The sequence below is a fragment of the Kiloniella laminariae genome (genome assembly GCF_027214005.1).
Classification (GTDB): Bacteria; Pseudomonadota; Alphaproteobacteria; order Kiloniellales; family Kiloniellaceae; genus Kiloniella; species Kiloniella laminariae_A.
Window position 1 is genome coordinate 970,189 of sequence record NZ_JAPWGY010000001.1, and the last position, 40,881, is coordinate 1,011,069.

Genomic DNA, 40,881 nt, shown 5'->3' on the forward strand with positions numbered 1-40,881 from the left:
TTTGATGCAATACAAGCTGCCCGGTGGGATCAACTAGAATGGCGGAATCGAAGGCATAATGTACCTCATCTTTTGTATTTTTCGGTACAGGCCCCTGTTCTGCGAGACCACTTGCGATCCATATATTTGCGGTTTTTGCCATTTCCTGAAAAGCCTGTGAGGCATTTCCCGGTATGGGAGGCGCTTCGGTAAAAGCACTCGGGTTTAACCAACCCAGGAGAGAAGATTCCGGGAAGATAATAATATTTGCCCCGTTCTGTTTTGCCTTTATGGCAAGCTCCGTCATTTTGGTGAAATTCCCGGCATCAGCTGAATCAATCTGAGCCAGAGCCGCCCGAAAACTTGTTGGGCTGTTTTTGGCTGTTACGTCTTGAAGGGGCTTGGCCTCATCCGCGTGGGAAGGGTGGGTAAATAAGAGCGCGAAAAGGAGGATTGTGCTTTGCAGGCGTAACATTTCTGTTCTCCCTGGTAATGTACTCTTCACCTGAGAAGCCAAGCGAGAGAAAGATTACAAAAAAGCATATCACTTAATGATGGTGAAATAAAATTATTCTATTCCCATGGTTGATTTTGTGAATAGGTCAAGGATGGAATTCAGTATCAAATTTCAACGTAATTTGTTTCCAGATTTCATATTTTTCGGCAGGTAAATCAAAGGGGGTACTGTTTTTTAGTACGCTCTCAATGCATTGAAAATATTGATAGTATCCGGATTTGTCCCTGTCCTCTGCTTCGTCTGTTGATGTAACGGAAAGGACGGTGCCATCCGGAGCCAGGTGAACTGATATATTGAGGGCGGCTATCTGATCGGGTCTCTGGTTTTGACAAAGATCAAGTTGGTTCTTGAGATTAGAAAATTTGCTTTTGAAGCTAGAAATAATATTTTCTTCAACCGCATTGGCTGTAGGAGTAACAGACAGTACAAGGAACGTTAACGGGAATATAACTTTGTTTATTTGTTTAAACTGTCTCACAACTCCACCGCCTTTCCATGGGGCGTGCTGAGATAGGCCTGTCGCCATTGTTCCTTGCGTGAGAGTAGGTCAGGGGTCTGTAAAATTCCCTTGTCGGTAATGATTTTCTCCAGTACCGCGAGCCAGTGATCGTAGTAGGTGTTGCCGAGATCCGGGTCGCCTGCGGCCTGGGCGCGTTTGATTTCGGCGGAGAAGTTTTCGACCCATTCGGCCCAGGTGAAGTGGCCTTGATCACAGAGGCGCACGGCGAGGGCAAAGGCCTGGGCCTGCCAGGGTTCGGCAAAGACGGGGCCGTCTTCATCCCTTGGCAGATCGGGCAGGCCTTTACAGAGTGTAAGGGGGACTTCTTCGCTTTTGGTGGGTTGTCCCAAAACGCTGCCGGGATCTTTATCCATGTTATCTTTCCCCACCTTTTCTTCTATATGCTTGTCCCAAACCTGCCGGGATGCTGATGTTCACTTGAAAAATGCCCTCCACCGAGGGTCAATCGAGGGGCAGGAGGTAATCCTGCCAGAGGTCGACCTGGATGGTGCTGTCGTTGCCTGCGCCCCAGAGATCTGCCCCGGCAAAGGCGACGTTGTAGAGGTGCTGGCCGATGCGGTTGCCTTTGGCGCTTTCATCCGGAAAGACATGGCTGCCGTGATAGTCGGTAATAATGCCCTTTTGACCACGGACATAGCGTGGGACGCGGGTGTGCCCGGCGGGATTGAACAGGATTACGCGGACCCGGTCGCCGATGTTGAACTGGCGCGGGCTGTCGGAGGCAAGATCGGCGGGACCGCCTTTCGCCAATATGCCAGGAACCTGTCCGGGGGTGACGCGACGCTCGCAAAGTTCTTCTGGGGCGTGACCGTTTGATTGGCCGCTGTGCAATTCCTCAGCTGTGACAATGCCGCGTTCCAGCAACAGGGTTTCCAGCCCGGCAAGCCAGGTTTCGTAATAGCTGTTGCTGAGATAGGCGACGGGGTGCTGGCGTTCGCGGGCATGACGCGAGATATCAATGTTCCATTGGCCGAGGAACCCGGCGCAGAGGGTCAGGCCCAGCGCACGCTTTTCCCATTCCGCATGAAAGATCGGTTCGTGTTTTTCCGCTTCGGGATTGATCGGGCCAAGGCCGTGACAGCCGCCGAGATCATGGGCGCCGTTCATGCCTTGCCTCCGGATTTTACCGGAATCTGATCCGGTCGCAAAGCCAGCTCGACCCCGATCATGGAATTGCGGGTGACCAGCTGTTCCAGCCGTTCGGCGTTCCAGCCTGCCGTGCCTTTCGGGCGCAGGGGCAGGACCAGAAAACGCATTTCCGAAGTGGAATCCCAGACCTTTATTTTTGTGCCTTTGGGCAACTCGGTTCCAAACTCTGCCAGCACGCCTTTCGGGTCCGATACTGCCCGTGCCCTGTAGGGCGCTGATTTGTACCAGACCGGGGGCAGACCCAACACGGTCCAGGGGTAACAGGAACAGAGCGTGCAAACCACCATGTTGTGGCGTTCATGTGTGTTTTCGACCACCTTCATATGTTCGCCCTGTCGTCCGATATATCCCATGGATGAAATCGCGGCTGTCGCGTCTTCGAGCAGGTGTTTTTTGAAAGCGGGGTCGCTCCAGGCACGGGCAACCACCTTGGCACCGTTGCGTGGGCCGACTTTGGTTTCATAGGTCTCGACGATGGCATCAATGGCAGCAGGATCAACCAGACCTTTTTCCACCAGCAGGGATTCCAGTGCCTTGACCCGCAAGACGGGATCAGCAGGCGGTTCGGTGTGATCATGATGATGGGCGTGAGAATGGCCTGGTTCGTGCGCATTATCGTTCGAATGATCCTGTCCCATCTGTATCCCTGTTCCTTTTTGTTTTACGGCTTCTGTTCACCGATAGATTGTTTTTATGATGTTGGCCTTTATCGCCGGAATTACAATGCTTCTTTATCGTTGAAGGCTGGTTAGGAGAGATGCTTTATCAGGTTATTTTCTCGTCGGGGCTGACCAGATGAATCATGCCGCCGGGCGCGGCAATCCAGAAAGCACCGAGTTCTTCGGGCAACTGTTCGATTTCATCACAGCGTACAACGCCCTGTTCCTCGAAATATTTTGCGGCGGCAGGGGTGTCCGGGGTGGTCACCTGCAGCCAGAGTTCCGGCTGGGTCATGCCCGGTACCTTGTCGAGCCAGAGCTTGATTGCGCCAAAGTCAATGGTCACACTGGATTTTCCATGGTTGGCAGGCAGACCAAGGGTATCTTCGTAAAAGGCGACCATCTGATCAAAAAGATGTGTCGGTACCTTCATGGCGATGTTGGTACCGGGGGTGAAAAGCGGCTTCGGGGCTGGTTTGGGAAAGGGCATGGCCGGAGTTCCTGATGATAAAGTCGGGGACCTTGGCCAAAATACTAGAGGTTTTTTCACCAGATGGGAACTCGGGATCACTGGTGAAACAGCTGTGGGGCAAATCTTCCGTTAAAGCTGTTGTGCTTCTTCTTTCCGGCGGAAGAGTTCTGTGGAATGATCGCGGTTTATTATTGTGCCAGCCTCAGCAACAGAGATTGAAAACAAGGACAGAATGACGCCAGGATCAGCTTTGGTATCCGGATTTGTTTCCGGTTTTGTGCGTGAACTGCTGCGCGGTCTTGCACAGATCATGTTACAGCCTGCGCCTCTGGTCGGGGCGCTTTTTTTTGCTGGATTTCTGCTTAACTCATCCTTGTTGTCCCTTCTGGCGCTGCTTGGTTGCGGCGTGGCGACGGTTATGGCCAGGATCTGTGGTTGTGATGTAGCGGAACGTCAGGCAGGGCTGTACGGGTTTAACGGGGCGCTGGTTGGATTGACGTTGGGATATTTTTACCAAGCCTCAATTTTGATCTGGGTGCTGGTTATCCTGGGGGGCATGGCTTCAACGCTGGTGATGCGGGAAATGTTGCGCCGTCACCTACGCCCCCTGACCTTTCCCTTTATTCTGGTGAGTTGGCTGATCATGTCCCTGCTTTGGCTGGGTGGCTGGAGTGAAAGCACTGTCGGGATTGAAGTTAACCCGGATCAGATCAGAGTGCTGGATGGTCTGTTGCGGGCTTTTGGTCAGGTGATGTTTCAGGAAAACCTTGTCACCGGAGCGGTGTTTCTCGGCGCCATCATTTTGACAAACCGGGTTGCCGGGTTCTTTGCCCTGCTGGGGGCAGGGCTGTCGGTGGCTGTTGTATCCATAGCCAGCCTGACCGATTTGGGCGAAATCTTTCCGGTGGAGGCAGTTAACCTTGGTCTGTTCGGCTATAACGCGGTTCTCTGCGGGATTGTCTTTGCCGGATGGTCCTTAAAAAATCTTGGCGCGGCCCTGCTGGCGATTGTTTTATCCATCCTGTTTGTCCGGCTGTTTCAACTGGTGGCTTTGCCTGCGCTCACCTTCCCCTTTGTCCTTGCCAGTTGGCTGGTTTTCTGGCTTCAGGCAAAATCAGGGACGTATAAACCGCGCAGAGGAAAAAACTAACAACAGCTTCCGCAGGCCTTGCTGGCCAGCTGATGTTCCAGTGCCTTGGCCGTGGGGGTGGTGGCGAGGCCGCCTTTGCCGGTGCAGCGCAGGTCGGAATGGATCGACTGTCCGACCTTGTGCATGGCGACAATCACTTCATCCAGCGGGATCAGCGGGTCAAATCCGGCCAGTGCCATATTGGCGGCGGAAAGTGCGTTGCCAGCCATCATCACGTTTTTGCCCAGACAGGGCGCTTCGACCCGGTTGGCCACGGGATCACAGATCAGGCCAAAGGTGTTTTGCAAGGCCATTGAGGCAGCGGCGAGACTTTGCTCAAAGCTGCCATCCAGCAAAGTGACCAACGCGGCGGCGGCCATGCCCGATCCTGATCCTGTTTCTGCCTGACAGCCGCCAAGCTCGGCGGAGAAAGTCGCTTTTCCGGCAATAAACACCCCGATCAACCCGGCGGCGAGCATGGCCCGGACCTTTTGGTCTTCGCCCATGTTCAACGCAGTGGCAATGCCCAAACAGGTGCCGGGCAGGGTGCCGCAGGACCCGGCAGTTGGCGCGGCAACGATGACACCCATAGAGCTTTTGACATCCATCAGCGCGGTTACGGCAAGTACTGCATCGTTGTAAAGCCCGAGATCAAGAAAGGCATTGCTGCCGACTTTTTCCTTAAAGGCAGGGGCCTGGGCCGGATACATCCGGTCTTCGTAACGGGTGCCCGCGATCCCCTGGGCGATGGATTTTTCGAGGATCTGGACAATGGTCCGCATTTTTTCAAACACGGTGTCTTCGGAAACATTTCCCCGGGCGCTTTCAAATATCAGCGCCAGTTTCCACAGTGGCAGATCCTTGTCCTTGTTGTAGGCGATCATTTCTTCACTGTCGCGAAAGGGCAGGCTGAGTTGACGCTGGCTGCAAAGGGGCAACACGGGTGCGAGCACCTTGCGGTTGAGGACCTTGATATCTTTTCCGGCGGCAGCGCGCAGGTCGTCGGTGCTGATAAAAGCCTGGCCTTTAACCTGAACCAGATAGTTTTCTCCGGCGGGGTGAACCAGAACAAAATCCACGACGGGGTTCTGTTCCAGCCGGGTTTTGAAATCCGGGGCGCTTTCCAGTTCTTCTGCCGGGCAGAGAAACAGCGTTTCATGGTAATCGCCAAACAGCGAGAGATGAACGCCGTTGAGTGCGATAACCTCAATAATCCCGCCGCCAATCGAAATGGCGAGCAGACAACAGCTTTCGCCGGTTTTTTTGTTACTCAGGGTCAGGCGATAGGTGTTGGCGTGACTGGCCTGATAATCGGTAATGCGGATTTCAACGGCGATACCCTGTTGTTCCAGATGCGCCCCGGCCTCGACCATTCGGTCATCGGTGATGTCCCAGCCCATCAGCCCGGTGAAAAGCCCCATGTCGGATCCCTGGCTTTCATGGGTTGGCTCCAGTGATCCGTTGGGATCGTATTCGATCAGGACCGAGCTGAATTCTCCGTCCATATAGTCGCGTGCGAGCTGGCCAATGCGATAGGCGGCGGCAACGTGAGAGCTTGATGCTCCGCGCATGACCGGACCAATGGCATCGTTGAGGATTGAAGGGAAGTAGCTGTTCATTGGTCCGGGCCTTTCGGGGTAAAGGTCGCTGGTATGTTCTGTTCGCTCAGACTAGCACAGGTTCATTTGATCAGGGGCCAGGTATCGCTCAGGCGATAACCTTCGGGCCAGGGGTCGGTCGGGTCGAGCATGTGCTGATGGGTTCCGGTGATCCAGGCCTGCCCGGACAGGCTGGGGATAATCGCCGCCTTGTCGCCCAGCGAAGTGGTCGAAAGGATTTGCCCGTCAAAGCGCGAGCCAATGATCGAGCGGGCGATATAACGTTCCCCGACGGCCATTTCTCCTTTGGCATGAAGCACGGCCATGCGGGCGGAAACGCAGGTTCCGGTGGGAGAGCGATCAAGTTTTCCGGGCTGGATCACCACGGTGTTTTTCACGGACTTGATGCCGTCTTCGAGGGTCAGGGGCGCATGGATCTGGCAAAAGGAAATATGTTTCCAGTCGGGATTGGTCGGATGGCTGAAGCCGAGCTGCTGATTGGCGGCATTGGTGATGCGAATTCCGGCCTCGGCCAGATCGCGGGCTTCATCCGGGACAATTTCAAAGCCGAGTGCTCTGGCATCGACCATGACAAAACTGTCCCCCCCAAAAGCGGTATCAACTGTCAAGGTACCAAAGCCCTCAACCTCCAGCGGGACCGCCAGTTTCCCGGCAAAAGAAGGCACGTTCTGGACCGTGACCTTTTCGACTTTGCCATTGCGACAACTGGCTATGACCTCGACCAGTCCTCCCGGTGCTTCCAGGGTCAGACGGGTTTCGGGTTCGCTCATCGGCAGGATGCCGGACTCAAGCAAAACGGTGGTGACACAGATGGAATTGGATCCGGACATCGGCGGAGTGTCTTCGGGTTCCATGATGATCCAGCCCATCTGGGCCTTTGGGTTTTTCGGTGGCACCAGCAGATTGACATGGCGAAACACACCGCCACGCGGTTCGTTGAGCATGAAATTGCGCAAGGTCTGGTCGCGGGCAATAAAGCGCGATTGTTCCCAGAGGGTTTCACCGGGGGGCGGGGCGACACCGCCGACGATCACATCCCCGACTTCACCTTCGGCATGGCAGCTGACGACATGAACGGTTTTGGATGATCGCATGGGCAGAACTCCCGCCAAAAATCAGAGAAGAATAACAGGGTAAAGAAGGCGGAACAGCAGGGGAAAACAAATCTGCTGTTCCGCCAGTTTACCGCTACGGCCTAGAGCACAGGCAGCGCAGGGCGACAAGCAATCGCATCCCGAATGATCTTCTCGACCTGTTCACGACGGGCACCAACCAAAGGCAGGCGTGGCGCACGGCAACGGTCGTTGGAGTTCAATTCGATCTGTTCAGCCAGTTTGATGTTCTGAACCAGATAGGTGGATACATCGAGATCGAGCAGCGGACGGAACCAGCGATAGATTTCCAGAGCTTCAGCATTGCGACCAGCCTGCATCAGGCGGTAAATCGCAACGGTTTCTTTCGGGAAAGCCACAACCAGCCCGGCAACCCAGCCAATGGCACCGACGCTGAGAGCTTCGTAACCAAGGTTGTCAACACCGGTGAAGACGTCGTAACGATCACCCAGAAGGTTGATGATCTCGGTCGTGCGGCGGATGTCGTCAGAGCTTTCCTTGACCGCGACAAAGCGTTTGTCATCAGCCAGTTCCAGCATGACCTGTGGGGTAACGTCCACGCGATAGGCCACACGGTTGGAATAGATCATGATCGGCAGATCGGATGCTTCGGCAACCGAACGCAGGGTGGCAACAGTTTCGCGGTGATCGGTGTGATAGATCGGGCTTGGCACAACCATCAGACCATCGGCACCGGCTTTCGCCGCAGCCTGGGCCATAGAACAGGCATCGCGGGTGGCGGCTTCGTTGATGGTCATCAGGGTTGGCTTGTTGCCGGTCGAAGCTTTTGCGGTCTTGAGGACGGCGATTTTCTCTTCTCTGGACAGCATGGAGCCTTCGCCCAGTGAGCCACAGACGATCAGACCGTCGCAACCTGCTTCCATCTGATAGTCAAAGCAACGCGTCATTTCCGCGTGATCAAGGTTGTCGTTGCCATCGAATTTCGTCGTAACGGCGGGGATAACGCCTTTCCACATAGTCTTGTTCCTGTAGTCATAAAGTTATTGTTCGGGGTGTAGGTATTAAAGGGTATTCGGGTATCTCTTGGTTTTTAAACTCTGGCGAACTTCCTAACGCACACTGGCGAGGAATTTCCGGGTATGGGGACTTTGCGGGTCTCCGAAAATCTGTGCCGGAGGGCCGACTTCCTCCATATGTCCTTGATGAAAATATGCTACACGATCAGATACATCGCGGGCAAAGCTCATTTCATGGGTGACACAAATCATGGTCATGCCTTCTTCGGCCAGCAGGCGCATGGTATCAAGCACCTCGCCAACCAGTTCAGGGTCGAGGGCCGAGGTGGCCTCGTCAAACAGCATATATGCTGGCTCCATCGCCAGGGCGCGGGCAATGGCCAGACGCTGTTGCTGGCCACCAGACAGAGCGGAAGGATAAACGTCCAGCTTGTCGCCCAGACCAACATGGCGCAGCTGTTTTTCAGCGATGGTTTTGGCCTCGTCCCGAGACATCTTGCGCACGATCTTCGGGGCCAGAGCCACGTTTTCCAAAGCAGTCAGATGCGGGAAGGAATTCCACTGCTGGAAGACCATGCCCAGTTTCTGGCGCAGCTTGTTGATATCGGTTTTGGCATCGTGCACAGGGATGCCATCCACCATAATCTGTCCCTGCTGGATCGGCTCAAGCCCATTGATGCAATAGAGCAGGGTGGATTTACCGGACCCGGAGGAGCCGATGATACTCAATACTTCGCCCTTGTTCACATTGAGGTCGATACCTTGCAGCACATGGAGCTTGCCGAAGTATTTGTGGAGCTGCTTGATCTCGATCATGAGGTCCAACTTTCTTCCAGCTTTTGGGAATATTTAGAGAGAGGGTAGGAAAGGGCAAAGTAGAATGCCCCGGCACAAGCCAGAATGATAAAGGGTTCCTGCGTCCGGGTAATCAGGATCTGGGAGGCCCGCAACAGTTCCATGTAGCCGAGAACTGAAACCAGCGCACTGTCCTTGATCACACTGAGCGCGACCCCGACCCAGGACGGGAATACGGCGCGCAGACCGATGGGCCAGACCACATAGCGCAGGTCCTGCCAGTAACTCATGCCCAGGGATCTTGCCGCCCGACGCATGGGGATGCCGACTGCTTCAATACCGCCGCGCACCACGTTGGCGACCAGCGCAGCAGTATAGATGCTCAACACCACAGCACCCGCCGCAAAGGGACCTGTATTCCAGCCAATGATCGGAAAGAAATTGTAAAACAGGATCAACTGGATGATCAGCGGCACCGAGCGGAAAATATCAAGGATTGTTCCGATGGTCGTCTGTGCAAGCCATTTGGATGCCTGAAGCGACCAGCCGAAAAAGATGCCAAAGATCGTACCGATGGTGATAGAGACCGCTGAAATCAGTAATGTCCGTCCGGCGGCTTCCCCGAGAAACACCAGGTCATTGACCTGAAATCCACTGAAAAAGGAAATGGGTTCACTCATGGGGCATCTCCTTTCTAGTATTTGAACAGCCGGCGGGCGGCCAGTTTCGAGCCAATCAGGATGATCTTGACGATGACATAGTAAATCACCGCTGTGACCGCGAAATATTCAAAGATGCGATAGGTCTTCGAGGCAAAGAACTGGGTCTCGCCCGAGAGTTCGCGAAAACCGACCAGCATGCCAAGCGAGCTCATCAGGACTGCCCAGACCATCTGATTGGTCATGGGGTGATAAACGATGCGCAGGACCTGTGGAATGATGATCCGGATATAGGTCTGGCTTGCGGTCATGCCCAGTGAACGGGCCGCCCGGATCTGGGTGTCGGGTACGGCGAGGAACCCGCCGCGAAAGTTCTCGGCCAGATAACCGGCATTGTTAAAAGACAGACCCAGCAAGACAATCAGATAGGGCGTCAGATGCAGACCAAAGGCACCCAGCCCGAAACCGAAGAAAAACAGCTGGAACAGGGCCGGAGTGTTGCGGGCCAGCTCAACCCAGAAGTTGGCGATCCAGCGCAGGGGTCTGGGACCGTTCATCCGCAACAGGGCCAGGATCAGCCCCAGCATGATGCCCAGTATCATTGACAGAATGGCGACTTCCAGTGTCAGCAGGCCTGCCTCGAACAGATCGGGCAATTGCCTGAATACCGGTCGCCAATGAAAATTGTAATCCACGTTGGAAGGCTCCTGTCCGGTGCTTCAACCGGGATGTTGGTGCTTTTGATTTGTTTTGCCTCACAACCGGGGGACTTTGCAGATCCCCCGGCAGAGCTTCCCGCAGCAGGAATAATTACTGCGGGAAGTACAGCAGGTGATCGATCAGTAGAGAACGCCAGGAATGCGCAACTCTGGTGCTTCACCACCAACATAGGTATCCCAGAGTTCCTGATAACGGCCAGAGCGGACCTGATGGGTCACAAAGAGGTTCAGGTAGTTCAACCAGGTTACATCTAGACGTGGGCCGACAACCGAGGTGTAATCTGTGGTCCAGGGCATGCGAGGGCCTGCGTCAATAGTGTCATACTGTTCCACAATCGGTTTGACGGCTGTGTTGGTCGTGATGCCGACATCAGCTTTACCCTGAGCTACAGCGAGGAAAACCTCATTTTCGCTCTGGTAGCCCTGATAAAGGTTCTCGACACCCCACTCTTTGGCGTACTTGAGGTACTCCTGTTCCGGCACCGTACCGACAGCGGCGGCAACACGTTTGCCTTTGAGGTCTTCAAAAGTCTTTACGCCGCTGTCTTTACCAACCACAGCCTGGGCATAATAGATGGCGTAGGGAATGGAGAAGCCGACAGTCTTGGCGCGTTCAAGTGAATCAGAGGTGCCGCCAAAAACAACATCGGCGCGGTTGGTTGCAATCACAGGCAGACGTTCGGCCCAGGTGACGGGCAGGATTGTCGCGTCAACATCCAGTGCTTTGGCCAGATCCTTACAATATTCCACATCAAAGCCAGCTGGCTCGTTGTTCGCATCGCGATAACCGATGGGCGGAAAGTCGAGCACAACGCCGCAGCGGAGTTCACCCGCATTGATCACATCATCCAGCTTGTCAGCAAAAGCTGCAGGGGTGGTCATGACGGTTGCTATACAGCCGCCAAGGGTCAGGGCTTTCATTACATTCTTTAGCATTTCTTCCTCCAACTGTTCATCATTGCGCCTGCCAGTAACGCCCGAAGTTCACTCCCGGGGTCGGGACAATGGCTCGCTCTGGCATGGCCGTTTTTGTTTGCTCAGGCTTGGGCCCGATTTGCTCTGTACGTCTCTCTGTCACCGACTGTCGCGTTTTGACTGTCTGTATTTCTCATCGGCGTGAGATTGTGTATAACGTAGATTGTATACAATATTCAATATAATTTCTGCAGATCTTCTGAAAAAAAATTGTATACTCTCCTTCATCTTCGCAGGCACCGCAGGAAATCCAGTGAAGATATCGTTGTAATTAAAGAGAGAATCTGAAGTGTTGGAAGGCTTGACAGGACTGGGCGTGGATCTCGCTAAAACGGCGTCATCATCTGATATTATCTATGATGCGCTGCGTGACGGGATCATCAGTGGACAGATAAAAGCGGGGGAGTCGCTGCGGCAAGAACACGTTGCCAAGCTGTTTAATGTGTCCCGTATTCCTGTACGTGAAGCCTTGAACCGCCTTGAGGCTCAAGGGCTGGTACAAAGCCTGCGCTACAAGGGCTATGTCGTATCCTTGCTTTCACCTGCGGATGTCGAGGAAATCTACGAAGTCCGGGCAACGCTTGAGCCGATGGTGATTGAAAAATCTGTGGCGATGATGACCCCGGAAACACTTGAGGAAGCCAGAAGATATTGTGAGCTTTTCAGCTCTGAGACTGATTCGTCAAAGTGGGGCGAATGGAACCGCCTGTTCCACGGTGCGCTCTACAAGGATGCCAAGCGTCCGTTCCATCTCAAATTGATCGGTGAAGCGATTGACCGGGTTGATTCCTATATCCGGGCCCAGCTGGTTCTGACCAACGGGATGGAGAAAGCCCGCAAGGAACACCTTGAAATTCTTGCTGCCTGTGTTGAAGGGGACGGCGAATTGGCTGGCAAGAGAACACGTAAACACATCCTTGGTTCCTACAAGGTCCTGCGCAAGTATCTTGACAACCAGTAAATCATATCCGGTTTCGTCTAATCGATCAGGCTTTTGAAAAGCTCAAGTTTGCCGTTGGCACTGCGTTCAAGCCTGCGCTGGGCGATGATAGTAATTGTTGCCGGAAAATGCAGGGCTGAACGTGCCCATTCCTGCAGTTGCCGTATCTGATCGGGGGCAGGATCTTCTGGCACCGCAATTCTGAACTCGAGCTCCGTCAGGGAATTCTGGATAATCTGGTATTCCTGGATCGGGGCAATGGCCAGCAGTTTCCCGTTATCGGTTGCTGAAATACTAATCCAGCGATAGCTGCCATCCGGATGACGCAGACGATTTCTTTCGCGCCCGAGGATACGTTCGAGAACGGGAAGGCCGCGTCCACAGGCGCAGGGGGGACCCAACACAGCATAATCGCCGACTGCGTACCGGATCAGCGGCATGGCAAAATTGTGCAGGGGGGTGACCAGCACCTTGCCGGGTTGTCCCGGCAGGCAAGGACTGCCGTCGTCGTTCACCACCTCCAAAAACACACCTTCACTCTGGACATGATAATGCGGATGTTCCGGGCATTGCAGGGCAAGGTATCCCAGCTCCCGAGTGGAATAGAGGTCAACAAGTTCGATGCCAAAAGCTTTCCGGCAAATGGCACGTGTCTCTTCTGTCATGATTTCCGAAATGGTTTCAATCTGTCTGAGGCGGTTTGCCTTTAGTCCCTTGTCGAGAAAATGCTGAGCCAGGCGATGGATAATACTGGGAAAGGTAATCAGGAAATCCGGATCATTGTCCAGCAACCATTTGCCCTGCTGTTCAACAGGGGTGTTGATGTTCAATCCTGCCGTCGGACCGGTCCGGATCAGGGCATTGGCCCCACGTTCAGAAGACCAGCCGTGCCCGGTAACACCGGGGTAAACCGCTTGTCCGGTCTTGGAGATACGGATATGTCCCAGTTTCCAGTCGGGATTGCGCTGGTGCCAGATGTGATCCCTGAGGGTAAAGGCGCGCCAGAATACACCGCTGAGGGCCGTGTTCTTGACGCCAATCGGTTGTCCGGTAGACCCTGATGTGTATTTGGTTGTGACGCTACCATGGGCCTTGAGCAGTTTGCCAGACGTCAAGGTAGTCTGGTTGGCGTTGATATCCCCACGGGCCAGAACGGGGTATTCCTGCCAGATTTCAGCAAGATGCTCGGGGCTATCAGCTTTGGGGTAATCTTTGTAGAAAGGCACAGTTTTTTGGCTATGCTGGACAAGCTGGTAGAGCTGTTTGAATTGCATTTCCCGGATTTTCTCTGGCGTCCACCACTGGGTATTCTCCAGTTGGGTCAGGCTGGAGATAACTGCAAGGTTTGAGGCTGTGCTGATAACGGGGAAGGCAAGATGGGGAACCGCGCAGTTCAGCTCATAACGGGACAGCCAGTTATTGTGGGCTTTTGAAGATGTCTTAGAAGGTAAGGGCGTTGTTTTTTGAGTTTTCTTCACTGTTTTTGTAACAGGTCGAGCTGCTTTTTTCTTCATTAAGTTTCCCCGCCAGGCAAAGAACAGATGAATGTTACCTGATTTTGCGATCGCGGGGGAATTTATTCCGATTGATGGCCTGTTGGGCTCAGTCCTGTAGAACCAGCAGGGCGGTGGAGCTGAACTCGCGGCGGTAGAGTACAATAACCACAACGAGCGAAGCCAACATCAATGCCAGAGGGTGAAACATCCAGGCAAGGGCCGCAGATCCAAAGAAAAAGGCGCGCAAGCCCCGGTTAAAGTGATGTCCGGCCCGGCAACTCAGTTTTGTGGCACGTTTGGCATGCTGTTCCAGTTTGATCGGATCAGCTTCCTTGACCGGAGCACTGCCGACCATGATGTTGCAATAGTTGGTCAGACGAAAGGCCCAAGCAAACTTGAAAAAGGCATAGACAAAAATCAGGGCCAGCAGCAACACTTTGAATTCCCAGACCACCGGACTACTGTCCACCGCATAGGGCAGGTGTTTGATCGACTGGGTAACCAGGGTCGGGTTGCCGAGCAGGGCGATAATACCCCCGAGGATCAGCATGGCCGTCGAGGCGAAAAAAGCAATGCCGGTCATCAGGTTGCCAAGGATGGTGGTGTCAATCATCCGAAGATCACGGGTGACCATTTCCATCATCCAGCGTTCGCGATAGACATTGATCCGGTTGGTCAGGCTTTTGTCGGACCAGCGACTGTGATCAGCAAAAAGCGTATAGGCCAGCCAGGACGCGACAAAGACTGCAAGGGCCAGCCAGTCGAGGGAAGAAAAAAGTGTCAGGTTCAATGGCGCAGTCCTTGTTTTCAGCTATTCAGCTGGGTGTATTCAGCCAGAGCCTATGCTCGATGCTGTCTGTTCGGCTATAGCGCTCTGGTTCCGGACCGCTTGGCAATAGCCGGATTTTCCTGTTTTAGCTGGAAGGGGGCTGTTTGGCGATCTTTCGGTACAGATCTTCCATGATTTCATTATTGTGATTCTGGACAATCAACTGAGAGCGGAAAAGTTCAAAGAGTTCGAAAGCCGTGATCAGCAGAAAAACCAGAACCCCGAGTTCGATGTTGCCGGTAAAAAGAAAAATAATGGCGATCAGAAAGATGGTAATGTTGGCAATACCCCGCCCCCATTTGCCGAGGTAGAAATGATGCAGTCCGGCAATGAAAACGTAATTCAAAGTGGCATAGGTATCAGGGTCTTTGAGCTGCTTTTCTGTTTCTTTAAAGAATGAAAGTCGCTGGTCGTCGGGTAAATCCCGGACCTGTTTGCGCAGAGCTTCTTCTTTGGCCAGGACCTCTTCTTTGCTTAACATGTCAGCTCCTTGAGTTTGAGATCGCCTGATTTGCGATCACTTGCCATTGGACAGCATTATGAATTGTTATTCCAGATCTGTTCAGGCGAAGGCTGTTCCGGGCTATTTCAGTATCTTTATTACCCGAATAATAGCCCGGCGGTACCTCTGCCAGATCAGATCTCCGATTGGATCTCTGGGTCAAAGCGCTTTTAATGACCCGGTTTTCCGGGCGTCCTCCGGGTTGCCTAGCGACCCAGCGTAACGATTACTGCTTCACGTTTCCAGAACAGCATAAAGCGTTTTTGTTCGACGATCTGAAAGACCACATTCCAGCCCTCGGCAGCTTCGGCATTGAGCATGGTTTCCATTTTCTTGATTGGAATACCGGATGCGCCAAGAAAGATTGTGCCCAGTCCGCCTTCAACCACGTGAATGATTTTGTATTCTTTGTAAGCCACGAATGCCCCCTATGAGATGTTCAGCTGTTGGTAAAAAAATCCATAAAATCAATAGTGAAGACATGCCGGGTTGTAAAGATTGAAACCCGAAGATGTGTGGGATTGAGAAGCCGCGGCAAAGAGGTGTTGCTTCTATCCTGAGATGATGTGCCGTCCAGGCACAAGTCTTTTTTGGGATATACTGCTTGATCTTGGGGGAGAGAATGTGTATCCCTTTGGCACTAGCTAAAGGGATGCGCTTGAAAATACAGTGTATTGAATAATAAGGAATTATTACCTGGAGTTCACAAGAGAATGTTTTCTCGGGTGTTTTCTCAGGGATTTAAAAGTAAGAGGTTTTATTAATGACGTATGTGACAATTGGTGAACGTATTGCTACCGCCCGCAAAAGCAGAGGACTTACTGCTTCTCAGCTGGCCCGTCGGGTCGGGGTCAAGGTATCCACAGTGAACAACTGGGAAAGCGATCGTTCCGAACCCCGTGCAAACAAGCTGGTGAGCATGGCCGGGGTTCTGGGTGTCAGCATGATGTGGTTGATCGAAGGAAATAGCGATGGCACAGATCTGCCACCAAGTGTTGAGGTGGTGGAAACTGCTGATCTGCAGAGCAAAATCGAACGTCTCCAGTCCATGCATGAGCGCATGGTGCAGCTGCTGTTCGAAATTTCCAGCGAAGTTAACCGGGTTCAGCGCGGTATCCGCGAAGAACAGGCTGATGGTATCGGCTAAAGCCAAACGGCTTTTCTACGGCTTTATGGTAACAGACAGGGTCCAATTCGGGCCCTGTTTGCGGTTTTATTGACTTTCAAGAATGTGAAAGGTCGGATCTGTGCAGGCTGGGCAAGATACGACCGTAATCCTTAGGGCTATGATTGACGATGGATGTGGCTGTTGGAATTCAAAACCCAGTAAAGGATACCAATATACGACCCTGATCAGACTGTCGGGAACAGCCGGTCTTTGTGACATCATGCCTGACAGTTCTGACAAAAAAAGAAGACCGGAACAGGGCTGCTCCGGTCTCGAGGGTGTCATCGGCAACTGGCAGGTCCCGATGACAGAGCAGGTGATACGTCGTCAGGGTGGCGGGGAAACAAAATCGGAATTAACTGGCCAGCCAGACCCTTTCGCCTGAACGGTGGCCCGACATCTCGTTTTCCGGTGAGGCCTCGAAACCCATGACATCTGCAGTGGCAATATCGACAAAGTCGGCAAACATCGGGGTGAGGGCCCCGCCTTCTTCACTGATCATCCGCTGCAGTTCATAATAAATTTCTGCACGCTTACTGGTATCAAGCTCGGCTCTGACCGAAAGCAGCAGTTTGTCGAAGTCTTCCCGTTTCCAGAAGGTATCGTTCCAGGACGCGTCGGACTGAAAGACTGTGGACATCATCATCTCGCCAGTCGGGCGTCCATCCCAATAAACCGGACAGAACGGCTTTTTCATCCAGACATCCGACCAGAAACCATCCGCAGGCTCACGGACGATATCAACATTTATTCCGGCAGCTGCAGCACTTTCTCGCAAGAGAACACCAGCATCTACCGCGCCGACAAAAGCGGCATCCGAGGTGTGGAAAGGAATGGAGAGGCTGTCGAGTCCGGCCTGTTTCAGGTGGAACTTTGCCTTGTCCGGGTCATAGCTGTGCTGGGGCAGGTCTTTGGCGTGATAGGGATCGGTTTCCGGGACCGGATGGTCATTCCCGACCCGACCGTAACCCCGCAGAATGGTATTAACCAGCTGCTCCCGGTCGATGGCATATTTGAGTGCGAGACGGACATGGTTGTTGTCAAAGGGGGCCATATCGGTGCGCATGGCAAAGGTAAAGTGACGTCCACCAGCAGAACGCAGAATTTGCAGGTTTTTGTTGCGCTTCATGAGTCCCAGGGTTTTGGGGTCTGGTGCGTTCATCAGATGAATGGCGCCGGTTTGCAGCGCAGAGGAACGGGCGGCCGTATCGTTGATCGCCAGGGTTTCAATCGCCTCGACATGGGCGCGACCTTCTTTCCAGTAGTTCGGGTTTTTACGGGTAATCGCCCGAACGCCCGGCTCCCAGGATTCCAGGATATAACCGCCAGTTCCAACGCCGTTACTGGGGTTCTCGTCTTTCTGGATGACTTTGAAGTGTCGATCAGCGAGCAGATAAGGCAGGTCTGCATTGCCGGAGGTCAACTCGACGATTACCTTGTTCTTGCCGTCAGTGCGAACATCGGCGATTCCAGAAGCCAGACCCTTGCCGCCTGATTCAGAAGCTTCCCCGCGATGCTGGTTGAGCGAGAAGACCACATCCTCTGCGTCCATCGTCTTGCCGTTGTGAAACTCGACTCCCTGACGCAGGTTGAAGACCCATTTTTGGGCACCGGGTTCGACATCCCAGCTTTCGGCAAGCTCAGGTATGGCCTGACCGTCAGATGCAATCTCGACCAGATTGTTACGCAGCTGGTAATTGACGTTGACGATCATGCGATCGACCTGTTTTCCCGGAGCAAGGTCATCAACGGTAGACGCGCCAAGCATGCCCTGTTTCAGCGTCCCGCCTTTGTTCGGGCTTTGGGCAAGAGCACCTGAACTCAGTAAAGTTGAAGCAGCCGTGGCGGTCAGACCAAGGACAGCAGCCTTTTCGAAGAAATCACGGCGGGTGATTTTTCCAGTGGAAACCATGTGTTGATAGTGGGATATTTCAGACAAGTGATCCTCCTTCGCGGAGCCGACGGCTCATCGCAAACCCAAATTCCAGGCTTTGTTTGTTAATATCGCAGGGGAGGTACCAAACCCGCTTTTGCTCATCGATGTTCTTGTGAAAAGTTCATCAACAACGAGGCCTATTAGACATGCTTTAGTGGGTAAAACTTTTCTTATTTCTCTGGTTTCAATACATAAATCTACGCAGTGTATAAAAATATCCGGAAACAAACTCTGCCCCGAGGTGCTCGAGGTAACCCGGGGGAAAGGGCAAGGAAGGCCTTTGCTGGCCAACAGCTTTCCTTGCCTGATTTTTAAAGCGCCTAAAACTTCCGTTCAGATGTCACGGTCATAAATCCAGGTTTCCGGGATTGGCGTGGGGCAGCCCGTGGTCGATACCAGGGGAAACTCGACGTCTTTGGTAAAGGGCCTCGGGGACATCTTTTTGCTCTCCAGCGCGGCTTTAAGTTCGGCTTTGCTGCCCCAGGTGGCATAACGTGTCGGGGTGTAAAAACATTCTTCAACCTTTTCCCAGTCCGCTGACAACATGTCGTGTTTCCAGACCCGACGATTGTTGATGTAGAGCGCCTGTGAAGGGATTGCGGAGTATTTGTAATGCAGCTTCAATTTGCCATCACTGCAACAGAGTTTGAAGCCCAGGTCTCCGCCCTGAAAGGCGATCAGCTTTCCTGTGGCGGCATAGTTCAGCAGATTATGTGCCTTGCCGACCCGTACAGCAAAATCCCAATTGCCACTGAAGCAGTCAGCTGCTGGCGTGTATTTGTAGTGCCGTTCACCTTCACTGAAAGATTCATTGGTTTCATCACAGAGTTCTTTGATCAAGGCGGCGGCGTCTTCGTACTGATCGCCGACAGCAAATCCGGGGACCCCGGTGATCTCCGTCCCGGTGTCGCTGTTTAGGAGACTCTCGGCAATCGAGCCGACTGTTTGCTGATCCTTGTGGTCATCATTGAGGCGTTTGGCCAAGGTGTTCGCCGGGGTGGCCGGAACTTCAGACGGCGCCGGGGTATAGCCTGCCTTGTTGAGGTAATCGAGATCATTCTTCGGCCTTTCGCCCGGACAACAGACAAACAACAGGTGGTGGGTGACCCCCCGGTATTCCTTTGAAGCGACGAGCTTGTCCCAGGATGCCTTGGTCGGGAACGTGCGTGGAGGTGGAGGGTTGCCCGTGGCGAGCATGGCCCGCGCCGCCATGCGCTGTTCCTGGCTCATGGTGGCGAACTTCCATCGGGTAGGCAAGAAGCGGGTTGGGATTGGAAACTTGTTGGGGCGGTAAGGGATCCAGTAGACCAGCTTGATATCAACCCGGTAATAACTTCGCGCCACGGTCTCGATTGTCCCGTGGGGAATGTCTGGATCTTCTGGCGGTGTGGACAGGTCGGGATCTTCTGGTGCTTCAGGAATTTCGGTCATAATTTCTGCCGGAAGATCAGCCCCGGCGAGTTCAAAGTCCTGTTCCAGTCGCGGGGGCTGGCCGGGACGGTCCCGCAGGACCATCACCTTGACCTTGTTCCCTTGACGCAGGGCAAAGCGTTGTTTCAGGTCAGGGGGATCATCATCGAACAACTTCCCGGTAACGATCGCTTCCAGGGTTTTCGGCGTGATCAGTCGCCGGTTCTCCGGATCTGGACGGGTTAGCGATAACAGAATTTTTGCAAGGGTTTCTGGATGGGGAGGTAGTTTTTCTCCGCCAAGTCCAGCGGCGTCCAGGTGTTTTTTCAGAGTGGTTTTGCCCCAGGATGCCATCTTCTTATGGGCTTTGTCGCGGGTGATTTCTTCATTATCCAGGGCGGTGATGACAGTGAACAGGTCCTCCATAGCGCTCTCCCCTTGTTTTGTTTCTCCGATGATTTTTTTTAGGTGGCTCTTGCAAAACAGCAGAGTATATAGAAAAAACGACAACCATCGGGGGATTAGTTCATCAAACTTTCGTGTAGACAGGTCTGGTCTTGACAAAAACAGATAAGTGTTCTCTTTTTGTTCTATGTCATTTGCTCAAGCCAAACCCCAAACAACGGAACCAAGGTTTTATCGCGTTACGGTCTTTGCGCCGGGCAGAGTTGCGGTCCGTACCCAGGAGCTGTTCGGGGTTCGGAACAAAGCCGAAGCCCTACAGGCTGCGCGTCAGATTCTTCTGGAATACCTCGAGCAAGGCCACCAGACCGGAGCCGTAGAGCTCCGCGGGCAGGGAACGATGATCGCGATCTCACGCGATCCCGGATCGATCGAGCTGGAAGAGACTGACCTGATCAATCTTCTGCCCGGAACGTCGGTTTTATAAAAAACCACTAAAAAAACACTGGCCCAACTCACGCATGATATGCGCGAAATATTGGGCCAGTTTTAGTTTTTGGATTGTTTCTCTATCTAGTGCTTAAGCCATGTATTGAATAGACGCTCCATCTCGTCCTCATTATCAACCCACCAGATCGCATCGGGAACTAAAGAACGCGACATACGTTCAGGGGTTGTGGGTATGTAAGGAAGCATGTCTTTGCCAGACGTGTAATGCTTGCCAACGAACGGGATAGAGGAACGCCTTGCTGGACCGTGCGCGATATAACTTGCTTGTCTGGCTAGCGCAGGCGTGTTCGAGGAATAACGAATGAACTCGAGTGCCAGTTCCAGATCAGGTGTGCCCTTTGGGATAACCCAACCCTCCAGTTCAAGCGATTGCCAATCCCAAAGTGTTGAAATGGACTGTCCTTGTTCAATCTCAGCCTGATAACTGCGTCCATTATAAATGGAAGTCATCGCGACCTGCTTTTCTTTGAGAAATATACCCGGTTCTATTCCTTTTTCCCACCAGACAATATGATCTTTGATGGTATCGAGCTTTGCGAATGCCCTTTTTTTGCCTTCTGAAGTCGAGAGTGTTTGGTAAAGTTGGTCAGGCAGAACCCCGTCAGCCAATAAAGCCCATTCGAGATTATTCGTGGCTCCTTTAAATAAGCCGCGTTTTCCAGGAAATTTTTTGAGATCAAAAAAATCTGCCAATTCGGTGGGGTGTTTTTCGCCCCATTGTCCGGTTGGGTAAGCAAAATGAGTGGAATATGCGACCATGGGAACAAAACAGTTTTTGCTCGTTTTGCTTAATTGAAGAGCTGGATAAAAATCTTTGCTCGCGGGGGTCCCATCTGGAGCAGGGTATAGATCCTTGTCTAAATCTATTTCCACTAAAAGGCCTTCATCACAAGCGACCATGGCCGCCCCGGGGAGCATGTCTACAACATCCCATATTATAGCATTCTGTTTGGCCTGGTATCGAAGGTCGTTTATAGCAGTGAAGCTTCCGGTGATAAGCTCGATCTTTTTGTCTGGGTGTTCTTCTTGGAATGGTTTGATATAGGCCTTTTCTTGACTGATGCCATAAGCTCCGCCCCAGGAAGTGACAACAAAAGATGATGGGCTGGTGGAACGTACACAGCCAGATGTGCCCAGTAGCATCAGGCCAATAATTGCCCAAAAGCACCCGTCTAGATTATTTTTCATGAAGAAAAACCGTTTCGAATAAAAATGGATGTGGAGAGACTGTAGGCTGTGTCGTCAGGGATGGGTAGAAAACGGAATATCCTCGACAAACCCGTCTGAAATTTTGTCAATACGCGCGCGAACGTACCCGGCACTTTTGAAATTTGTCGCTGCAATCAAGTAACTGCTCTGATCGTTGTAAATCTGAAAGCAACGATCATGAATAGCGGAATCATCGTATGAGAAGCACAGTTCGTTTTCTTTAACATGCCAAGCGCCTGCAACGTTTTTTCCGCAGTCCCAGTTTTTGTTTTTTTGGGCTTCGCAATAGCGGTAGTTCGTGGTGCCATTCACATCGTAGTACTCCATCCATTTGTTCTTTTTGTTTTCAAAGTTTGCTGATGGAGTTGTCACATATTCGCCGACGAGAGTGTTACCCGTGAGCAGCTTTGTAATCTCTTCACCGGATAAAGGAGTAAGGCCTTTGCTTTGGAGGTCTGCAATAGATTGATAATTTTCGCTTCCGGTTGTAACGCAACCAGCGAGCAACAATAAAGTCGGAGCAAGAGACAGTTTTGATAACATAGAACTTCCCTGTGTGATAAATCATATGAGAGCGAGTTTACTCTCGACGGTGGACGAGTTATTTTTTGCGAATGGTGATACTATCAGCACAAGGGAAATTCAAAGAAATAAATACATCTTATGGTATTGGTTCGTTTGTGCTGATGTGAATACAAAGTAGAAAACACCCTGCTTTTATTTCAAGAATTTTAATTCAGGGCACGACCATCAGCGGTTCCATCCCGGGTTACTTCCTCGAACCAGTCGAGGGCGAGGGTGGCCCAGCCTTTGGGGACGTCGTGGCCTCCGGGAAACAGGACAAAGCGCAGGTCGCTGTCGGGGGTGCAGCGGGTCCACCAGCGTTGCCAGAAGATGGTGCCCATCTTTTCTTCGGGCATCATGTCAGTTTTGCTCATTTCGAATTCATCAGCGCGCAGGCCGTTACAGCCATTGACCTCTCGCAGGACCTGCAGGCCCTGAAATACATCCCCCTGATAAACACCCGAGCGCAAAGGGCGGCCTTCCAGCGGCACGGTCTGATCCATCCAGCCGTGGGTATGCATCAGCTTGACCGGCCCCTTGCAGTCGGATGATTCGGGATGTGGTCGCCAGAAGGCACCGGAAACCGGCGCATAGGCGGCGGCGATGTCCGGTGCCTGACAGGCAAGGTACCAGGTCAGGGACCCGCCGACGGAAAAGCCGCTCATCAGAATACGCTGACGATCAATACCAAAGCGTTGTGTCGCGTCATCCAGAATTTCGCGGGAAAAAGCCAGTTCATCCCTGAGTTTCTTGCGCTGGGGCAAAAATGACCAGCCTGCACCAAAACGGGATTCTGGATACATCAGCCCGGTCGGGGCCAACACGGCATAACCACGTCCGGTCAAGGTATTGATCATCTCTTTGTCTTTCAGGGTAACTTCACCCGAACGCCCGGCGCCGTGAAAGAAAAGCACTGCAGGGATCTTGTTGCCCTTGGCCAGGTTCTTGGTATCGGGCAACGCAACATTATATTCGCCCAAAGGTATCTTGCAGGCATTGCCGATGTCTCCGCAACTTGTTCCTGAAGGTGTCAGCTCGCCTGCTGCCAATGCAGATGAAACAAACGGATCGCGAATGATAAGGCTCAAGAACCAAACAAGTGCCACTGCAAAACCTGCCCGTGTTTTGTACCGGCCAGAGCACCTGTGCCTGTGCCCGATGGTTTCCTTGTTGGTGGTGATCTTTCTGGCACGTTTGACAGAGCTGGACAGCAGGGGGCGAGAGACCATCATGGGACCTTGGTTGCTATGGGGGCTTTGGTTTGAAAAGACACGTATCGTGATCATACTATGCTGCTTGTATAATGGTGCCAGTACTAAAATGCGGACCGCAACAAATGTTATGATCTAGCCAGCACTGCCGGGCAGAAACAGGTGGTTTTCCTGCCGGACCAGCTGGTCAAGGAATTCTGCGACGACGGCGACTTTCTTGGTGTTTTTCATGCTTTCATGCCAGACAGTCCAATAGCTGCGCTGGATGGACTGTTCCGGGAAAAGCCGCACCAGATCTTTGCTGTGCGGATGGGCCATGAATTCGTGCAGGACGCCAATACCCGCCCCGGAGCAAACCGCCTGCAGTTGGCCCAAAGCGCTGGAGATCTCGATACTGGATTTCCAGCCAGGCAGGAAATCGGCGGCATAGTTCAGTTCTGGCGTGAACACCAGATCCTCGACATAGCCCACCAGACGATGTTGTAGAAGATCGGCGAGTTTTTCCGGTGTACCAGCTTTCTTCAGGTAGCTTCTGGCGGCGTAGATCCCGAGGGAATAATCGGTCAGCTTGCGGGTACGCAGGCGTCCCTTGACCGGGCGGCCAATCATGACAGCAATATCGGCTTCGCGTTGCGACAGCGAGAAACTGCGCGGGGCGGGCACCAGCTGGATATTCAGATCGGGAAAACGCTCCTGCAACAGGTGGAGCCGGGGCGAGAGAAAAATCACCCCAAAGCCGTCAGTTGTGCCAATGCGTACTGTGCCGGCAAGGGTGGTCTCGCTTTGCCTGACGAGGGACTGGGCCTGGAGAAACTCGTTTTCAATCCGCTGGGCAACCTCGAGAAAGGCGGCGCCATCCCCCGTCAGTTCACAGCCGCGGGTGGTGCGCTCAAACAGCTTGCTGCCAAGGGATTCCTCCAACGAGGTAATACGACGGCTGAGTTTGGCCTGACTGACGTTCAGTCGGTTTGCCGCCCCCAGCATCTGGCCCGATCTTGCAATGGCCAAAAAGTATTTTGCATCATCCCAGTTCAATTTTTGATCCTCGTTTATGCATAACAGATCATATTTAATGTCTATATATAATCATAAAGGCTGTCGATACCTTATCCCGCAGATCATTTATTTCCTGCACCCGTTATTCAGTTTGAGGACAGCACCATGATCGAGATCGCACATTATGTGAACGGCGCCTTTGTCGCCGGAACTTCCGGCCGCAATCAGAAGGTATTCAATCCGGCAACCGGAACATCTGAAAAAACTGTTGCTCTGGCCTCTGTGGCCGAGGTTGACGCCGCGGTTGCTGCTGCCAAGGCAGCCTGGCCGGCCTGGTCAAAAACACCACCACTGCGCCGCGCCCGTATTCTTGACCGTTTCAAGAACATCCTGTGGGAGCGCAGCGAACAGATGGCCGAAGCCATTTCCGCCGAACACGGCAAGACCCACGATGACGCGCTGGGCGAAGTAACCCGCGGGCTTGAGGTTGTCGAGTTTGCCATTGGCGCGCCAAGTTTCCTCAAGGGCGAGTTCTGTGAAAATGTCGGCTCCGACGTCGACAGCCACATGGTCCGACAGAGCCTGGGGGTCTGTGCCGGGATCACGCCGTTCAACTTCCCGGCCATGGTGCCGATGTGGATGTGGCCTGTGGCGCTGGCAACAGGCAACACCTTTGTTCTCAAACCATCCGAGCGAGATCCTTCTGTATCGCTGATGATGGCGGAATGGCTGGCCGAAGCAGGATTGCCTGCGGGTGTCTTTAACGTGGTACAGGGCGACAAGGTTGCGGTTGATGCGCTGCTCGAGCACCCCGATGTCAAGGCGATCAGCTTTGTCGGTTCCACCCCGATTGCCCAGTATATCTATCAGACCGGAACCGCAAACGGCAAACGGGTCCAGGCGCTGGGCGGGGCCAAAAACCACATGATCATTATGCCTGATGCCGATCTGGATATGGCGGCTTCTGCCCTGATGGGCGCGGGTTATGGTTCTGCTGGTGAACGTTGCATGGCGATTTCTGTTGCCGTCCCCGTCACCGATGCGGTTGCCGACGCGCTGATCGAAAAGCTGATCCCGCAGATCCAGGCGCTGAAGGTCGGCCCTGCGGCAGATCGTACCTCGGAAATGGGACCACTGGTCACAGCACAGCATCTGGACAAGGTCCGGGGCTATATCGACAGCGGCGAAGCCCAGGGTGCCAAGGTTGTGGTCGACGGCCGCGATTTCAAACAGACCCGTCAGGGCTATGAAAACGGCTATTTTATCGGCGGAACCCTGCTCGACAACGTTACCGAAGACATGACCTGCTACAAGGACGAGATCTTTGGCCCGGTTGTTTCTGTGGTGCGCAAGGGCTCCTATCAGGAAGCGGTTGATCTGATCCACGGGCACCCTTATGCCAATGGTACGGCGGTCTTTACCCGCGATGGCGATGTTGCCCGCAACTTCAGCCAGGACATCGAAGTCGGCATGGTCGGCATCAACGTGCCGATCCCGGTTCCCATGGCTTTCAACAGCTTTGGCGGCTGGAAAGCGTCTATCTTTGGTGATCACCACATGCACGGCATGGAAGGGGTGCGCTTCTACACCCGGATCAAAACCACGACAACCCGCTGGCCAACCGGACAGCGCAGCGACCCGGAATTCACCATGCCTACCCTCGGGTAAGTGTCTGGCGGGTAACTGCCTGGAAAACCCTGCGCCTGCTGGCCAGGTGCCAGAATCACTTATCCTGATTCAGCAAAGATGTTGAACGGGAAAAAGTCATCCTTCGCCGCGGACACTATCAGCTTTTGCTGAGTGGTGTCCGCGGCGAAGTTTTTTTGCGGTTATCAGGCTCTGACTTTTATCCTAGATGTGTGCTATTATAGCGGGAAAGATTTTTACCGATACTACTGCGGACGCTGCCCGGTATGCGGGGCTGCTGTAACGAGATTCTTTCGGTCGTCGCAAAGGGGGTATTATGGGTTTCAGGCAAATAAAAGTTGCGCTTGTCTCTGGCCCTTTATCTTTCGCGACCCTGATCAGGGTCTTTTACCTGATAATTCTCTCTGTTCTTGCTGCCACTTTGTTTATATCCCCGCTTCAAGCAAAAGACATTTTACCTGTTGTCGGACAGGCCGGGAAAGCGGGAAGCCCACCAACTCTTATATTCAGTACCTATGAAGTCAGGGATGAGGAAACCGGGCAGCTCATGGCACAGCTGGATGCTCTGGTTCGCGAAGCGACAGCTAGAGTAGGCTGGGTTGCCGAAGTAATGCCCCTGCCTTTCCGCCGTTCTATTCGGGCGGCAAACAGCGGGGCTGCAGATGGTCACTATCCCCGGATCGAAGGGGTTGAGGACGATTACCAAAATCTGGTCCGGGTTGATTCTCCTTTGCTCTGGGGTGAAGTGGTTGCCTTGACCTTTGACCCCGCAATCCGGATTTCTGACTGGGGGTCTTTGCGCCATTATTCGGTCGGCTACCCGGCGGACTGGGTGATCTTTTACAGCCGGGCCGGGGACTATGGTCATCCCGCACCGGTCGAGCTGGAAAGCAATATCCTGAAAATGCTCAAAGCCCGGCGGTTTCAGGTGGCGCTGGTCTGGAAAGAGCTTTTCCGTATATCTTCCGACCAGAACCAAGGTGAGGCTTCCGGCCTGACGGTCACACCTCTGGAACAGCGAAATGCCTATCTCTACCTGCATAAAAAACACGGCGCTCTGGCCCCGCTTCTGGCGGCGGTACTCGATGATATGCACAGGGATGGCAGCTTCGAAGTTCTTTGTCCTTTTTGCAAGGCACCAACCCAGGACAGCTCACAGGCGGGGGGATATTTGATACCGCCATTTATACCTTCTCTTTAGCGCTGGCACTTTAATGCCGGGCTCTATAGCACCGGGTCGCCCTCTCTTTCCTGACGTGAGATCTTCATGCCTTCGGGCGTGTCGTTTCCAGGCCGGTTCGGGCAAATCAACCGGCTAGGCGTGATCTTGGGTCTTGTCTAACCAAAAACTGTTGCGGATTGGGAGGTAATACAGGCAGCTGTAAAGCAGGGCAGAAGCGAGGCCGCACAATACCAGAAGAGCAGGGAGGGCCATAACCAAATAAGGAAGAAAAGTAGCAAGAATATTTCCGTCTGCTATTCGCTTGCTTGTTTGCACAGAATCTATAGTCTGACCGGACGAATGCGATAAGCGCTTGATAGCTTTAAATAGCTGATGTTGATGAATTTTCTGACGCGAATTCCAGAAAACCATCGGCAGGGCCGATCTTGATGATCCAGTGTATTGCCGCTTCTCCTGCAATGTTTGTCTGCAGGCGCTGACAAGTGTGTTTTTACCTAAGCTTGCTGATACAGACTTTGCTGTTGCAGTTCTTGCGTTAGAAATAACAGGTCCCAAGGGACCCGTTCGCTATAGCCCGGAGCCGCAAAACCACCTGCCACTACAAAAACAGACCATTTACGCCGCTATCAGGCGATCAATGGATAACCCGTAGCAGTGTCGTACCCCGATATCTTTGATCTCCGGGCCAGAACCTGCTGCACATTCGAAGGTGTTCTCATGTCAAAAAAAGGCGACAATAAACGCGGCAACAAAGAAGCCAAAAAGCCAAAACAGGTCAAGGTAAAGGTTCTGGCAACGGCTGATTCCGGCGCGAACAAGACAAGCCTGAACGTCGGAGCCAAGAAGGGAAAATAAGAAAGTATAAGGTTAGAAAGACACAGGAACAAGCCCGGGGCTGAGGCAGTAAAACACGCTCACAGCCCCGCTTGCTGTGTCTTAATAGACGTTTTTTATTGCTGATATTGTAATTGAGAGATGGTCCGAGAATAGAGGGCAAAAGTCGAAGCCAGAGGCCTTGCAACGGAAGGTTTGCCTTAGGAGGGATTTCTGGGTTTTTGTGTGATTGTGTCCAGAAATACAGGCTTTATCAAAAGCGACCAAATTTCTAAGTATCTGATTGTATACCGAAAGAATGGTGCCGTGAGGCGGAATTGAACCGCCGACCCCGTCATTACCAATGACGTGCTCTACCCCTGAGCTACCACGGCCTCGTCTGGACGGGCGTTATATGCCTCTGCCAGCGAACCAATGCAAGCCTTATTTTTATCTTTGGGCAAAAATTTTGATTTTCTCCAAAGGTCTTGATTTTATGCAAAGGCATCAGGGCCAGAGGTTTGCTCCTTCCGGCCCGAGACGTGATTTTCGCTCTGTCCGTTACAACAGTACTTGACGAAGGCGGGGGAGATTAGCACTCTGCCGCCATGAACAAAGCACCAGAAACCGATACTACACCGGAAAATACATCCGCAGTCGCCGATACGCCAGAGCAGAAAGAGCTGGCTGAACGCACCCGGCAACGGCTGGACCGTGAGGCCAAGGCGCTGCGCGAGAACCTGCGCAAGCGCAAAAGCCAGATGCGCGAACGTAAATAGCGCCTCGCGCTGAAGGGCCTGTTGCTGCTGTACGATCAGACGCAGAAGACAGGTCCGTGAGGCAGGCTGATCTGTTCTTGATCTTTTGCAAGCGGCAAGTCTCCTTGGTTCCGATCACAAAAAGGGGCCAGTAAACCATCCTGGATAAATTCAGCGACAGCTCAGCCTTGTAAATTAGGGCCTATAAATATGAAGCGGGCGAATCTTCATTCTTGAGCTTTTGGTGCGGAAACAGTAGAAGGCCATATATAGATCTGCCGCCTTGTCTACAGGCTTGTGCGCAGAAAACCTGTAGAGTTGTGAAGAGGGAGAGCAAGCCGTGGGAATTATGCCGGACACATGGATTCGTGAGCAGGCCGAAAAACATGGCATGATCGAGCCCTATGTCGAGGCGCAGCGCCGCGAGGGTGTGATCTCCTACGGGGTCAGTTCTTATGGGTATGATGCGCGGGTATCCAGCGAGTTCAAGATCTTCACCAATGTGCACAACGCCATTGTCGATCCCAAGAATTTTTCCGACCAGAGCTTTGTCGAGAAGAACGATGATGTCTGCATCATTCCGCCGAACTCCTTTGCCCTGGCCCGGACGGTCGAATATTTCCGCATTCCGCGCGACGTGCTGGTGATCTGCCTTGGCAAATCGACCTACGCCCGCTGCGGCATCATTGTCAATGTCACGCCGCTGGAGCCGGAGTGGGAAGGCCATGTGACGCTGGAATTTTCCAACACCACACCGCTGCCTGCCAAGATTTACGCCAACGAAGGTGTCTGTCAGTTCCTGTTCCTCAAGGGCGAGGGCGACTGTGACGTGTCCTATGCGGATCGCGCCGGGAAATACATGAAACAGCGCGGGGTTACGCTCCCCCGTTTGTAAGAGCTACATTTGTTTTGGGGGCGCCTGTAAGGTGCAGCCCCTGGCTCTTTCCCCAGGGACGAGAGCCCTGTTACTGGTCATTTTTTGTCATCAGTTTTATGGCAGAATGATCGGGGTACGTTTTTTGAACAGATCGTCGTCACGATTTGAACAAGAGCCGCCATTACTTTTTTCCCTGTACCGGGCCTTTAAACAGGCTTTTTTTATGGGAGAATATCATGGCAACAACGTCGGAATTCATTCGGCACGGTAAAGGTCCCCTGTCTTGCAGGGCAGAGATCAGAACACCTGGAGGCGGAAATATCCTCCAGTTCAGAAATAAGGGTCTGAATACTCAGGCTGAAACGGTAAAGACGACGATGGACAAGATCAGAATTCGCGGGGGCAACCCGCTCAAAGGTAAAATTCACATCAGTGGCGCCAAGAACGCAGCGCTGCCGCTGATGACGGCAGCCCTTCTGACGGATGAAGTGCTCACGCTCTGTAACCTGCCGCATCTGGCGGATATCACCACGCTGGCCAATCTGCTGTCGCAACATGGTGCCGAACTGCACATGAACGGTGCAGCGGGCAGCGAAGGCTGCGCCGGGCGGGTGCTGGAAATCCACGCCAAAAACATTGCCACGACCCGTGCACCTTATGATCTGGTGCGCAAGATGCGTGCGTCTATTCTGGTGCTCGGGCCCTTGCTGGCCCGTGAAGGTCATGCCGAGGTTTCGCTGCCCGGTGGCTGTGCCATTGGCTCGCGTCCGGTTGATCTGCATCTGCAGGGCATGCAGCAGCTTGGCGCCGAGATCGAACTGAAAGAAGGCTATGTCCACGCCAGAGCGCCCAAGGGGCTGATCGGCGGCGAAGTGGCTTTCCCGAAGGTTTCTGTTGGCGCGACAGAAAACATTATGATGGCGGCAGTGCTGGCCAAGGGCACAACCCGGATGATCAATGCGGCGCGTGAGCCGGAAGTGGTCGATCTGGCAGACTGTCTGATTGGCATGGGCGCACAGATCCAGGGTGCAGGCACGGATTGCATCACGATTGAAGGCGTCGACCGCCTGCACAGCTATACCCACACGGTGGTGCCGGACCGCATCGAAACCGGGACCTATGCCATGGCGGCGGCGATGACCGGCGGTCGGTTGGAGCTGATCGGGGCAAGGCCAAAACACCTGCGTTCGATGATCGACCAACTGGCGCATGCCGGTGTGGTGATCGAGGACAGCGAAAACGGCATGGTTGCCAGCCGTGCGGGCAGCCGGGTGATCGGTGTGGATATCATGACCGAGCCCTATCCGGGTTATCCAACAGATCTGCAGGCCCAGACCATGGCGTTGATGTCGACTGCCGAAGGCGCCTCGATGATTACCGAAACGATTTTTGAAAACCGTTTCATGCATGTGCCAGAGCTGTGTCGTATGGGGGCAAACATAACCGTACACGGGTCTTCCGCCCTGGTGCGCGGGCAGGCCAGACTGACCGGGGCCGAGGTTATGGCAACGGATTTACGGGCCAGCTTCTCGCTGATTATGGCAGGGCTGGTTGCCGATGGGGAAACTGTGCTAAACCGTGTCTATCATCTTGACCGCGGTTATGAGCGGGTTGAGGACAAGCTGGCTGCCTGTGGAGCCGATATCGAGCGGCTCAAGGTTGAATAATCATCGGCAGGGGTGTAAGACCGGGATGTCTTGTGCTTTTGTGATGAAACAGGACACGTAACCAAAGGTGGGGAAGACAGGCATGGCTGAGGGGACAAGACTGAAGATCCGGGCGCAGGATGACGAAGACATCCGCACGCTTTCAGGTCTGTTGCAGGACTCTCTGGTGCCGCTGTGCGATGTTGCCTGGCTGCCGGCGGAAAAACGTTTTGTCATGGTGGTCAACCGTTTTTGCTGGGAAATGCTGCCGGCCGAGATCCGGGCGCGCGGCTTTTCTACACCGGACAATCCGGAAGAGATCGTGGCTGCCAAGGAAGAAACAAAAGCTGACAGCAAGGACGAGGATGACGACGACGTCGCCTTTGCCGATGTTGCGCCGCTGCCTACTTTTCACCGGGTAAATACCGGGTTGTGTTTTGACCGGGTTAAGTCAATCCAGGTCAAGAATGTGGATCTGGGGCAGAAAGATGAAATTCTTAATCTGCTGACCATTGCCGCAATTCCCGGATACATCACGCTGCACTTTTCTGGCGGCGCGGCGATCCGCCTTGTCGTTTCCCAGATCCGCTGTCATTTGGATGACATCAGCGAACCCTGGCCGACACTGAACCAGCCCCGCCATGATATTGAAGACCAGCCCGTTGAAGCGGCGACAGGTTTTACAGATCATGGAACTGGTGATCATGGCCCAAAAGATCATGGCCCAGAAGATCATGGTTTGGGTGCACGCTCCCCGAAAGAAGTGTGACGGTATCAAGCAAGAAAAGACCAAGGTAAAAAGTGTAACTACCCTGATGTAACCCAAAGAGTAACAGGGTATCTGTACCAGACACTGATTACCGACAGAAAAACGGAAATAATGATATGCCCAAGATCGAACCGATGATCCTGGCTGTCCCCAAGGGACGTATTCTCAAGGAACTGTTGCCGCTGATGAAAGCTGCCGGGATTGAACCCGAGGCTTCCTTTTTTGACGACAAGTGTCGCCAGTTGCGCTTTGCCACCAATGTTGACTATCTCGAACTGATCCGGGTCCGCAGTTTTGACGTGCCGACCTTTGTTGCCTTTGGCGCTGCACACCTTGGTGTGGCAGGCAGCGATGTGGTGATGGAATTTGACTATCCCGAAATCTATGCGCCAGTTGATCTGAAAATCGGTCACTGTCGCATGTCTGTCGCCGCGCCGAGAACCCTGTTGAAAACTGAAGACCCGGCGCAGTGGAGCCATATCCGGGTGGCGACCAAATATCCCAAAATTACCCAACGCCACTTTGCCGCGCGGGGCGTTCAGGCTGAATGTATCAAGCTGAACGGAGCGATGGAACTGGCACCAAATCTGGGGCTCTGTCGTCGTATTGTCGATCTGGTTTCTTCCGGGGCAACGCTGGAAGCAAACGGCCTGGCAGAGGTTGAAAAGATTGCCGAGGTTTCCTCGCGCTTTGTGGTCAACCGTGCGGCTTTGAAGACCCGTCCATCAGAGATCAATCACTGGATCCGCAGTTTTCAGGAGGCCGTCAATGCCGCGTGAACTCAAGGCTGATGCCGCCGACTTTGAAAACCACTTCCTTGATCTGTTGTCTTCGAAACGCGAAGCCTCGGTCGATGTAAATGATACGGTTGCCGAAATCCTCGCCGATGTAAGGCAGCGGGGCGATGCGGCGCTGTTGAACTATACCAGGCGTTTTGACCGTCTGGAGCTGACGGCTGATGAGTTGCGCGTTACCCCTGCCGAGATCGAGGCGGCGGTTGCTGCCTGTAACCCTGACTCGATCGAGGCGCTGAAACTGGCTGCGGCCCGTATTACCGACTACCACGCCCGGCAAAAGCCCGAGGACCTGCGCTATACCGATCCTGTCGGTGTGCAGCTTGGCCATCGCTGGACGGCTGTTGAAGCTGCAGGGCTTTACGTTCCCGGAGGAACAGCAAGTTATCCTTCCTCGGTTCTGATGAATGCCCTGCCAGCCAAGGTGGCCGGGGTGGATCGTCTTGTCATGGTGGTGCCGACCCCTGATGGTGTGCTCAATCCGCTTGTTCTGGCAGCAGCTTCGATTGCCGGGGTTGACGAGATATACCGGGTTGGCGGGGCGCAGGCTGTTGGTGCCCTGGCCTATGGTACTGAAACGATTGACCCGGTTGATATCATTGTTGGACCGGGCAATGCCTATGTTGCGGCAGCGAAAAAACAGGTTTTTGGGATTGTCGGGATCGATATGATTGCCGGGCCATCGGAAATCCTTGTGATTGCCGATGGCAAGAACAACCCGCGCTGGATTGCTGCTGATCTCTTGGCTCAGGCAGAGCACGATACAGCAGCCCAGTCGATCCTGATTACCGATGATGCCGATTTTGCCAGAGCAGTTGAACAGGCAATCGCGATCCATCTCCAGACCCTGACGCGCAGCGAGATCGCACGGGAGAGCTGGGAAGATCATGGGGCGATTATTCTGGTTGATGATCTGGAGCAGGCGGTGCCCCTGACCAATCGTCTGGCACCCGAGCATCTGGAAATTGCGGTGGATGACCCTGAGCCGCTTGCGGCTAAAATTCGCAATGCGGGGGCCATTTTCCTTGGGCGTCATACGGCAGAGGTGATCGGTGACTATGTTGCCGGGCCAAACCACGTGCTTCCAACTGCCCGTTCGGCTCGTTTTTCCTCGGGCCTTTCGGTGCTCAATTTCATGAAACGCACCTCTTTGATCTCCTGTGATGCCCAAAGCCTGAAAGCTATTGGTCCGGCGGCAGTTACCCTGGCCCGCGAAGAAGGCCTGACAGCCCATGCCCTATCGGTTTCCCTTCGTCTGGAAGAATAACCTGCGATCCGGAAGGCCCCGGGGCAAGGCATTGATCATTGCTTTCGCCCCGGATAATTTCAATGTTATTCAGATATCATAAAGATCGGAATGTTAGGCTCCTTAACAGAAGCCTTGTCTTACCGGGGCCAGTTCAGCAAAATCATTTGCAGAATCACATTCCGGTGTATGGATCGGGAATAGCAAGGGGGAGGCCGGATGCAGGATCAGGACGCAGAGAAAAGCAGCCATCACCTTGTCCATATTCATCTGGATGAATTCTCCCTGACCCGTTCGACCCCGGATGTGGAAAAGGAACGGGCGATTGCGGTTTATGATCTGCTTGAGCAAAACAACTTCAGGCCAACGGGTTCTGAAGTAGGGCCTTATAAACTTGACCTTTCTATTGTGGAAAATCGTCTGTTGTTCAAGGTGAGCCTGGAAAATGACGATCTGCTTTGCGAGCATATTCTCTCTCTGACGCCGCTGCGTCGGATTATACGTGACTATTTTTCCGTTTGTGCAACCTATTTCGAGGCAATCAAGTCAGCCAGCCCGGCCAAGATCGAAGCCATTGATATGGGGCGGCGCGGACTGCATAACGAAGGATCTGAAATTCTCCAGCAGCGTCTGGATGGTAAAATCGAAATTGATTTTAACACCGCCCGACGTCTTTTCACCCTGATCTGTGCACTGCACTACGTTCGGGGCTAGTATCTTGAGCGATCTGCCCGGTGCCGTCCTTTTTGCCTGTACTCATAATGCCGTGCGCTCACCCATGGCCGAAGGGCTGCTGAAACATCTGCTGGGCCACAAAATCTTTGTTGATTCTGTTGGCGTGCGCCCGCAGGAAGTTGACGGCTTTGTCATCGAGGTGATGGAGGAAATCGGGGTCGATATCTCTCGCCACCGGGCCAAGGACTTTAATGATCTCGAAGACAGCTCTTTTGATCTGATTATCAGCCTGTCTCCAGAGGCACAGCACTCTGCAGTGGAAATGACCCGGACCATGGCCTGTGATGTGGAGTTCTGGCACACCTTTGATCCTGGTCTGATTGAAGGCAGCAGGGAAACCCGCTTGCAGGCTTACCGCCAGGTGCGTGATTTCCTGCGCAAGAAGATTGAAGAACGCTTTACCATGGATCTCAAACCTGTCGTCTGATTGCCTTGTTTATTTATGCCTCTGTCTCTGTCTCTGTCTCTGTCTCTGTCTCTGTCTCTGTCTCTGTCTCAGATCTTCCCTAAGTGAAGGCCCGTCTTTCTGACCATCCCTTTTGAGGGGTATTTGCTGTTCTTGACAGTGTAGGGCAAGTGTCCTAATTATTTTATAGGGCAATCGTCCTACAGCAGGGGCGCCTGTATCGCTTGACAGGCAGTATGATTTTTCAAGAATTCTGACAAAGCGGGATAAGTTTATGAGTACAACGACAATAGGTCCGGATGGTAAGGCACGCTGTCGCTGGTGCGATGCTGCGCCCGAGTTCTTCCATTATCATGATACTGAATGGGGTTTTCCGGTCGGTGAGGATCGTCGCCTGTTTGAAAAGCTCTGTCTGGAGAGCTTTCAGTCGGGGTTGAGCTGGCGCACGATCCTGGCCAAACGCGAAAATTTCCGGGCGGCGTTCCATCATTTTGATTTCAACAAAATGGCAACGTTTGATGAAGGTGATATTGAACGCCTGCTTCAGAATGAAGGGATTGTCCGGCATCGGGGCAAGATCGAGGCTGTAATCAACAATGCCCGGCGGGCGCAAGAGCTGGTCAAGCGGGAAGGATCTCTCGCGGCCTTTCTCTGGAGCTATGAACCGGAGCCCTCCCGTCTTGCCGAACCACAGACGGCCTCAACCTCGGCGGAATCTGTGGCCCTGTCAAAGGACCTGAAAAAGATGGGCTGGAAATTTGTTGGTCCAACCACCGTTTATGCCTTCATGCAGGCCATGGGTTTGATCAACGATCATGTTGAGGGCTGTGTGATGAGAGAAGAAGTCGCGAAGGCCCGGAGCAATTTCAAGCGGCCCGGACGTTGATCCTGCCACTCGGGCGACACTTATGTCAGAAATTCGGATTATGGCTTCGATTGTTATCAGCTTGAACTGAATTTCCTTTTATGATTGTGTGCTCTTTTTGGGGGAATAAATATGAAAAAACTGGTTCTGATGGTGGTGGTGTCTCTGTTCTTGAGTGCCTGTGTGACAACACAGCAAAAGGCTGAATACACTCAAGGCCAAGAGTTTGAAGATTTCATTGTTGCTGGCAGTAGGGAGGTACAGATCCCATTACCTGAAGGTAAGTGGGTTTTGGCAGGTCAGGGCATTGAGACAAATGATGTAAGCACAAGATTTCAATCGTTTGTTCTTATTCAGACTGAGAATGATGTCCTGAGCAAGATTGTAAATTTCACAGTTTCGATTGATCAGGCGCGATGGGGATATGTGTTCGGAAAAATCTGCGAGCGAAAAGATGTACTGTTTGTGGAGAAAAAAGGGAATTATGCCGGGCGCTCTCAGGATTGCACGGTCATTCAGCACTGGGTAACGACTGCCGGGAGTGAAGATCCACAAGAATGGATTCAGGCTGATCGTTATATGGATGAAAATCTGATTTCACGTCCGAAGAATATCCTGGTCACTCAATATCGAAAAGTAACCAGGGAGCACTATTTAAATCTGGTGTACGGTGCTAATCCGGAGCTGGATGGCTTTGCGGCTCCAGTGAGTGATGAGTGGGAAATGAGTCCATGGCATAAAGACAGGTATCTGAAGAGTCCTGACAGAGAGAAATATGTTGAGGATTTGATCGGATGGGCAAAAGAATGGGATGCCAAAGTGGACGCGGGTATCAAGCGTCAATTGGCTTCAGTCAATTAAGATCATTGATCGTTTGATAATACAGGTAGCGTAGAAATGAGGGGGGAAGCTCCCCTCATTTTTGTTTAGGGGATGTGATCTTAATTCGTCACTGCATTCAGAGGCTTGCGGGAAGGGGGGAAATGACCGTGCTTCTCGTAAAGCTGTTCCAGCGTGCCGTCAGCCTTGATCATCTGGAAACCTTTGTCCAGGCGTTGGGCGATGTCCTGGGCGTCCGGGCGTATCCGGCTGATACCCGGATGGATGTGGTCGAGATAAAGCGTCTCCAGATAGGTCACTTCGTCTGATCTTTCCAGATGTTGACTTTGCAACAGCTGGTGCCCCATCATCCGCCCGGTAAAAAGAACCTCAAAACGTTTTTCGATCAGCATTTTCATGCCGTCTATTTCTTTGGGGTAAGGGCTTATTCTGATGTCCTCCCCGATCAGTCCCTGTAGAATTTCGAAATAGCTGCTGCCTTTGAGAGAGCCAAAGCTGTACTCTTGCAAGTCTTTGAGTTGACCGAGCTTGATGCCACTGTCCCTGCGGACAAAAATTCCGATTTCAATCTCCCAGAAGGCCTGATTGGTATAGGTAATCCAGTTCTTGTTTTCTGCGGCATAGGTGAGACATGAAATTCCGTCGATTTCCCCTTTTTTGACACCGGCAATCACGCGATTCCAGGGGAGGACAAGGTGCTGGACCTGAAGGTCCACCCTTTCTCCCGACAGGGTGATGATTTCACTGAGCAACCCGGTGTCTTTTCTGGCCTCGTCTATCAGGGGTTTCCAGCTGTTGCAGGCCATGATCAAAGGCTCAGCCTGAGCTGTTAGGCTCAGCAACATCGCCAGCACAAGGGAAGAGGCAAATCGCAGTATCATGGAAACTATTCAGGTTGATGATAAAAAACACTATTTTACAATAGAACCCTATTATTAAAAAAGAGATTAACAGCTGATATTTTCCCGACATTATCCTTATCAGCATTTTTACAGGCGAGAATTATTTTTGGGAGAAAATGGAAAGGGGGCGACATCAGGCGGTGAGGAGCAACGTCGAGATGATACTGATCTGGTCCTGTTAACCGCTCAAATCGCTTCAGGTTGTCTGTCTTAAATTGTTTCTGTAAGTTTTATTTGCTATCACCCTGGCGGGCAGTTGCTGATTGGCGACTTCTCCTTCCTGGTTCGGATGTCTCTTTTTTGCAGATTTTATGTTCTGCGGGCGAGAGTATGCAGAGGAACCACTTTTAAATCATGCAGGATCCGAAATTTTCATGCAGCTTGTCACGCGCCATTCTTCTGCTCCCTTTGTTCTCGCTTCAGCTTCTCCGCGTCGTCAGGAACTCTTGCTGCAGATTGGAATAACACCTGATCTGATCGATCCGGCTGATTTGGATGAACGCCCTAAAAACCGGGAGCTGCCTGCTGACTATGCCAAAAGGATTTCGCACGAGAAGGCAGCTGTGGTTGCCGCGCGCCAAGCGGGGGCTTTTGTCCTGGCAGCTGATACTGTTGTGGCTGTTGGTCGCCGGATTCTGCCTAAAGCAGAAACCGAGCAGGAAGCCCGGTTGTGTTTAAATCTCCTGTCTGGGCGACGTCACAGAGTGATGACGGGCCATGTTCTGGTGACACCCGAAGGGCTGGTTCGCCAGCGGCTGGTTCAGACGGCTGTAAGGTTCAAACGGCTCCACGCCAGCGAAATCGAGGCTTATATTGACAGCGGGGACTGGCAGGGCAAGGCTGGTGGTTACGCTATACAGGGTGGGGCAGCGGCTTTTATTCCAGCAATTAACGGCTCTTATACCAATGTCGTGGGGTTGTCGTTACCTGAAGTAACCAGCCTTCTGGTTGGAAACGGGTTTTAGCCGGGTCAAGGCCGGGCAGCCAGAGGATGAAGCGGGAGCGTGCAATATGTCTGCACTGATCTGTATCGACTATCTGCCGGGCTTGTTGCGGGCTGCGCGTCTGGAGGATGATCGCCTTGAGGATATCCTCATTTTGCGTGATGACCGGCCGGTGTATGTTGGCAACAAGTATGACGGGCGATTGGTCTCTCTTGATCGGGGGCTTGATGCTGCTTTTGTTGACATTGGTCTGAGCCAGCCCGGTTTCCTGCCAATGGGCGAGGTGGCCAGAAGCCTGAAGGCAGAGAAAGGGCTTTCTGAAGGGGATTATCTCCGGGTGGAAGTGACCCGTGAGGGAGCGGATGGTAAAGGGGTGCGCTTGCGTGCCCGGGGAGATGCTGTCCCTTCTGGGAAAAAGGTTTCTCTGGTGCAGGCCTGCGATCCTCTGGCTGACTGGCTGAGGCGGCAAGAAGTATTACCTGAAGAAATTCTTGTGACAGATGCGGGGGTACTCCGTCGCTTGCGCCTGCTGTTCGCAGATCCAGAAGCAGGGTTTCCTGTGGATGAAATCACGAACTGTGATCTTTCCTTGCAGGCTGACAAGCCAAATCTTTTTGAAGCTATGGGGCTGGAGGAAGCCCTGGAAAACCTGTTGCAGGTTGATGTTCCGCTATCTTCGGGGGGAAGTCTGATTATTGAACAGGGACGGAGCCTGACCGCGGTTGATGTCAATAAAGGCAGTATGCAACATAACGGCGGGAACGAAATGTTGCATTTGTTGCTGTGCCAGGAGGCATCAGTCGAGATTGCCCGACAACTTCGGCTGCGGAATATAGCCGGGCGTATTCTGATTGATTTTCCGCATCTGAAGGCGCCGGAGAGCCGGAAGAAGCTTCAGGCCTGTCTCAAGGGAGAACTGAAACGCGATCCGGTCGGGCATAAACTTTTCCCGCTCTATCTCTCGGGCCTGCAGGAATTGACCCGGAAGCGGGCAGGGCGCTCGCTCCAGGAATTGCTGCTGCGCCCTGTGGGGATAGGTGGACTTGGTCATGAGCCTGACGCGTCAGCTGTTGCTTACGCGGCTTTGCGCCGTCTGTGGTGTTCTTGTGTGAGGGGCGGACAGAAAGGGCACGGCGAGATTTCAGGGGCCTCCCGCGGGCCGGAATTGGTTGTGGCGGCCGATGTAGCAGAAATTCTGGAAAAGAGTGCAGCCCGTTCTTATGTTGAAGATCGAATTGGCTGGAAGATCAGAATAGAATCACATCCGGCACAGGTAGAAGGCTTTACAGTTAACATCTGAGCCATGATAAATGCCAGAGAGTGAATTTGTTGAGAATAAAGACCGAGAAACAACATGTCTGATCCCGTACTGAAAAAAGCCCGCTGCCCGATTTGCAAAGGGGAATCTGCCGTTGACTATAAACCTTTCTGTTCGCGGCGCTGTGCTGATGTCGATTTGAATCGCTGGTTGAGCGAAAGCTATCGGATTCCAACTTCGGAACGGTCTGTTGATTCGGCGGATGACGATGAAATCCTGTGACTTTTCGGTCGGTTAAGGGGTTGAAATAAAGAAAAAACTGTTTTTTGTATTTTTCTTGATAATAGGACTGGACAGGACCGAAATCATTTTCTATAAGCCCTTTCATCGGCGGCCAACAAGTACGGTCAGCCCACGGTGCCCAGATAGCTCAGTTGGTAGAGCAGCGGACTGAAAATCCGCGTGTCGGTGGTTCAAATCCGCCTCTGGGCACCATTTATTCTCCCTTACATTCCTGATGTTTCGCCCGGCGAGTTTTTGCTTAGTGATTCTGTTGCTTTGTTTTTCTCCTTTTACCGGGGGAAGTTATTGAACGAAAACAGAAGCTGTGGTGTGTTTTCCGTATTTTCCTGAAACCTCTCCGATCTAACATTACGTCTTGAGTGTCTAAAGCCTTTTGCTTTTAATCTGAGACATATCCAGCAGCCTTGAAGAAATTCCAGCATTCGGAAGGATCGTAGAGAT

At 52.9% G+C, this 40,881-nt stretch carries 44 protein-coding genes and 2 tRNA genes (1 of these 46 only partly in view); 21 read left to right on the top strand and 25 right to left on the bottom strand.

What is annotated here, in order from left to right; genetic code table 11:
• The 6 genes from O4H49_RS04480 to O4H49_RS04505 form a co-directional block, all read right to left on the bottom strand.
• A protein-coding gene (locus tag O4H49_RS04480; protein ID WP_269422219.1) for a carbon-nitrogen hydrolase family protein crosses the window boundary here: on the bottom strand, positions 1-454 show its 5' end (the start). Its footprint begins 500 nt before the window's first position; only the first 454 of its 954 coding nucleotides appear in the window; it begins with the start codon at positions 452-454; the stop codon falls past the left edge of the window.
• Between the two features lie 127 nt (positions 455-581).
• Positions 582-1,022, bottom strand: a complete 441-nt coding sequence (locus O4H49_RS04485; protein ID WP_269422220.1) for a cell envelope integrity protein TolA — start codon at positions 1,020-1,022, stop codon at positions 582-584.
• Positions 971-1,369 (bottom strand): nitrile hydratase accessory protein, encoded by a 399-nt coding sequence (locus tag O4H49_RS04490; protein WP_269422221.1) that lies wholly within the window; start codon positions 1,367-1,369, stop codon positions 971-973. Before O4H49_RS04490 ends, O4H49_RS04485 begins: the two co-directional genes overlap by 52 nt.
• Before the next feature lie 88 nt (positions 1,370-1,457).
• Positions 1,458-2,123, bottom strand: a complete 666-nt coding sequence (nthB, locus tag O4H49_RS04495; protein ID WP_269422222.1) for a nitrile hydratase subunit beta — start codon at positions 2,121-2,123, stop codon at positions 1,458-1,460.
• Positions 2,120-2,803 (bottom strand): nitrile hydratase subunit alpha, encoded by a 684-nt coding sequence (gene nthA, locus O4H49_RS04500; RefSeq protein WP_269422223.1) that lies wholly within the window; start codon positions 2,801-2,803, stop codon positions 2,120-2,122. Before nthA ends, nthB begins: the two co-directional genes overlap by 4 nt.
• A gap of 127 nt (positions 2,804-2,930) precedes the next feature.
• On the bottom strand, positions 2,931-3,314 hold the full coding sequence (locus O4H49_RS04505; protein ID WP_269422224.1) for a hypothetical protein: 384 nt from the start codon (positions 3,312-3,314) through the stop codon (positions 2,931-2,933).
• Positions 3,315-3,528: 214 nt separating this feature from the next.
• On the opposite strand from O4H49_RS04505, the gene O4H49_RS04510 reads away from it, so the two are divergent.
• Positions 3,529-4,446: an urea transporter gene (locus O4H49_RS04510; protein WP_269422225.1), complete on the top strand. Its 918-nt coding sequence runs from the start codon at positions 3,529-3,531 to the stop codon at positions 4,444-4,446.
• Here O4H49_RS04510 and O4H49_RS04515 read toward each other — a convergent pair.
• The 7 genes from O4H49_RS04515 to O4H49_RS04545 all read right to left on the bottom strand — a co-directional run bounded on the left by O4H49_RS04515 (position 4,443) and on the right by O4H49_RS04545 (position 11,242).
• Positions 4,443-6,044: an L-serine ammonia-lyase, iron-sulfur-dependent, subunit alpha gene (locus tag O4H49_RS04515; protein ID WP_269422226.1), complete on the bottom strand. Its 1,602-nt coding sequence runs from the start codon at positions 6,042-6,044 to the stop codon at positions 4,443-4,445. The two genes, O4H49_RS04510 and O4H49_RS04515, sit on opposite strands and share 4 nt — an antisense overlap.
• Positions 6,045-6,106: 62 nt before the next feature.
• Positions 6,107-7,138: a trans-3-hydroxy-L-proline dehydratase gene (locus O4H49_RS04520; RefSeq protein ID WP_269422227.1), complete on the bottom strand. Its 1,032-nt coding sequence runs from the start codon at positions 7,136-7,138 to the stop codon at positions 6,107-6,109.
• A gap of 101 nt (positions 7,139-7,239) precedes the next feature.
• Positions 7,240-8,133, bottom strand: coding sequence for a dihydrodipicolinate synthase family protein (locus O4H49_RS04525; RefSeq protein ID WP_269422228.1), 894 nt, complete (start codon positions 8,131-8,133; stop codon positions 7,240-7,242).
• 93 nt (positions 8,134-8,226) lie between these two features.
• Positions 8,227-8,949, bottom strand: a complete 723-nt coding sequence (locus O4H49_RS04530) for an amino acid ABC transporter ATP-binding protein (RefSeq protein WP_269422229.1) — start codon at positions 8,947-8,949, stop codon at positions 8,227-8,229.
• The gene (locus O4H49_RS04535; protein ID WP_269422230.1) at positions 8,946-9,608 is read right to left on the bottom strand and encodes an amino acid ABC transporter permease; all 663 of its coding nucleotides are present in this window, start codon (positions 9,606-9,608) and stop codon (positions 8,946-8,948) included. The genes O4H49_RS04530 and O4H49_RS04535 overlap by 4 nt, the downstream gene beginning before the upstream one ends.
• Positions 9,609-9,622: 14 nt before the next feature.
• Positions 9,623-10,282 carry an amino acid ABC transporter permease gene (locus O4H49_RS04540; protein WP_269422231.1) on the bottom strand — a complete coding sequence of 220 codons (660 nt, stop codon included), beginning with the start codon at positions 10,280-10,282 and terminating at the stop codon, positions 9,623-9,625.
• A gap of 144 nt (positions 10,283-10,426) precedes the next feature.
• Positions 10,427-11,242, bottom strand: a complete 816-nt coding sequence (locus O4H49_RS04545; RefSeq protein ID WP_269422232.1) for a transporter substrate-binding domain-containing protein — start codon at positions 11,240-11,242, stop codon at positions 10,427-10,429.
• Positions 11,243-11,570: 328 nt separating this feature from the next.
• Between O4H49_RS04545 and O4H49_RS04550 the strand changes: the two genes are divergently transcribed.
• Positions 11,571-12,242, top strand: a complete 672-nt coding sequence (locus O4H49_RS04550) for a GntR family transcriptional regulator (protein WP_269422233.1) — start codon at positions 11,571-11,573, stop codon at positions 12,240-12,242.
• Between the two features lie 17 nt (positions 12,243-12,259).
• Here the strand turns inward: O4H49_RS04550 and O4H49_RS04555 are convergent, their stop codons facing one another.
• From O4H49_RS04555 to O4H49_RS04570, 4 genes are all read right to left on the bottom strand, one after another.
• A complete protein-coding gene (locus O4H49_RS04555; protein WP_269422234.1) occupies positions 12,260-13,735 on the bottom strand; it encodes a phenylacetate--CoA ligase family protein in 1,476 nt (491 codons plus the stop codon).
• An 88-nt stretch (positions 13,736-13,823) separates the two neighbouring features.
• Positions 13,824-14,507 (bottom strand): DUF599 domain-containing protein, encoded by a 684-nt coding sequence (locus O4H49_RS04560; protein WP_269422235.1) that lies wholly within the window; start codon positions 14,505-14,507, stop codon positions 13,824-13,826.
• A 124-nt stretch (positions 14,508-14,631) separates the two neighbouring features.
• Complete coding sequence (locus tag O4H49_RS04565; RefSeq protein WP_269422236.1) at positions 14,632-15,027, bottom strand: TM2 domain-containing protein; 396 nt, start codon at positions 15,025-15,027, stop codon at positions 14,632-14,634.
• A gap of 227 nt (positions 15,028-15,254) precedes the next feature.
• A complete protein-coding gene (locus O4H49_RS04570; protein WP_020592396.1) occupies positions 15,255-15,467 on the bottom strand; it encodes a DUF4177 domain-containing protein in 213 nt (70 codons plus the stop codon).
• A 344-nt stretch (positions 15,468-15,811) separates the two neighbouring features.
• Here O4H49_RS04570 and O4H49_RS04575 point away from each other — a divergent pair, with 344 nt between their 5' ends.
• Complete coding sequence (locus tag O4H49_RS04575) at positions 15,812-16,195, top strand: helix-turn-helix domain-containing protein (protein ID WP_269422237.1); 384 nt, start codon at positions 15,812-15,814, stop codon at positions 16,193-16,195.
• 376 nt (positions 16,196-16,571) lie between these two features.
• Here O4H49_RS04575 and O4H49_RS04580 read toward each other — a convergent pair whose 3' ends face one another.
• Together O4H49_RS04580 and O4H49_RS04585 are read right to left on the bottom strand one after the other, a co-directional pair.
• Positions 16,572-18,155 (bottom strand): ABC transporter substrate-binding protein, encoded by a 1,584-nt coding sequence (locus O4H49_RS04580; protein WP_269422238.1) that lies wholly within the window; start codon positions 18,153-18,155, stop codon positions 16,572-16,574.
• 330 nt (positions 18,156-18,485) lie between these two features.
• A complete protein-coding gene (locus O4H49_RS04585) occupies positions 18,486-19,988 on the bottom strand; it encodes a hypothetical protein (RefSeq protein ID WP_269422239.1) in 1,503 nt (500 codons plus the stop codon).
• Between the two features lie 166 nt (positions 19,989-20,154).
• Here O4H49_RS04585 and O4H49_RS04590 point away from each other — a divergent pair, with 166 nt between their 5' ends.
• Positions 20,155-20,451 (top strand): hypothetical protein, encoded by a 297-nt coding sequence (locus O4H49_RS04590; RefSeq protein ID WP_269422240.1) that lies wholly within the window; start codon positions 20,155-20,157, stop codon positions 20,449-20,451.
• 86 nt (positions 20,452-20,537) lie between these two features.
• Here the strand turns inward: O4H49_RS04590 and O4H49_RS04595 are convergent, their stop codons facing one another.
• The 4 genes from O4H49_RS04595 to O4H49_RS04610 form a co-directional block, all read right to left on the bottom strand.
• Positions 20,538-21,662: an extracellular solute-binding protein gene (locus tag O4H49_RS04595; protein ID WP_269422241.1), complete on the bottom strand. Its 1,125-nt coding sequence runs from the start codon at positions 21,660-21,662 to the stop codon at positions 20,538-20,540.
• A gap of 54 nt (positions 21,663-21,716) precedes the next feature.
• Positions 21,717-22,226: a hypothetical protein gene (locus tag O4H49_RS04600; RefSeq protein WP_269422242.1), complete on the bottom strand. Its 510-nt coding sequence runs from the start codon at positions 22,224-22,226 to the stop codon at positions 21,717-21,719.
• A 188-nt stretch (positions 22,227-22,414) separates the two neighbouring features.
• A complete protein-coding gene (locus O4H49_RS04605) occupies positions 22,415-23,533 on the bottom strand; it encodes an alpha/beta hydrolase family esterase (protein ID WP_269422243.1) in 1,119 nt (372 codons plus the stop codon).
• Between the two features lie 60 nt (positions 23,534-23,593).
• The gene (locus tag O4H49_RS04610; protein ID WP_269422244.1) at positions 23,594-24,493 is read right to left on the bottom strand and encodes a LysR family transcriptional regulator; all 900 of its coding nucleotides are present in this window, start codon (positions 24,491-24,493) and stop codon (positions 23,594-23,596) included.
• 126 nt (positions 24,494-24,619) lie between these two features.
• Between O4H49_RS04610 and O4H49_RS04615 the strand changes: the two genes are divergently transcribed.
• The 3 genes from O4H49_RS04615 (at position 24,620) to O4H49_RS04625 (ending at position 28,139) form a co-directional block, all read left to right on the top strand.
• Complete coding sequence (locus O4H49_RS04615; protein WP_269422245.1) at positions 24,620-26,122, top strand: CoA-acylating methylmalonate-semialdehyde dehydrogenase; 1,503 nt, start codon at positions 24,620-24,622, stop codon at positions 26,120-26,122.
• Positions 26,123-26,417: 295 nt separating this feature from the next.
• Entirely contained in the window at positions 26,418-27,302 is an 885-nt protein-coding gene (locus O4H49_RS04620) for a hypothetical protein (protein WP_269422246.1), read from the top strand.
• Between the two features lie 699 nt (positions 27,303-28,001).
• Positions 28,002-28,139, top strand: coding sequence for a hypothetical protein (locus tag O4H49_RS04625; RefSeq protein WP_269422247.1), 138 nt, complete (start codon positions 28,002-28,004; stop codon positions 28,137-28,139).
• Between the two features lie 278 nt (positions 28,140-28,417).
• Here the strand turns inward: O4H49_RS04625 and O4H49_RS04630 are convergent.
• Positions 28,418-28,492, bottom strand: a tRNA-Thr gene (locus O4H49_RS04630).
• A 213-nt stretch (positions 28,493-28,705) separates the two neighbouring features.
• On the opposite strand from O4H49_RS04630, the gene O4H49_RS04635 reads away from it, so the two are divergent.
• From O4H49_RS04635 to O4H49_RS04680, 10 genes are all read left to right on the top strand, one after another.
• Positions 28,706-28,876, top strand: a complete 171-nt coding sequence (locus O4H49_RS04635; protein WP_269422248.1) for a hypothetical protein — start codon at positions 28,706-28,708, stop codon at positions 28,874-28,876.
• Between the two features lie 328 nt (positions 28,877-29,204).
• Positions 29,205-29,750 carry a dCTP deaminase gene (gene dcd, locus O4H49_RS04640; protein WP_419715209.1) on the top strand — a complete coding sequence of 182 codons (546 nt, stop codon included), beginning with the start codon at positions 29,205-29,207 and terminating at the stop codon, positions 29,748-29,750.
• Between the two features lie 359 nt (positions 29,751-30,109).
• Positions 30,110-31,399, top strand: coding sequence for a UDP-N-acetylglucosamine 1-carboxyvinyltransferase (murA, locus tag O4H49_RS04645; protein WP_269422280.1), 1,290 nt, complete (start codon positions 30,110-30,112; stop codon positions 31,397-31,399).
• 82 nt (positions 31,400-31,481) lie between these two features.
• Positions 31,482-32,147, top strand: coding sequence for a DUF2948 family protein (locus O4H49_RS04650; protein WP_269422250.1), 666 nt, complete (start codon positions 31,482-31,484; stop codon positions 32,145-32,147).
• A gap of 116 nt (positions 32,148-32,263) precedes the next feature.
• Entirely contained in the window at positions 32,264-32,926 is a 663-nt protein-coding gene (gene hisG / locus O4H49_RS04655; RefSeq protein ID WP_269422251.1) for an ATP phosphoribosyltransferase, read from the top strand.
• Positions 32,916-34,208 (top strand): histidinol dehydrogenase, encoded by a 1,293-nt coding sequence (gene hisD, locus O4H49_RS04660; RefSeq protein WP_269422252.1) that lies wholly within the window; start codon positions 32,916-32,918, stop codon positions 34,206-34,208. The genes hisG and hisD overlap by 11 nt, the downstream gene beginning before the upstream one ends.
• A gap of 198 nt (positions 34,209-34,406) precedes the next feature.
• Positions 34,407-34,901 carry a UPF0262 family protein gene (locus tag O4H49_RS04665; RefSeq protein WP_269422253.1) on the top strand — a complete coding sequence of 165 codons (495 nt, stop codon included), beginning with the start codon at positions 34,407-34,409 and terminating at the stop codon, positions 34,899-34,901.
• Positions 34,902-34,905: 4 nt separating this feature from the next.
• Positions 34,906-35,349, top strand: a complete 444-nt coding sequence (locus O4H49_RS04670; protein ID WP_020592057.1) for an arsenate reductase ArsC — start codon at positions 34,906-34,908, stop codon at positions 35,347-35,349.
• Between the two features lie 253 nt (positions 35,350-35,602).
• Entirely contained in the window at positions 35,603-36,214 is a 612-nt protein-coding gene (locus O4H49_RS04675) for a DNA-3-methyladenine glycosylase I (RefSeq protein ID WP_269422254.1), read from the top strand.
• A 111-nt stretch (positions 36,215-36,325) separates the two neighbouring features.
• Complete coding sequence (locus O4H49_RS04680; RefSeq protein ID WP_269422255.1) at positions 36,326-37,054, top strand: hypothetical protein; 729 nt, start codon at positions 36,326-36,328, stop codon at positions 37,052-37,054.
• An 80-nt stretch (positions 37,055-37,134) separates the two neighbouring features.
• Here the strand turns inward: O4H49_RS04680 and O4H49_RS04685 are convergent, their stop codons facing one another.
• Positions 37,135-37,914: a substrate-binding periplasmic protein gene (locus O4H49_RS04685; RefSeq protein WP_269422256.1), complete on the bottom strand. Its 780-nt coding sequence runs from the start codon at positions 37,912-37,914 to the stop codon at positions 37,135-37,137.
• Between the two features lie 395 nt (positions 37,915-38,309).
• On the opposite strand from O4H49_RS04685, the gene O4H49_RS04690 reads away from it, so the two are divergent.
• The 4 genes from O4H49_RS04690 to O4H49_RS04705 all read left to right on the top strand — a co-directional run bounded on the left by O4H49_RS04690 (position 38,310) and on the right by O4H49_RS04705 (position 40,632).
• Positions 38,310-38,900 (top strand): Maf family protein, encoded by a 591-nt coding sequence (locus tag O4H49_RS04690; protein WP_269422257.1) that lies wholly within the window; start codon positions 38,310-38,312, stop codon positions 38,898-38,900.
• A gap of 46 nt (positions 38,901-38,946) precedes the next feature.
• Entirely contained in the window at positions 38,947-40,179 is a 1,233-nt protein-coding gene (locus tag O4H49_RS04695) for a ribonuclease E/G (RefSeq protein ID WP_269422258.1), read from the top strand.
• Positions 40,180-40,233: 54 nt separating this feature from the next.
• Complete coding sequence (locus O4H49_RS04700; RefSeq protein WP_269422259.1) at positions 40,234-40,419, top strand: DNA gyrase inhibitor YacG; 186 nt, start codon at positions 40,234-40,236, stop codon at positions 40,417-40,419.
• 137 nt (positions 40,420-40,556) lie between these two features.
• A tRNA-Phe gene (locus tag O4H49_RS04705) sits at positions 40,557-40,632 on the top strand.
• The last annotated feature ends 249 nt before the right edge of the window (positions 40,633-40,881 follow it).

What these genes read in the sequence shown, in the direction of transcription:
- O4H49_RS04485 (WP_269422220.1), bottom strand. Translation starts at nt 1,022, where the DNA reads ATGGCGACAGGCCTATCTCAGCACGCCCCATGGAAAGGCGGTGGAGTT.
- O4H49_RS04490 (WP_269422221.1), bottom strand. Translation starts at nt 1,369, where the DNA reads ATGGATAAAGATCCCGGCAGCGTTTTGGGACAACCCACCAAAAGCGAA.
- nthB (WP_269422222.1), bottom strand. Translation starts at nt 2,123, where the DNA reads ATGAACGGCGCCCATGATCTCGGCGGCTGTCACGGCCTTGGCCCGATC.
- nthA (WP_269422223.1), bottom strand. Translation starts at nt 2,803, where the DNA reads ATGGGACAGGATCATTCGAACGATAATGCGCACGAACCAGGCCATTCT.
- O4H49_RS04505 (WP_269422224.1), bottom strand. Translation starts at nt 3,314, where the DNA reads ATGCCCTTTCCCAAACCAGCCCCGAAGCCGCTTTTCACCCCCGGTACC.
- O4H49_RS04510 (WP_269422225.1), top strand. Translation starts at nt 3,529, where the DNA reads ATGACGCCAGGATCAGCTTTGGTATCCGGATTTGTTTCCGGTTTTGTG.
- O4H49_RS04515 (WP_269422226.1), bottom strand. Translation starts at nt 6,044, where the DNA reads ATGAACAGCTACTTCCCTTCAATCCTCAACGATGCCATTGGTCCGGTC.
- O4H49_RS04520 (WP_269422227.1), bottom strand. Translation starts at nt 7,138, where the DNA reads ATGCGATCATCCAAAACCGTTCATGTCGTCAGCTGCCATGCCGAAGGT.
- O4H49_RS04525 (WP_269422228.1), bottom strand. Translation starts at nt 8,133, where the DNA reads ATGTGGAAAGGCGTTATCCCCGCCGTTACGACGAAATTCGATGGCAAC.
- O4H49_RS04530 (WP_269422229.1), bottom strand. Translation starts at nt 8,949, where the DNA reads ATGATCGAGATCAAGCAGCTCCACAAATACTTCGGCAAGCTCCATGTG.
- O4H49_RS04535 (WP_269422230.1), bottom strand. Translation starts at nt 9,608, where the DNA reads ATGAGTGAACCCATTTCCTTTTTCAGTGGATTTCAGGTCAATGACCTG.
- O4H49_RS04545 (WP_269422232.1), bottom strand. Translation starts at nt 11,242, where the DNA reads ATGCTAAAGAATGTAATGAAAGCCCTGACCCTTGGCGGCTGTATAGCA.
- O4H49_RS04555 (WP_269422234.1), bottom strand. Translation starts at nt 13,735, where the DNA reads ATGAAGAAAAAAGCAGCTCGACCTGTTACAAAAACAGTGAAGAAAACT.
- O4H49_RS04565 (WP_269422236.1), bottom strand. Translation starts at nt 15,027, where the DNA reads ATGTTAAGCAAAGAAGAGGTCCTGGCCAAAGAAGAAGCTCTGCGCAAA.
- O4H49_RS04575 (WP_269422237.1), top strand. Translation starts at nt 15,812, where the DNA reads ATGACGTATGTGACAATTGGTGAACGTATTGCTACCGCCCGCAAAAGC.
- O4H49_RS04585 (WP_269422239.1), bottom strand. Translation starts at nt 19,988, where the DNA reads ATGGAGGACCTGTTCACTGTCATCACCGCCCTGGATAATGAAGAAATC.
- O4H49_RS04590 (WP_269422240.1), top strand. Translation starts at nt 20,155, where the DNA reads ATGTCATTTGCTCAAGCCAAACCCCAAACAACGGAACCAAGGTTTTAT.
- O4H49_RS04595 (WP_269422241.1), bottom strand. Translation starts at nt 21,662, where the DNA reads ATGAAAAATAATCTAGACGGGTGCTTTTGGGCAATTATTGGCCTGATG.
- O4H49_RS04600 (WP_269422242.1), bottom strand. Translation starts at nt 22,226, where the DNA reads ATGTTATCAAAACTGTCTCTTGCTCCGACTTTATTGTTGCTCGCTGGT.
- O4H49_RS04605 (WP_269422243.1), bottom strand. Translation starts at nt 23,533, where the DNA reads ATGATCACGATACGTGTCTTTTCAAACCAAAGCCCCCATAGCAACCAA.
- O4H49_RS04615 (WP_269422245.1), top strand. Translation starts at nt 24,620, where the DNA reads ATGATCGAGATCGCACATTATGTGAACGGCGCCTTTGTCGCCGGAACT.
- O4H49_RS04620 (WP_269422246.1), top strand. Translation starts at nt 26,418, where the DNA reads ATGGGTTTCAGGCAAATAAAAGTTGCGCTTGTCTCTGGCCCTTTATCT.
- O4H49_RS04625 (WP_269422247.1), top strand. Translation starts at nt 28,002, where the DNA reads ATGTCAAAAAAAGGCGACAATAAACGCGGCAACAAAGAAGCCAAAAAG.
- O4H49_RS04635 (WP_269422248.1), top strand. Translation starts at nt 28,706, where the DNA reads ATGAACAAAGCACCAGAAACCGATACTACACCGGAAAATACATCCGCA.
- dcd (WP_419715209.1), top strand. Translation starts at nt 29,205, where the DNA reads ATGCCGGACACATGGATTCGTGAGCAGGCCGAAAAACATGGCATGATC.
- murA (WP_269422280.1), top strand. Translation starts at nt 30,110, where the DNA reads ATGGACAAGATCAGAATTCGCGGGGGCAACCCGCTCAAAGGTAAAATT.
- O4H49_RS04650 (WP_269422250.1), top strand. Translation starts at nt 31,482, where the DNA reads ATGGCTGAGGGGACAAGACTGAAGATCCGGGCGCAGGATGACGAAGAC.
- hisG (WP_269422251.1), top strand. Translation starts at nt 32,264, where the DNA reads ATGCCCAAGATCGAACCGATGATCCTGGCTGTCCCCAAGGGACGTATT.
- hisD (WP_269422252.1), top strand. Translation starts at nt 32,916, where the DNA reads ATGCCGCGTGAACTCAAGGCTGATGCCGCCGACTTTGAAAACCACTTC.
- O4H49_RS04665 (WP_269422253.1), top strand. Translation starts at nt 34,407, where the DNA reads ATGCAGGATCAGGACGCAGAGAAAAGCAGCCATCACCTTGTCCATATT.
- O4H49_RS04675 (WP_269422254.1), top strand. Translation starts at nt 35,603, where the DNA reads ATGAGTACAACGACAATAGGTCCGGATGGTAAGGCACGCTGTCGCTGG.
- O4H49_RS04680 (WP_269422255.1), top strand. Translation starts at nt 36,326, where the DNA reads ATGAAAAAACTGGTTCTGATGGTGGTGGTGTCTCTGTTCTTGAGTGCC.
- O4H49_RS04685 (WP_269422256.1), bottom strand. Translation starts at nt 37,914, where the DNA reads ATGATACTGCGATTTGCCTCTTCCCTTGTGCTGGCGATGTTGCTGAGC.
- O4H49_RS04690 (WP_269422257.1), top strand. Translation starts at nt 38,310, where the DNA reads ATGCAGCTTGTCACGCGCCATTCTTCTGCTCCCTTTGTTCTCGCTTCA.
- O4H49_RS04695 (WP_269422258.1), top strand. Translation starts at nt 38,947, where the DNA reads ATGTCTGCACTGATCTGTATCGACTATCTGCCGGGCTTGTTGCGGGCT.
- O4H49_RS04700 (WP_269422259.1), top strand. Translation starts at nt 40,234, where the DNA reads ATGTCTGATCCCGTACTGAAAAAAGCCCGCTGCCCGATTTGCAAAGGG.